The organism is Nocardia thraciensis, assembly GCF_054782435.1.
This window is the reverse complement of record NZ_BAAGSM010000002.1, coordinates 1-55309: the sequence shown is the minus strand read 5'-3', so window position 1 is coordinate 55309 and position 55309 is coordinate 1. Positions and strand designations below refer to the sequence as shown.

Annotated in this window: 58 protein-coding genes (1 of these 58 cut by a window edge); 31 read left to right on the top strand and 27 right to left on the bottom strand. The window is 67.0% G+C overall.

Annotated elements, in window-relative coordinates; all coding sequences use genetic code 11:
• A protein-coding gene (locus ACYVLQ_RS00555; protein WP_460695345.1) for a hypothetical protein crosses the window boundary here: on the top strand, window positions 1–71 show its final stretch. It extends 223 nt beyond the left edge of the window; only the last 71 of its 294 coding nucleotides appear in the window; the start codon falls outside the window, past its left edge; the stop codon is at window positions 69–71.
• Window positions 72–90: 19 nt separating this feature from the next.
• Window positions 91–438: a hypothetical protein gene (locus tag ACYVLQ_RS00550; RefSeq protein WP_460695344.1), complete on the top strand. Its 348-nt coding sequence runs from the start codon at window positions 91–93 to the stop codon at window positions 436–438.
• 29 nt (window positions 439–467) lie between these two features.
• Here the strand turns inward: ACYVLQ_RS00550 and ACYVLQ_RS00545 are convergent, their stop codons facing one another.
• A complete protein-coding gene (locus tag ACYVLQ_RS00545; protein ID WP_460695343.1) occupies window positions 468–1637 on the bottom strand; it encodes a thiolase family protein in 1170 nt (389 codons plus the stop codon).
• A 111-nt stretch (window positions 1638–1748) separates the two neighbouring features.
• On the opposite strand from ACYVLQ_RS00545, the gene ACYVLQ_RS00540 reads away from it, so the two are divergent.
• Window positions 1749–2240: a winged helix-turn-helix transcriptional regulator gene (locus ACYVLQ_RS00540; protein ID WP_460695342.1), complete on the top strand. Its 492-nt coding sequence runs from the start codon at window positions 1749–1751 to the stop codon at window positions 2238–2240.
• A 126-nt stretch (window positions 2241–2366) separates the two neighbouring features.
• On the opposite strand, the gene ACYVLQ_RS00535 is transcribed toward ACYVLQ_RS00540, so the two are convergent.
• Entirely contained in the window at window positions 2367–3455 is a 1089-nt protein-coding gene (locus ACYVLQ_RS00535; RefSeq protein ID WP_460695341.1) for an ABC transporter ATP-binding protein, read from the bottom strand.
• A 183-nt stretch (window positions 3456–3638) separates the two neighbouring features.
• Between ACYVLQ_RS00535 and ACYVLQ_RS00530 the strand changes: the two genes are divergently transcribed.
• The 7 genes from ACYVLQ_RS00530 to ACYVLQ_RS00500 all read left to right on the top strand — a co-directional run bounded on the left by ACYVLQ_RS00530 (window position 3639) and on the right by ACYVLQ_RS00500 (window position 11009).
• The gene (locus ACYVLQ_RS00530; protein WP_460695340.1) at window positions 3639–4433 is read left to right on the top strand and encodes an LLM class F420-dependent oxidoreductase; all 795 of its coding nucleotides are present in this window, start codon (window positions 3639–3641) and stop codon (window positions 4431–4433) included.
• A 129-nt stretch (window positions 4434–4562) separates the two neighbouring features.
• A complete protein-coding gene (locus ACYVLQ_RS00525) occupies window positions 4563–4688 on the top strand; it encodes a hypothetical protein (protein ID WP_460695339.1) in 126 nt (41 codons plus the stop codon).
• 4 nt (window positions 4689–4692) lie between these two features.
• The gene (locus ACYVLQ_RS00520; RefSeq protein ID WP_460695338.1) at window positions 4693–5799 is read left to right on the top strand and encodes a YeiH family protein; all 1107 of its coding nucleotides are present in this window, start codon (window positions 4693–4695) and stop codon (window positions 5797–5799) included.
• 31 nt (window positions 5800–5830) lie between these two features.
• Window positions 5831–7633: an ABC transporter substrate-binding protein/permease gene (locus tag ACYVLQ_RS00515; RefSeq protein WP_460695337.1), complete on the top strand. Its 1803-nt coding sequence runs from the start codon at window positions 5831–5833 to the stop codon at window positions 7631–7633.
• Window positions 7630–8370, top strand: coding sequence for an amino acid ABC transporter ATP-binding protein (locus tag ACYVLQ_RS00510; protein ID WP_460695336.1), 741 nt, complete (start codon window positions 7630–7632; stop codon window positions 8368–8370). Before ACYVLQ_RS00515 ends, ACYVLQ_RS00510 begins: the two co-directional genes overlap by 4 nt.
• A 114-nt stretch (window positions 8371–8484) precedes the next feature.
• Window positions 8485–10545, top strand: coding sequence for a PhoX family protein (locus ACYVLQ_RS00505; RefSeq protein ID WP_460695335.1), 2061 nt, complete (start codon window positions 8485–8487; stop codon window positions 10543–10545).
• A 167-nt stretch (window positions 10546–10712) separates the two neighbouring features.
• The gene (locus ACYVLQ_RS00500) at window positions 10713–11009 is read left to right on the top strand and encodes a hypothetical protein (RefSeq protein WP_460695334.1); all 297 of its coding nucleotides are present in this window, start codon (window positions 10713–10715) and stop codon (window positions 11007–11009) included.
• Between the two features lie 235 nt (window positions 11010–11244).
• Here ACYVLQ_RS00500 and ACYVLQ_RS00495 read toward each other — a convergent pair whose 3' ends face one another.
• Together ACYVLQ_RS00495 and ggh are read right to left on the bottom strand one after the other, a co-directional pair.
• On the bottom strand, window positions 11245–11994 hold the full coding sequence (locus ACYVLQ_RS00495; RefSeq protein WP_460695333.1) for a glycoside hydrolase family 25 protein: 750 nt from the start codon (window positions 11992–11994) through the stop codon (window positions 11245–11247).
• Window positions 11995–12107: 113 nt separating this feature from the next.
• Complete coding sequence (gene ggh / locus ACYVLQ_RS00490; RefSeq protein WP_460695332.1) at window positions 12108–13442, bottom strand: glucosylglycerate hydrolase; 1335 nt, start codon at window positions 13440–13442, stop codon at window positions 12108–12110.
• Window positions 13443–13805: 363 nt separating this feature from the next.
• Between ggh and ACYVLQ_RS00485 the strand changes: the two genes are divergently transcribed.
• Window positions 13806–14498, top strand: coding sequence for an SDR family oxidoreductase (locus ACYVLQ_RS00485; RefSeq protein WP_460695331.1), 693 nt, complete (start codon window positions 13806–13808; stop codon window positions 14496–14498).
• 46 nt (window positions 14499–14544) lie between these two features.
• Here the strand turns inward: ACYVLQ_RS00485 and ACYVLQ_RS00480 are convergent, their stop codons facing one another.
• Together ACYVLQ_RS00480 and leuS are read right to left on the bottom strand one after the other, a co-directional pair.
• On the bottom strand, window positions 14545–15333 hold the full coding sequence (locus ACYVLQ_RS00480; RefSeq protein ID WP_460695330.1) for an N-formylglutamate amidohydrolase: 789 nt from the start codon (window positions 15331–15333) through the stop codon (window positions 14545–14547).
• 131 nt (window positions 15334–15464) lie between these two features.
• Window positions 15465–18362, bottom strand: coding sequence for a leucine--tRNA ligase (gene leuS, locus ACYVLQ_RS00475; protein ID WP_460695329.1), 2898 nt, complete (start codon window positions 18360–18362; stop codon window positions 15465–15467).
• Window positions 18363–18557: 195 nt separating this feature from the next.
• Between leuS and ACYVLQ_RS00470 the strand changes: the two genes are divergently transcribed.
• The 6 genes from ACYVLQ_RS00470 (at window position 18558) to ACYVLQ_RS00445 (ending at window position 22518) form a co-directional block, all read left to right on the top strand.
• Entirely contained in the window at window positions 18558–18959 is a 402-nt protein-coding gene (locus ACYVLQ_RS00470; RefSeq protein ID WP_460695328.1) for an SdpI family protein, read from the top strand.
• A complete protein-coding gene (locus ACYVLQ_RS00465; protein ID WP_460695327.1) occupies window positions 18959–19570 on the top strand; it encodes an HAD family hydrolase in 612 nt (203 codons plus the stop codon). Before ACYVLQ_RS00470 ends, ACYVLQ_RS00465 begins: the two co-directional genes overlap by 1 nt.
• 975 nt (window positions 19571–20545) lie before the next feature.
• Complete coding sequence (locus tag ACYVLQ_RS00460) at window positions 20546–20764, top strand: hypothetical protein (protein WP_460695326.1); 219 nt, start codon at window positions 20546–20548, stop codon at window positions 20762–20764.
• Window positions 20748–21266, top strand: coding sequence for a DUF6879 family protein (locus ACYVLQ_RS00455; RefSeq protein ID WP_460695325.1), 519 nt, complete (start codon window positions 20748–20750; stop codon window positions 21264–21266). Before ACYVLQ_RS00460 ends, ACYVLQ_RS00455 begins: the two co-directional genes overlap by 17 nt.
• Entirely contained in the window at window positions 21247–22101 is an 855-nt protein-coding gene (locus ACYVLQ_RS00450) for a DUF5753 domain-containing protein (RefSeq protein ID WP_460695324.1), read from the top strand. The genes ACYVLQ_RS00455 and ACYVLQ_RS00450 overlap by 20 nt, the downstream gene beginning before the upstream one ends.
• Before the next feature lie 84 nt (window positions 22102–22185).
• On the top strand, window positions 22186–22518 hold the full coding sequence (locus ACYVLQ_RS00445) for a DUF6879 family protein (protein WP_460695323.1): 333 nt from the start codon (window positions 22186–22188) through the stop codon (window positions 22516–22518).
• A 59-nt stretch (window positions 22519–22577) separates the two neighbouring features.
• Here ACYVLQ_RS00445 and ACYVLQ_RS00440 read toward each other — a convergent pair whose 3' ends face one another.
• From ACYVLQ_RS00440 to ACYVLQ_RS00430, 3 genes are all read right to left on the bottom strand, one after another.
• The gene (locus ACYVLQ_RS00440; protein ID WP_460695322.1) at window positions 22578–23351 is read right to left on the bottom strand and encodes an ABC transporter permease; all 774 of its coding nucleotides are present in this window, start codon (window positions 23349–23351) and stop codon (window positions 22578–22580) included.
• The gene (locus ACYVLQ_RS00435) at window positions 23348–24322 is read right to left on the bottom strand and encodes an ATP-binding cassette domain-containing protein (RefSeq protein ID WP_460695321.1); all 975 of its coding nucleotides are present in this window, start codon (window positions 24320–24322) and stop codon (window positions 23348–23350) included. Before ACYVLQ_RS00435 ends, ACYVLQ_RS00440 begins: the two co-directional genes overlap by 4 nt.
• A gap of 125 nt (window positions 24323–24447) precedes the next feature.
• The gene (locus ACYVLQ_RS00430) at window positions 24448–24975 is read right to left on the bottom strand and encodes an EXLDI protein (RefSeq protein ID WP_460695320.1); all 528 of its coding nucleotides are present in this window, start codon (window positions 24973–24975) and stop codon (window positions 24448–24450) included.
• 150 nt (window positions 24976–25125) lie between these two features.
• Between ACYVLQ_RS00430 and ACYVLQ_RS00425 the strand changes: the two genes are divergently transcribed.
• Genes ACYVLQ_RS00425 through ACYVLQ_RS00410 form a run of 4 tightly spaced genes read left to right on the top strand, consistent with a single transcriptional unit; the run spans window position 25126 to window position 29875 of the window.
• A complete protein-coding gene (locus tag ACYVLQ_RS00425) occupies window positions 25126–27039 on the top strand; it encodes a thiamine pyrophosphate-binding protein (protein ID WP_460695319.1) in 1914 nt (637 codons plus the stop codon).
• A complete protein-coding gene (locus ACYVLQ_RS00420) occupies window positions 27036–27695 on the top strand; it encodes an SRPBCC family protein (RefSeq protein ID WP_460695318.1) in 660 nt (219 codons plus the stop codon). The genes ACYVLQ_RS00425 and ACYVLQ_RS00420 overlap by 4 nt, the downstream gene beginning before the upstream one ends.
• A gap of 9 nt (window positions 27696–27704) precedes the next feature.
• Window positions 27705–28739, top strand: coding sequence for a 3-oxoacyl-ACP synthase III family protein (locus tag ACYVLQ_RS00415; RefSeq protein ID WP_460695317.1), 1035 nt, complete (start codon window positions 27705–27707; stop codon window positions 28737–28739).
• On the top strand, window positions 28736–29875 hold the full coding sequence (locus ACYVLQ_RS00410; RefSeq protein WP_460695316.1) for an aminotransferase class I/II-fold pyridoxal phosphate-dependent enzyme: 1140 nt from the start codon (window positions 28736–28738) through the stop codon (window positions 29873–29875). The genes ACYVLQ_RS00415 and ACYVLQ_RS00410 overlap by 4 nt, the downstream gene beginning before the upstream one ends.
• A gap of 97 nt (window positions 29876–29972) precedes the next feature.
• Here the strand turns inward: ACYVLQ_RS00410 and ACYVLQ_RS00405 are convergent, their stop codons facing one another.
• The 3 genes from ACYVLQ_RS00405 to ACYVLQ_RS00395 form a co-directional block, all read right to left on the bottom strand.
• Window positions 29973–30773, bottom strand: a complete 801-nt coding sequence (locus ACYVLQ_RS00405; protein WP_460695315.1) for an anti-sigma factor family protein — start codon at window positions 30771–30773, stop codon at window positions 29973–29975.
• A complete protein-coding gene (locus ACYVLQ_RS00400) occupies window positions 30770–31351 on the bottom strand; it encodes a sigma-70 family RNA polymerase sigma factor (protein ID WP_460695314.1) in 582 nt (193 codons plus the stop codon). Before ACYVLQ_RS00400 ends, ACYVLQ_RS00405 begins: the two co-directional genes overlap by 4 nt.
• A 66-nt stretch (window positions 31352–31417) precedes the next feature.
• The gene (locus ACYVLQ_RS00395) at window positions 31418–32032 is read right to left on the bottom strand and encodes a YqgE/AlgH family protein (RefSeq protein WP_460695313.1); all 615 of its coding nucleotides are present in this window, start codon (window positions 32030–32032) and stop codon (window positions 31418–31420) included.
• 128 nt (window positions 32033–32160) lie between these two features.
• Between ACYVLQ_RS00395 and ACYVLQ_RS00390 the strand changes: the two genes are divergently transcribed.
• Window positions 32161–32922: a lysophospholipid acyltransferase family protein gene (locus ACYVLQ_RS00390; protein WP_460695312.1), complete on the top strand. Its 762-nt coding sequence runs from the start codon at window positions 32161–32163 to the stop codon at window positions 32920–32922.
• Window positions 32923–32926: 4 nt separating this feature from the next.
• Here the strand turns inward: ACYVLQ_RS00390 and ACYVLQ_RS00385 are convergent, their stop codons facing one another.
• Window positions 32927–33238: a GNAT family N-acetyltransferase gene (locus ACYVLQ_RS00385; RefSeq protein ID WP_460695311.1), complete on the bottom strand. Its 312-nt coding sequence runs from the start codon at window positions 33236–33238 to the stop codon at window positions 32927–32929.
• Between the two features lie 134 nt (window positions 33239–33372).
• Here ACYVLQ_RS00385 and ACYVLQ_RS00380 point away from each other — a divergent pair, with 134 nt between their 5' ends.
• Window positions 33373–34911 carry an alpha/beta hydrolase gene (locus tag ACYVLQ_RS00380; protein ID WP_460695310.1) on the top strand — a complete coding sequence of 513 codons (1539 nt, stop codon included), beginning with the start codon at window positions 33373–33375 and terminating at the stop codon, window positions 34909–34911.
• Window positions 34912–35261: 350 nt separating this feature from the next.
• Here the strand turns inward: ACYVLQ_RS00380 and ACYVLQ_RS00375 are convergent, their stop codons facing one another.
• The 4 genes from ACYVLQ_RS00375 to ACYVLQ_RS00360 form a co-directional block, all read right to left on the bottom strand.
• A complete protein-coding gene (locus tag ACYVLQ_RS00375) occupies window positions 35262–36248 on the bottom strand; it encodes a hypothetical protein (protein WP_460695309.1) in 987 nt (328 codons plus the stop codon).
• A gap of 23 nt (window positions 36249–36271) precedes the next feature.
• Entirely contained in the window at window positions 36272–36751 is a 480-nt protein-coding gene (locus ACYVLQ_RS00370; RefSeq protein WP_460695308.1) for a hypothetical protein, read from the bottom strand.
• 66 nt (window positions 36752–36817) lie between these two features.
• On the bottom strand, window positions 36818–37075 hold the full coding sequence (locus ACYVLQ_RS00365) for a hypothetical protein (protein WP_460695307.1): 258 nt from the start codon (window positions 37073–37075) through the stop codon (window positions 36818–36820).
• An 8-nt stretch (window positions 37076–37083) separates the two neighbouring features.
• Window positions 37084–37638, bottom strand: coding sequence for a hypothetical protein (locus ACYVLQ_RS00360; RefSeq protein ID WP_460695306.1), 555 nt, complete (start codon window positions 37636–37638; stop codon window positions 37084–37086).
• 272 nt (window positions 37639–37910) lie between these two features.
• On the opposite strand from ACYVLQ_RS00360, the gene ACYVLQ_RS00355 reads away from it, so the two are divergent.
• Both ACYVLQ_RS00355 and ACYVLQ_RS00350 read left to right on the top strand, forming a co-directional pair.
• Entirely contained in the window at window positions 37911–39251 is a 1341-nt protein-coding gene (locus ACYVLQ_RS00355; RefSeq protein ID WP_460695305.1) for a helix-turn-helix domain-containing protein, read from the top strand.
• Window positions 39248–39847, top strand: coding sequence for a GNAT family N-acetyltransferase (locus ACYVLQ_RS00350; protein WP_460695304.1), 600 nt, complete (start codon window positions 39248–39250; stop codon window positions 39845–39847). Before ACYVLQ_RS00355 ends, ACYVLQ_RS00350 begins: the two co-directional genes overlap by 4 nt.
• Here the strand turns inward: ACYVLQ_RS00350 and ACYVLQ_RS00345 are convergent.
• Window positions 39844–40020 carry a hypothetical protein gene (locus tag ACYVLQ_RS00345; protein WP_460695303.1) on the bottom strand — a complete coding sequence of 59 codons (177 nt, stop codon included), beginning with the start codon at window positions 40018–40020 and terminating at the stop codon, window positions 39844–39846. The genes ACYVLQ_RS00350 and ACYVLQ_RS00345 overlap by 4 nt on opposite strands.
• Before the next feature lie 136 nt (window positions 40021–40156).
• On the opposite strand from ACYVLQ_RS00345, the gene ACYVLQ_RS00340 reads away from it, so the two are divergent.
• Window positions 40157–41284 (top strand): glycerate kinase, encoded by a 1128-nt coding sequence (locus tag ACYVLQ_RS00340; RefSeq protein ID WP_460695302.1) that lies wholly within the window; start codon window positions 40157–40159, stop codon window positions 41282–41284.
• Window positions 41285–41298: 14 nt separating this feature from the next.
• On the opposite strand, the gene ACYVLQ_RS00335 is transcribed toward ACYVLQ_RS00340, so the two are convergent.
• Window positions 41299–41652: a winged helix-turn-helix transcriptional regulator gene (locus ACYVLQ_RS00335; RefSeq protein WP_460695301.1), complete on the bottom strand. Its 354-nt coding sequence runs from the start codon at window positions 41650–41652 to the stop codon at window positions 41299–41301.
• A gap of 52 nt (window positions 41653–41704) precedes the next feature.
• Between ACYVLQ_RS00335 and ACYVLQ_RS00330 the strand changes: the two genes are divergently transcribed.
• Entirely contained in the window at window positions 41705–42658 is a 954-nt protein-coding gene (locus tag ACYVLQ_RS00330; RefSeq protein WP_460695300.1) for an NAD(P)-dependent oxidoreductase, read from the top strand.
• A complete protein-coding gene (locus ACYVLQ_RS00325; protein WP_460695299.1) occupies window positions 42655–43521 on the top strand; it encodes an NAD(P)-dependent oxidoreductase in 867 nt (288 codons plus the stop codon). Before ACYVLQ_RS00330 ends, ACYVLQ_RS00325 begins: the two co-directional genes overlap by 4 nt.
• 28 nt (window positions 43522–43549) lie before the next feature.
• On the opposite strand, the gene ACYVLQ_RS00320 is transcribed toward ACYVLQ_RS00325, so the two are convergent.
• The 5 genes from ACYVLQ_RS00320 to ACYVLQ_RS00300 all read right to left on the bottom strand — a co-directional run bounded on the left by ACYVLQ_RS00320 (window position 43550) and on the right by ACYVLQ_RS00300 (window position 46784).
• Entirely contained in the window at window positions 43550–43792 is a 243-nt protein-coding gene (locus tag ACYVLQ_RS00320) for a helix-turn-helix transcriptional regulator (RefSeq protein WP_280264241.1), read from the bottom strand.
• On the bottom strand, window positions 43782–44633 hold the full coding sequence (locus ACYVLQ_RS00315) for an ABC transporter permease (protein WP_460695298.1): 852 nt from the start codon (window positions 44631–44633) through the stop codon (window positions 43782–43784). Before ACYVLQ_RS00315 ends, ACYVLQ_RS00320 begins: the two co-directional genes overlap by 11 nt.
• On the bottom strand, window positions 44630–45562 hold the full coding sequence (locus ACYVLQ_RS00310) for an ABC transporter ATP-binding protein (protein ID WP_460695297.1): 933 nt from the start codon (window positions 45560–45562) through the stop codon (window positions 44630–44632). Before ACYVLQ_RS00310 ends, ACYVLQ_RS00315 begins: the two co-directional genes overlap by 4 nt.
• A 152-nt stretch (window positions 45563–45714) precedes the next feature.
• Window positions 45715–46146: a type II 3-dehydroquinate dehydratase gene (aroQ, locus tag ACYVLQ_RS00305; RefSeq protein ID WP_460695296.1), complete on the bottom strand. Its 432-nt coding sequence runs from the start codon at window positions 46144–46146 to the stop codon at window positions 45715–45717.
• Between the two features lie 29 nt (window positions 46147–46175).
• Window positions 46176–46784, bottom strand: coding sequence for a hypothetical protein (locus ACYVLQ_RS00300; protein WP_460695295.1), 609 nt, complete (start codon window positions 46782–46784; stop codon window positions 46176–46178).
• Window positions 46785–47060: 276 nt separating this feature from the next.
• Here ACYVLQ_RS00300 and ACYVLQ_RS00295 point away from each other — a divergent pair, with 276 nt between their 5' ends.
• The gene (locus ACYVLQ_RS00295; protein WP_460695294.1) at window positions 47061–48737 is read left to right on the top strand and encodes an NTF2-like N-terminal transpeptidase domain-containing protein; all 1677 of its coding nucleotides are present in this window, start codon (window positions 47061–47063) and stop codon (window positions 48735–48737) included.
• 292 nt (window positions 48738–49029) lie between these two features.
• Here the strand turns inward: ACYVLQ_RS00295 and ACYVLQ_RS00290 are convergent, their stop codons facing one another.
• From ACYVLQ_RS00290 to ACYVLQ_RS00280, 3 genes are all read right to left on the bottom strand, one after another.
• Complete coding sequence (locus ACYVLQ_RS00290; protein ID WP_460695293.1) at window positions 49030–49428, bottom strand: DUF3054 domain-containing protein; 399 nt, start codon at window positions 49426–49428, stop codon at window positions 49030–49032.
• Window positions 49429–49465: 37 nt separating this feature from the next.
• Window positions 49466–50623, bottom strand: coding sequence for a lysylphosphatidylglycerol synthase transmembrane domain-containing protein (locus tag ACYVLQ_RS00285; RefSeq protein WP_460695292.1), 1158 nt, complete (start codon window positions 50621–50623; stop codon window positions 49466–49468).
• 79 nt (window positions 50624–50702) lie between these two features.
• Window positions 50703–52280 carry an adenylate/guanylate cyclase domain-containing protein gene (locus tag ACYVLQ_RS00280; RefSeq protein ID WP_460695291.1) on the bottom strand — a complete coding sequence of 526 codons (1578 nt, stop codon included), beginning with the start codon at window positions 52278–52280 and terminating at the stop codon, window positions 50703–50705.
• On the opposite strand from ACYVLQ_RS00280, the gene ACYVLQ_RS00275 reads away from it, so the two are divergent.
• A complete protein-coding gene (locus ACYVLQ_RS00275) occupies window positions 52279–54063 on the top strand; it encodes a recombinase family protein (protein ID WP_460695290.1) in 1785 nt (594 codons plus the stop codon). The genes ACYVLQ_RS00280 and ACYVLQ_RS00275 overlap by 2 nt on opposite strands.
• A 14-nt stretch (window positions 54064–54077) precedes the next feature.
• Window positions 54078–55088, top strand: coding sequence for an AAA family ATPase (locus tag ACYVLQ_RS00270; RefSeq protein ID WP_460695289.1), 1011 nt, complete (start codon window positions 54078–54080; stop codon window positions 55086–55088).
• The last annotated feature ends 221 nt before the right edge of the window (window positions 55089–55309 follow it).

Genomic DNA, 55309 nt, shown 5'->3' with positions numbered 1-55309 from the left:
GCCTCGCGCTGGTGCTGATACCGCTCACCTTCGCCGTCGGTCTCACACTGGCCGAGCAGGTCGTGCCCTGATCGGTGGTTCACTTGGAGTATGGAGCTTTGGCCGGAATCCAAGCCGCCGCTGCGCGGTCGGGACTTCGGTGCGACCCTGTTCGTCTACGCCTGCATGTGCGGATTGGGTTGGGCGGTAGCGCGTTACGGCCTGCCCTACGACCTGATGGCCGAGCAGCGCACGCGCGGGTCGGCGCGGTACCTGCCCCTGGCCTACATCGTGGCGTGGGTTGGTATCGCCGGGGCGCTGGTATTTTCCGGTTCCCGGGTTGTCGAGGCGATCCTGGATCGCCGACCTGCCTTGCCCTACGCGCTGTTCGCCTTCGCCTTGATCGCCGAGGCCTGGTTGGTCGGTTTCGTCGTTGCGATGGTCGCGATCTCTTATTGACCCCGGCGGACACTGCGGAAACGCCCTGTTCACAGCCGCTCGTAGAGGGTGGCGTTGGCCAGACCGCCTGCCTCGCACATGGTTTGCAGGCCGTAGCGGGCGCCGCGCTCGGCCATGGCGTGCACCAGGGTGGTGGCCAGCCGCGCACCGGATGCGCCCAGCGGATGGCCCAGCGCGATAGCCCCGCCGTGGACATTGACCCGGGAGAGATCGGCGCCGGTCTCGCGCTGCCACGCCAGCACCACGGAGGCGAAGGCCTCGTTGATCTCGATCATGTCGATGTCGTCCAGCTGTAAACCCGCTCGCTGCAATACTTTTCGTGTCGCGGGAATGACCGCCGTCAGCATGAGTAGCGGATCGTCGCCCGCGACGGCGAAGCTGTGCAGCCGCGCGAGCGGGGTGAGGCCGAGTTGTCGGGCCTTCTCGCTGGTCATGATCAGAACGGCGGCGCTGCCGTCGTTGATCTGGCTGGCGTTGGCGGCGGTCACATTCCAGCCGATCTCCGGGAATCGGGCGGCATACTCCTCGCTGTAGTAGGCCGGGCGCAGTCCGGCCAGCGTGTCCAGGGTGCTGCCGATCCGGATGCCCTCGTCGGCGGTCAGGCCGCCGATCGGCGCGAGCTGCGATTCGAACGAGCCGTTCTTGGTTGCCCGCGCGGCCTTTTCGTGGCTGCCGAGGGAGAACTCGTCCATGGCGGTACGGCTGATGCCCCAGCGGGCCGCGATCAGCTCGGCGCTGATGCCCTGCGGGACAAGGTTTTCCGGATAGCGTTCGCGGAAGGCGATACCCTCGAGGTCGGTGGCGCCGACCAGGTTGGCGCCCATCGGAATTCGGCTCATGGACTCCAGGCCGCTCGCGACGACGACATCGTACGCGCCCGCGATCACGCCCTGCGCCGCGAAGTGGATGGCCTGCTGACTGCTGCCGCACTGGCGGTCGACCGTGGTCGCGGGCACCGATTCCGGGTATCCCGCGGCCAGGGCCGCCCGGCGGGTCACATTGGCGGCCTGTTCGCCGACCTGGGTGACCACGCCGCCGATCACGTCGTCGATCAGCTCCCGATCGATGCCGCTGCGCCGCACCACCTCGCGCAGGCTGTGTGCCAGCAGGTCGACCGGGTGGACCGGGTGCAGGGCCCCGTTCGCCTTGCCCTTGCCGATCGGGGTGCGCACGGCCTCGACGATCACTGCGTCTCTCATGGCGGTTCCTTCCGAGCGCCGCTGCCTCGCGGCCTTCTAACTAAGGCTTCCTATAGCCAGATTAGGAGCTGGCAATAGTTGTCGCAAGTCAGAATTGCTATGATCGACGTCATGTCCGCTGTGCTGGAAGGACCGCTGCGTGATCTGCGGTCGTGGAAGCCCGACCACTGCTCGATCGTCAAGGCGCTCGATGTCGTCGGGACGCGGTCCGCGCTGCTGATCCTGCGCGAGACCATCTACGGCACCACGCGTTTCGACGGATTCGCCGCGCGCGTGGGCATCACCGACGCCGCCGCGGCGGCCGCGCTGCGCAAGCTGACCGAGGCCGGTCTGCTGCGCAAGGAGCCCTATCAGGAGGAGGGCAAGCGCACCCGACACGAATACGTGCTCACCGAGAAGGGCCGCGACCTGCTCCCGGTCATCTTCGCCCTGTGGCAGTGGGGCGACAAATACCTCCAGGGCAGCGAGGCTCCCCTGGAGCGCGTCGAGGACTCCACCGGTGAGCCGGTCCATGTCGAGATCCGCAGCGCCGCGGGCAACGAGGTCCCCCTGGAGAACCTCCGCATCCGCCTCAACAAGAACTGGCGCCGCCCCAAACCCTGACCCCAGGCGTGCACCCCTCCAATCCCTGGGCATGCGCCATCGTCTTGCTCCCTGGGCGTGCGCCAAACCCCCTGCTGCCTAGGCGTGCGCCACCCCCCCTCATTTCCGGCGTGCTTTTGGTCGGAATCAGTTGAGGCGACGCCCGTCAGCCGGAGCGAAGAAGTAGATGTGCTCGGATGTCGCTGTGAGGGAGAGCTTTTCGCCCTTCGCCGGAGGGTTGCGCCAATCGGCGCGGGCGACGATGGTCTCCCCCGTGCCCGAGGTGCCGTTCTCGCCCAGGGTGCGGCCGTAGATGTAGGCGTCGGAGCCCAATTCCTCCACCACGTCCACCTCCATGGCGATGCCCGAGCCGGTATCGGTGATGTCGAAGTGCTCGGGCCGGATGCCGACCACGACCGTGCCGTCGATGACGTCGGCGACCGTGCGCGGCAGCGGCAGGGTGTGGCCGCCCAGCACGACGCCCTCGTTGCGCACCGGCAGCGTGAACAGGTTCATCGCGGGCGAACCCATGAACCCGGCGACGAACAGGTTCGCCGGATCGCGATACAGGTCGCGCGGGGTCGCACACTGTTGCAGCACACCGTCTTTCAGCACCGCCACCCGATCGCCCATGGTCATCGCCTCCACCTGGTCGTGGGTGACGTACACCGTGGTGGTGCCCAGGCGGCGCTGCAACTGCGCGATCTGGGTGCGGGTCTGCACGCGCAGCTTGGCGTCCAGGTTCGACAGCGGCTCGTCCATCAGGAACACCTGCGGCTGGCGCACGATCGCCCGACCCATCGCCACGCGCTGGCGCTGGCCGCCGGACAGCTGCTTGGGCTTGCGGTCGAGGAACTGCTCGAGGTCCAGCAACTTGGCCGCCTCGCGCACCCGCTGCTCCTTCTCGGCCTTGGGTACCTTCGCCATCTTCAGCGCGAAGCCCATGTTCTCCGCGACGGTCATATGCGGATAGAGCGCGTAGTTCTGGAACACCATCGCGATATCGCGTTCCTTGGGCTCGGCGCCGGTCACGTCGTTGTCACCGATGAGGATGCGGCCGCCGTCGACATCCTCGAGCCCGGCGAGCATGCGCAGCGAGGTGGATTTGCCGCAGCCGGACGGGCCGACGAGAACCAGGAACTCACCGTCGGCGATCTCCAGATTCAACTGGTCGACGGCGGGTTTGGCGGCGCCCGGGTAGAGCCGGGTCGCGTGGTCGAAGGTGACCGTAGCCATGGCGAATCAATCCCTTCACCGGCAGGAACGTGCCGGACGATCCGAGTAGAGGGTGGGTGCGGCGGGCCGCAGGCAGGAATCCTACTGGCCGCGCGCCCCGCGAGTGGGCGATACGTCTGTTCGGACGCGGCGGCCGCGCGGCGAGTAGCCTCGGGAACGGCCGACCGACAGCGAGGAGGAGCCATGACCCGACCGGTTCGCATCGGAGTTCAGCTACAGCCGCAGCACGCCCCCGACTACGGACTGATCCGCGATGCCGTGCTGCGCGCCGAGGACGCGGGCGTGGACATCGTGTTCAACTGGGACCATTTCTACCCCCTGTACGGCGATCCCGACGGTGCGCATTTCGAATGCTGGACCATGCTCGGCGCGATCGCCGAGCAGACCGAGCGGGTGGAGTTGGGCGCGCTGGTCACCGGCGGCGGCTACCGCAACCCGGACCTGCTCGCCGATATGGCGCGCACCGTGGACCACATCTCCGGCGGCCGCCTGATCCTCGGTATCGGCGCGGGGTGGTTCGAGAAGGACTACGACGAGTACGGATACGAATTCGGTACGGCCGGAACGCGTCTGGCGCTGCTGAAGGAGTACATGGCGCGCATCGACGAGCGGCTGAAGAAGCTCAACCCGCCGCCGGTGCGCGATATCCCGATTCTCATCGGCGGCGGCGGCGAGAAGAAGACGCTGCGGCTGGTGGCCGAGTACGGCGACATCTGGCATACCTTCGCGGATCTGGAAGTGCTGGAACGCAAGTCGCGGATTCTCGCCGAGCACTGCGCGGATGTCGGCACCGATCCGGCGAATATCGAGCGGTCGGTGGACTGGCCGGGCGCGGACAAGGCGCCGGCGCTGGTGGCCGCGGGCGCCACCACCTTCACCGTGGGCACCGGCGGCCCCGACTACAAGCTGAACGAGGTCGTCGAGGCGATCCGCTGGCGCGACGAGTTCAACCCGGAGTCGGTCACGGGCATCGCCTGACGGGGAATCTCGGGCGGTCGGGCTCGAATCCGGCTGATTCGATCACTTCCCTACCGCGCTGTCTCGCCTCATCATTGCTGCTGATCGCACGGCATGTCGTGCGATCAGCGGCGATGAGGGGAATAGGCGATGAGTGAACCGGGCTCGCGGCGATCGGTGTGGGAGCGCATCGGCGTCGACTGGTGGGCGGTGATCGTGGCCGGAGTGTTCGTGCTGCTCGCGATCGCCGGTGTGCTGCCGAAGATTCCGTGGTGATTCGATGACCACCGAAACCGCCGCCCCGGCAGCGGAATCCGGCGCGCTGCGCGGTCCGCTCGCCTATCTGCCGGGCATCGCGCTGCTGATCGCGGTCGGCCTGCTCGGCAAGTACGCCCAGGTCTGGGTGAACGACCTGACCCACGACCGGGGCTGGCGCTTCCCCGATATCGAATATGTGCTGTGGGCCATCATTTTCGGGCTGATAATCGCGAATACCGTTGGCGTGCCCCGGATCTTCAAGCCCGGCATCGGCACCTACGAATTCTGGCTGAAGGTCGGGATCGTGGCGCTGGGCTCCCGGTTCGTGCTCGGTGATGTCGCGAAGCTGGGCGGCGCCAGTTTCGTGCTGATCCTGGTCGATATGACCGTGGCGGGCGCGATCATCCTCACCGTCGCGCGGCTGCTCGGCCTGTCCGGCAAGCTCGGATCGCTGCTGGCCGTGGGCACCTCGATCTGCGGCGTATCGGCTATCGTGGCCGCGCGCGGCGCCATCCGCGCCCGCGACTCCGATGTGAGCTATGCGATCGCGGCCATCCTCGCGCTGGGCGCGGTCGCGCTGTTCACTCTGCCCGCGATCGGGCACGGACTCGGCCTGTCCGACCACGAATTCGGCCTGTGGGCGGGGCTCGCGGTGGACAACACCGCCGAGACCACCGCCACCGGCTACGCCTATTCCGATGCCGCCGGAAAGCTGGCGGTGCTGGTGAAGTCGACCCGCAACGCGCTGATCGGATTCGTGGTGCTGGGCTTCGCCCTGTACTGGGCCGCGCGCGGCGAGGCCGACGCGCTCGCGCCCGGCCTGCGCGCCAAGGCGGCCTTCGTCTGGGCGAAGTTCCCCAAATTCGTGCTCGGCTTTCTGGCGGTGTCGGCGCTTGCGACGGCGCACTGGATCGACAAACCCGAACTGACCAGCCTGGGCAACGTATCCAAGTGGGCGTTCCTGCTGACCTTCGCCGGGGTCGGGCTCAACACCGACTTCCGCGAACTCGGCTGCACCGGCTGGCGGCCGCTGGCGGTGGCCGTGGTCGGGCTCGTCGTGGTGGCGACGGTCTCACTGGGCCTGGTGCTGTGCACGTCGCGGGTGCTGCACTGGGGCGTGGTCAACTGATCGGTGAGGTTTCCGGCTAATGTTTCCGCCTATGGCCCGTTTGCCCGTATCACGATCCCGTGCGCTGATAGCGGTGGTGTCGGCCCTGAGCGTGCTGTTCCTCGCCGCCTGCGGATCGGACAGCAGCAATTCGTCCGAAGGCAGCGGTTTGTGTGCGCCGCCCGGTGTCGAATCCGCCTCGGCCGCGCCGACCAACCTGGCGTCCGGCGCCGAGGCGGGCGCGGACCGGTTCACCACCCCGAGCACCGTCCCGCTGGATCGGATCGACACCAGCAAACTCGGTCTGCTGTCCCCTGGCAAGCTGAGCATCGGCACGCTGTCGGACGCCCCGCCGAGCATCTGCGTGAACTCCCAGGGCGCCTTCACCGGGTTCGACAACGAGCTGCTGCGGGCGATCGGCGCGAAACTCGGCCTGCAGGTGGAGTTTTCGGGCACCGAGTTCGCGGGCCTGCTGGCGCAGGTGGCCAACGGGCGCTTCGACGCGGGCTCGTCGAGCATCACCACCACCGACGCGCGACGGCAGCTGGTCGGGTTCACCAACGGATACGACTTCGGCTACTTCTCGCTCGTGGTGCCGAACGGCAGTGCCCTCAAAGGCTTTTCAGACCTTGGGCCGGGCGTCCGGATCGGCGTGGTGCAGGGCACCGTGCAGGACGAGTACGTCGCCAATACCCTTCGTCTGGATGCGGTGAAGTTCCCGGACTACAACACCGCCTACGCGAACCTGAAGTCCGGCCAGATCGATGCGTGGGTGGCGCCGTCGGCCCAGGCCACCGGTGCGGTCAAGCCCGGTGATTCGACCTCGATCGTCCAGAACACCTTCAGCCTGGACAATTTCACCGCCTGGGCGGTGCGCAAGAACAACCAGCCGCTGACCGATGCCCTCAACGCGGGACTCGACGCGGTCATCGCCGACGGCACCTACGCGAAGCTCTATTCCGAATGGGAGCCGCGGCCCTTCCCGCCGGGATGGAAGCCGGGTTCCAAGGCGGCGCCGGTGCCGCAGCTGCCGGACTTCGACAAGATCGCCGCCGAGCACCGGCAGAGCGGCGATGCCGAGCAGTCCGCGCCGAAGTCGACCCTCGAACAGCTGCGCGACACGTTCTTCGATTGGTCGCTGTACCGCAAGGCATTTCCGGACCTGATCAAGACCGGCCTGCCGAATACCCTGATCCTGGCGCTGGTTTCGGGTGTGTTGGGCACACTGATCGGCATGCTCCTGGCGGTCGCCGGGATCTCGCGGACGCGGTGGTTGCGTTGGCCCGCAAGGGTTTACACCGACATCTTCCGGGGCCTGCCCGCGGTCGTGATCATCCTGCTGATCGGCCTGGGCATCGGGCCGGTGGTCAAGAACGTCACCGGGAACAACCCGTACTGGCTGGGCGCGGTCGCGCTGGCGCTGCTGGCCGCCGCCTATATCGGCGAGATCTTCCGGTCCGGCATCCAGTCGGTGGAGGCCGGGCAGCTCGAGGCCGCGCGCGCCATCGGGTTCGGGTATCGGCAGGCGATGACGCTCGTGGTGATCCCGCAGGGCGTGCGGCGGGTGCTCCCGGCGTTGATGAACCAGTTCATCGCGCTGATCAAGGATTCCTCGCTGATCTACTTCCTGGGGCTGCTCGCCTCGCAGCGGGAGCTGTTCGCCGTCGGGCGCGACCTCAACGCGCAGACCGGCAACCTGTCCCCGCTGGTCGCCGCCGGTCTGGTCTATCTGGTGCTGACCATCCCGCTCACGCACCTGGTGAACTACATCGACCGCCGGTTGCGCACCGGGCGCACCGAGGAGCCGATCGACCCGGTCGAACAGGCCGTCATCACGGAAGGACGCGGAGCGTGAGTGACAATCCCCGCAGTTCCTCGCTCACCGGCACGGATCTGCACCTGACGCTGGGTGGCAACGAGGTCCTGCGCGGCGTCGACATCCACGTCGACGCGGGCAAGACCACGACCGTCATCGGACCGTCCGGGTCGGGCAAGTCCACCCTGCTGCGTGTGCTGAACCGCCTGCACGAGCCGGACTCCGGCGATGTGCTGATCGATGGGGCCTCGGTGCTCGCCGAGGATCCGGACCGGCTGCGCCAGCGCATCGGCATGGTGTTCCAGCACTTCAACCTGTTCCCGCACCGGACCGTCGCCGACAACGTCGCCCTGGGCCCGCGCAAGCTGCGCGGCCTGTCGAAGGAGCAGGCGCGGGCGGTGGCCCTCGAACAGCTCGAAACCGTGGGTCTGGCACACCGCGCGGACGCCCGTCCGGGCAATCTGTCCGGCGGCCAGCAGCAGCGCGTCGCGATCGCGCGGGCGCTGGCGATGAAGCCCGGGCTGATGCTGTTCGACGAGGCTACCTCGGCACTGGACCCTGAGCTGGTGAAGGGCGTGCTGGCGCTGATGGCGGATCTGGCCTCCGGCGGCATGACCATGATCGTGGTGACGCACGAGATGGGCTTCGCGCGGTCGGTGTCCGACAGCGTGGTCTTCATGGATCAGGGGCGGATCGTCGAGTCCGGGGCGCCGGATCGGATCTTCGACAATGCCGAGACCGACCGGCTGCGGCAGTTCCTCTCGCAGGTGCTCTAGCCCAGGCGCCAGGCGACTGAGGGTGCCCTAATTGGTCGGATGTTCACTTTTTCGTCTCCTTCGGATCGCACGATCCGTTTACGGTGCGCACGCCAGCCCATTCGAGGAGCGATTGTGAATTTGAAGCCCCTGTCTCTGTTCGTGACGCACGACGGCCGCTCGTCGCGCTCCTCGACGACGTGCGCCTACAAATGTGGAAACGCGTGCTTCCACGAGGTCCCCAACACCTCGGCCGGTGAGTACTTCGGCGATATCGTCGCGTCGATCTCGCGGCGCGGCCTGTTGAAGGGCGGGGCCGCCGTCGTGCTCGCGACGGGCGCGGGCTCGGTGCTCGCCGCCTGCGGTGACGACGAGGCGACCACCAACACCGCCGCCAGCCCGGGAACCGGCACCGACTTCGCGGCGGTGGCGCCCAATACCGAGGATGCCGTGGTCGTCCCCGGCGGCTACGAGCAGTCGGTGGTCATCCGCTGGGGCGATCCGGTGCTGCCGGACGCGCCCGCCTTCGACTTCGGCACGCAGACCGCGGCCGCGCAGGCCAAGCAGTTCGGATACAACAACGACTTCGCGGGCCTGCTGCCGATCGAGGGGCAGCAGGACGCCTACCTGCTGGTGGTGAACCACGAGTACACCACCGAACCGCACATGTTCACCGGCTACAACCCCGACGCTCCGGTCCGGGAGCAGTTCGAGGTCTGCCTTGCCGCGCACGGACTTTCGGTGGTCGAAGTGAAGGGCGAGCCCGGGGCGGGCAAGCTCACGCCGGTCATGGGCCGCTACAACCGCCGCATCACCGGCACCACCGAGTTCACGCTCACCGGACCGGCGGCGGGCAGCAGCCTCACCAAGACCTCGGCCGATCCGTCCGGCGCCAAGGTGCTGGGGACGCTGAACAACTGCTCGGGCGGCCTCACGCCGTGGGGCACGGTGCTGTCCGGCGAGGAGAACTTCAACCAGTACTTCGCCGGGGTGCTGGCCGACCCGGTGGCCCAGGACCGGGGCAAGCGTTACGGACTCGGCCATCCCGGTGCGGGTCAGGGTGAAATGCCAAGGCACTGGGAGCGTTTCGACAAGCGTTTCGACGTGGCCCAGGAGCCGAACGAGTCCAACCGCTTCGGCTACATCGTCGAGGTGGATCCGTGGGATCCGGCCGCGGCGCCGATCAAGCACAGCGCGCTGGGGCGATTCAAGCACGAGTCGGCCAATATCTACGTCACCCAGGACGGGACGGTCGTGGCGTATTCGGGCGACGACGAGCGCTTCGAGTACATGTACAAGTTCGTGTCCGCCAAGAAGATTCAGCAGGGCGATACCGCGGCGAGCCGTAAGCAGAACATGACCATCCTCGACGAGGGCACGCTTTATGTCGCGAAGCTGACCGGCGACCATCCGGACAAGATCGACGGCAGCGGCAAGGCACCCTCGGATCAGGGCTTCACTGGTAAGGGCCAATGGATTCCGATCCTGCAGACCGGTGCCGACGGCAAGGGCACGTCGCTGGTCGAGGGGATGACGGCGGAGGAGGTCGCGGTCTTCACGCGCGTCGCGGGGGACAAGGTGGGCGCCACCAAGATGGACCGCCCCGAGGACTTCGAACCGAATCCGAAGACCGGCAAGGTGTATGTCGCGCTGACCAACAACAGCAATCGCGGCGCCGAGGGCAAAGCCGGTGCGGACGAGGCGAATCCGCGCAATCAGAACAAGAACGGGCAGGTGCTCGAGATCGTCGACGATCACAAGGGCACGGCGTTCACCTGGTCGCTGCTGCTGGTCTGCGGCGATCCCAAGGCCGCCGACACCTACTTCGGCGGATTCGACAAGACGAAGGTCAGCCCGATCTCCTGCCCGGACAATCTGGCCTTCGATCCGTACGGGAATCTGTGGATCTCCACCGACGGCAACGCGCTGAAGTCCAACGACGGGCTGTTCTCGGTGGTTCTCGAGGGCGAGCGGCGCGGTGAGACCAAGCAGTTCCTCACCGTGCCGAAGGGTGCGGAGACCTGCGGCCCGGTCGTCACCGAGAAGCGGGTGCTGGTGTGCGTTCAGCATCCGGGCGAGGTCGACGGGGCCTCGGCGGACAAGCCCGCCTCGCACTGGCCGGATGGTGGCGCCTCGCAGCCTCGCCCGGCCGTGGTCGCGGTGTGGAAGGCCGAGGGCGGCAGCATCGGCGTGTAGTCGACCGGCCCGGACGGTGTGGCGGCGCGGCATGATGAGGGGCCGCGTGTGCCGCTACCGGTCCGGGTCGGCGCCCCCACTTGTGGATTAATGCGCACCTGTTAATGTGTGGTTATCGTCACAGCGCTCTGCTGACACGGAAAATCCACACGAAAGAGGGCAGTTCGATGACCACAGCGCATGCTCCGCATACCGATCACACCCACGTGCACGGTGCGGGTTGTGGACACGTCTCGGTGCCGCACGGCGACCACGTCGACTACGTGCACGACGGCCACCTGCATCGCGAGCACGACGGCCATTTCGACGAATGTGAACCTTCCGACCACACCGAACACACGAGCCACGACCACGTGCACGGCGAGGGCTGCGGCCACGTCGCGGTCCCCCACGGCAACCACGTCGACTACATCCACGACGGCCACCGCCACGCACCCCACGACGGGCACTACGACGAACACTGATCCCGGCCAAGAGCACGCCGGGAAATGAGGGCGGCTACGCCGGTCGATCGGGACGTGAGGTGGCTCCGCTGGTGGGCCGGGAAGTGAGGCGGCTCCGCCGGTCGGCCGGGAAAGTTGTCGCGGGCCTGCCCCACTCCGCTGTCGCAGTGTCGGCCGCCCTCTCATCCCTGGGGTGTCCGTTCTTTTACCTCTGGCGTGCCCGCCCTCTCATTCCCGGCGTGCTTTCTTGCCGGGGTCAGCTGCTTCCCGTTGGCGGCATGTTGGCGAAGCGGGCGAAATCGCCTTGGGCTCCGCTGTAGACGTTGATGTCGGTGTTGCCCGCGATGCCGGGGATGCGGCCGGAGTCGGTCTGCTGCCAGAACGTCCAGGTGGGCCAGCCGCCGGGGACCTCGGGCTGGTCGTTGCCGCGGTAGTCGGCGATCCACAGCGGGTACCGGGTGAACTCGTTGGTGTCGGCCATCGCCGTCTTCCAGAACGTCGGATAGGTGTAGACGATCGGTACCCGGCCGGTGAGCGCCTGCACCGTGTTGAGGTAGCGGTGCGTCCAATCGATCAGTGCGGCGGGCGGCAGGCCGCCGGAGTTCTCGAGGTCCAGCACCGGCGGCAGGTCCAGCGGGCCGTTCTGGCCCAGCACCAGGGTCGCGTACAGCGCGGCCTGCGGTTCCGGCGGCAATTCGGGGTGGGCGTAGTGGTAGGTGCCGCGGGCCACCCCGGCCGCGCGCATCAGCACGCTGTCGGGCACGAAGTAGGGATTGACGTAGTTGAGCCCCTCGGTGGCCTTCACCATCGCGAAGCTGTTGCCCGAGGCCTTCACCTCGAACCAGTTGATCATCCGGCCGTCGACATGTTGCCAGGACGAGACGTCCGGCCCCGTCGGCTGAGCCGTTGCGACGGTAGTTGCCGAAAGGATGCCCACGACCGCGAGGGCGGGCAGGGCCAAGAGCGTGCGACGAACATTCGGGCGGACCACGGTGCGTCGATACATGGCTACGAGGGTAAGCAGCCGAGGCGGATGTGACCACAGTCATCGCTGTGATCTGTGGCAGGTGATTGCTCGAGATGTGCGGATCAGGGTCGCTGTCCCAATATCGCGGCCGGTCAGCCCAGCCAGTCGAGCACCGAGGCCGCCGTCCACGACTGCTGCATACTGCCCAGCGGCTCGCCGGTGAACGGGTCGTAGTACTCGGCGAAGCTGCCGTCGCTGGCCTGGCGCAGGCCCTCGGCGCGCAGCATGAACGACCGCTCGGCCCAGCCGCGCCGGGCGAACACCCAGGAGAACAGCCAGCTCATCACCGGCCACACCGGTCCGCGCCAGTATTCGCGTGCCCGGAAGTCCTTCGATACCGGAGACGTCGACGGCGGCAGGGCATAGCGCAGGTCGGGATGGCCGCAGAATCTCGGACCCTCGAACAAGCGCAGCAGGCTGCGCTCGGCGTCGCGCGGCAGTCCGCCGCACAGCAGCGGCGCGAACATCGCCAGGGTTTCGGTGTGGATCGGCCGTCCCAGGCGCACATCGAAATCGTGGGCCGCACCGGAACGTGGATCGGTGGTGCCGAGGACGCCCGCACGGAAGTAGTCCGACCACTCGTACAGTTCGCGGACGTCGGCGTGCGGGAGTCGGTAGTCCTCGCCGATATTCGCCAGGACCTCACAGGCCAGCGCGAAGATCGCGGTCACGAACACGTCCTCCACAGCGAAGCTCATCGTCGCGGCGAGTTGGAAATCGTCGTATCCACACCGGCGCATCTGCTCGACCAGCCAGAGGTACCGGTCGTACTCGCGGTCGGTGGGCCGCTCGGCCGGATCCACCAGCGTGATGTCGGCGCGTTCGTAGGGCGTCAGATCGCCGGGGACCACGTTGTCGTAGGCGCGGTCCCAGCGCGGGGAGTTGTCCATCCCCGATTCCCAGCCGTGGTAGAGCGTGATGCGGCCGTTCTGCTTCGGGTCGCGGGCGTGCGCCAGCCAGCGATGCCAGCGCATCAGGTCGGCCCAGCGGCGATTGAGGAACTCCTCGGCGACACCGCGCGTGCTGCGACCGTGCCTGCGGGAATGGTCCAGGATTCGCTGCACCGCGATGGCGTGCACGGGCGGCTGGGTGATCCCGGAAGTGTCCGGCCCGTCCGGGGCGTTGGCGGCCAGGCGGCGGCATTCCCAGCGCGCCGGGCCCGGGAAGTAGCCGTCCGCACCGTTGGCGAACACGATGTGCGGGATCATCCCGTTCTTCCACTGCGCCGACAGCAGGGTGTCGAGTTCGACCACCGCGCGTTCCACACTCAGCGGCGCCAGGCCCACCGCGACGAACGCGGCATCCCAGCTCCACATGTGTGGGTACAGCTTGGGGGCGGCGCTGGTCATCGTGCCCAGGTCGTTTCCCCGCAGCAGGTACGCGGCTCGGGCCGCCAGTTGTGTCGGAGTGAATCCGGGCCCGTTCATCCCCCTATTCTGCGATGTCACCTTCAGGTACGCGCGCTGCGTGGGCTCCCCACCCTCGGGCCGGTGCGGTGCCGGCTGCTGTTCGGCAGTTCTCACACTCTTCGCCTCGGTTCGAATCGGTTTGCCGAGATTGATACACCCGGCCGGACCGTGATCGCCACCGGTGCGGTGACTGTTCGCTCACAGCGGGCCATCCCGTGCATCGGCGGCGGCTGCCGGAGGGTTACCGTCCAGCGCGGATTCCGACCGAAGGGGCAGCCGGGCGGCCACACGCGTCGGGCCGGTTGGGCGAGATCGCCCGGGCGTGACAGATTTCGCGAGGTCTGCGTCCCGGTGCGATGGGAGCACCGATACCGTGGTCGCATGGCCGAATTCACGGCGCGGCCGACCGCGCTCATCACCGGGGCGAGCCGCGGGCTCGGCGCCGCCATCGCACGGGAGCTGGCGCCTTCGCACAAGTTGCTGCTCGGCGCCCGCTCGGCGGAGTCGTTGACCGGCATTCTCGCCGAACTGCCCGATGCCACGGCATGGCCGGTGGAACTCACCGACTACGACGAGGTCGCCCGCGCCGCCGCCGCCATCGATCGGCTCGACGTGCTCGTGCACAACGCCGGTGTCGCCGAATTGAGCACCGTCGCAGAGTCTTCGGTGCAGCAGTGGCGAGACACCCTGGAGGCCAACCTGATCGCGGTCGCCGAGCTGACGAGACTGCTGCTTCCGGCGTTGCGGGCGGCCGAAGGCCATGTGGTGCTGATCAATTCGGGCGCGGGACTGCGCGCGAACGCGAACTGGGGCGTCTACGCGGCGAGCAAATTCGGCCTGCGCGCCTTCGGCGACGCGCTGCGGCTCGAGGAGCCCCAGCTACGGGTGACCTCGCTGCATCCGGGGCGTATCGCCACGGATATGCAGCGTGCCATAGTCGCGAGCGAGCAGCGCGAGTTCGATCCGGAGGAATTCCTCACCCCCGAGACCGTGGCACTCACGGTGCGCAATGCGGTCGAGACGCCCCGCGACGCCCATCCCACCGAGTTAGTCCTGCGGCCGGTCGCCCGCTGACCTCCGCGCACCCCGGTCGTGCTGCTGAGCGTGTCCGGCAACCGGATCACCATGGGGCGGTGCCGACTTCATCGATCAGCGCCGTTAGGGCCCGCATCAGTGTGCCCAATCCTTCGTGTGGCGGCCCGCCGTGTTCGCGCATGTACCGGTCGCGGCGTATCTCCACCATCAGTGCGGAGACGGCGGGGTCGGTAGCGTAATGCCGCAGTGGTACGTAGGTTCCGGCGAACGGTGAGTTCAGGCCGATTTCGAAGGCGGAGAACGTTTTCCGCGCGATCGTCGACAGCCGAGGTGGGGTGTGGATCGCGTCGGTGCCGAGGCACACCTCGGGGCGCGGGCCCGTATGGAGTTCGTACGGTAATCGCACGGTCGGATACGAATGCACGTCGATGACCAAGGCCCGTCCGACCGCGGCCAGACGTGCATCCACGGCATCCGCCACCGCTTCCGCATACGGCTCGAAATAGCTTGTCAGGAGCGATCTTTCATTATCTTCGTCGGCGACGCGCAACCGCTCCCCCGACGATGTCCGGGTGTACACCGCACCCATGCCGACCGCGCGCATTTCCTCGCGCTCATCCGGAAAGCGTTCCGGATCGACCACCAGGCGCGACAGCTGGTTGGTGAACATCCACGGCCGGACGGCCGCCTGCTCGGCTGCCCGCTCTGCGATCAGGGCCGTGTGCGCATCGGTCATGCGGTCCAGCTCGGCGGTCAGCCCGGCGTCGTCCAGCAGGATGCGCTGTCGCACCTCGGCGGGAATCGTCCGGGACCCGTGCGGAACATGCAGCAGTACGGGAGATTCCGGTGCGCCCGCCGTCAGGGTGTAGTGCATCTGTGCATTGTCGGCCGCGGACCCTCGTCACGCTCACAGCCGCACCCCTCGCACGGTCACGCACTCGTGGCACAGCCTGAAGGGAGTGCGTCAGTACGCAGGGGGTGCGACGAGCCTGTGGATGGATGTGGTCAGGCGACCACGTTCACCAGGCGGCCGGGGACGACGATCACCTTGCGGGGCTGCTTGCCGTTCAGGAACTCCAGCAGTTTCTCGTCGGCCAGGGCGGCGGATTCGATGGACTGCTGGTCGGCGTCGGCCGGGACGCTGATCCGGCTGCGGACCTTGCCGTTGACCTGGATCGGGTACTCGACCGAATCCTCTACCAGCAGAGCGGGATCCGCGACCGGGAACGGGCCGTGCGCCAGCGCGGTGGTGTGGCCCAGGCGTTCCCACAACTCCTCGGCGATGTGCGGGGACATCGGGGCCAGCATCAGCACCAGCGGCTCCACCACCGAGCGCGGGGCGCCCTGTGGGTACTCCTTGGTCAGGTGGTTGGTCAGCTCGATCAGCTTGGCGCCCGCGGTATTGTCGCGCAGCGCGGCGTAGTCGGCGCGGACGCCGTCGATCGTCTTGTGCAGCAGGCGCAGCGTGGCATCCGACGCCTCGCCGTCGGTCGCGCGCAGGCCGCCGGTCTCCTCGTCCACGACCAGGCGCCACACCCGCTGCAGGAAGCGGTGCGCGCCGACGACATCCTTGGTCGCCCACGGCCGCGAGGTGTCCAGCGGGCCCATCGACATCTCGTAGAAGCGGAAGGTGTCCGCCCCGAACAGGTCGTACATCTCGTCGGGGGAGACGGCGTTCTTCAGCGACTTGCCGATCTTTCCGTACTCCTGGAATACCTCGATCTCACCGCCGGAGGCGTTGGGCCAGAAGAACTTTCCGTCGCGCTCGACGATCTCGGCGGCCGGGACGTAGGCGCCGCGCGCATCGGTGTAGGCGTAGGCCTGGATGTAGCCCTGGTTGAACAACCGGCGATAGGGTTCCGAACTCGACACGTCGCCCAGGTCGAACAGCACCTTCTGCCAGAAGCGCGAGTACAGCAGGTGCAGCACCGCGTGTTCGACGCCGCCGACGTACAGATCCACGCCGCCCGGATCGTCGGCACCGTGCTCCTCGGAACGGGGGCCCAGCCAGTAGCGCTCGTTCTCCGGGGCGCAGAAGGTCTCGGCGTTGGTCGGGTCGGCGTAGCGCAGCTGATACCACGAGCTGCCCGCCCAGTTCGGCATCACGTTGGTGTCGCGGCGGTAGGTCTTCGGGCCGTCGCCCAGGTCCAGTTCGACGTTCACCCAGTCGGTCGCCTTGGCCAGTGGCGGCGACGGCTCGGAGTCGGCGTCGTCGGGATCGAAGGTGACCGGCGCGAAGTCCTGCACATCCGGAAGTTCCACCGGCAGCATGGATTCCGGCAGTCCGTGCGGGCGACCGTCCTCGTCGTAGACCACGGGGAACGGCTCTCCCCAGTACCGCTGCCGCGCGAACAGCCAGTCGCGCAGCTTGTACTGGACCTGGCCGGTGCCGTGGCCGTCGGCCTCCAGGTGCTCGATCACCTTCGCCTTGGCCGCCTCCACGTCGAGCCCGTTCAGGTAGCCGGAGTTCACCAAGGTGCCGTCGCCGGTGTAGGCCCCGTCCGAAACGCCTGTCCCGGCATGCTTTCGGCCGGGCTCCCCGCCCGCGATGACTTCCACGATCGGCAAGCCGAACGCGGTCGCGAATTCCCAGTCCCGCTGGTCGTGGCCCGGCACCGCCATGATGGCGCCGGTGCCGTAGCCGCTCAGGACGTAGTCGGCGACGAAAACCGGCACCTTGGTCCCGTCGACCGGGTTGGTCGCGTACGCGCCCAGGAAGACGCCGGTCTTCTCCTTGTTCTCCTGCCGCTCCAGCTCCGACTTCGCGGCGATCGTCTTACGGTAGGCCGCAACGGCTTCCACAGGCTTCTCCGCGCCGAAGGTCCAGCGCGGATCCACGCCCTCCGGCCACTGCGCGGCGACCAGCCGGTCGACCAGCTCATGTTCCGGAGCCAGCACGACATACGTCGCGCCGAACAGGGTGTCGGGCCGCGTGGTGAAAACCTCCACGGTATGGCCGTCGGCAGGGAAGGTGACCCGCGCGCCCCGCGAGCGCCCGATCCAGTTGCGCTGCATGGCCTTCACATTGTCCGGCCAGTCCAGCAGCTCCAGGTCGTCGACCAGCCGATCGGAATAGGCGGTGATGCGCATCATCCACTGCCGCAACCGCTTCCGGAAGACCGGGAAGTTGCCGCGCTCGCTGCGCCCCTCGGCGGTGACCTCCTCGTTGGACAGCACCGTGCCCAGTCCCGGGCACCAGTTGACCACCGAATCCGACAGGTACACCAGGCGATACGAGTCCAGCGCCTCGGCGCGCTCGTCCGCGTTCAGTTCCGACCAGGCCCGGCCCTGGGGAGTTTCCCGTGCGCCCGAATCGAATTCGGCCTCCAGCTCGGCGATCGGCCGGGCCCGGTTCGATTCCGTGTCGTACCAGGCGTTGTAGATGCGCAGGAAGATCCACTGCGTCCACTTGTAGAACTCGGGATCGGTGGTCGCGAACGACCGGCGGCGGTCGTGGCCCAGACCCAGCCGGTCCAGTTGACGCCGCATGTTCTTGATATTGGCCTCGGTGGTCACGCGGGGGTGCGCGCCGGTCTGCACCGCGTACTGCTCGGCGGGCAGGCCGAAGGCGTCGTATCCCAAGGCGTGCAGCACATTTCGGCCGTTCATGCGGTGATAGCGCGCGAACACGTCGGTGGCGATGTAACCCAGCGGGTGCCCGACGTGCAGGCCCGCGCCCGACGGGTACGGGAACATGTCCTGGATGAACAGCTTGTCGGCGGGGGTGTCGCCCGCCAGCGGGCCCACCGGGTTGGGCGCGAAGAAGGTGCCGCGCTCTTCCCACTGCTGCTGCCATTTGCGTTCGATCCGACCGGCCTGCTCGGGGCCGTAGCGGTGTGCGGGCACGTCGCTGTCGCCGGTCGTCGCCGCGCCGACTGGGTCGGTTACACGAGTGTCCTGCACTGTCCTGCCTTCTGCTCGCCGAAGCCCCCGGGAATAAAGTCGCTCACCAGGGTAAAGGGTGCGCACGTCGGGGCCCAAAAAGGGCAGCCGCGCAGGTCGGTACTCGTCGCCGCACGGCATAGCGGTCTTTCGCGACCCTGTAGGCCCCGCGGCCCGGTCGACGCCGTATACCTGCACGCGAGTACCGTGGTCGGGGTGTTCGTGGTGGCTGTGATCCTGTTCGTGCTGGCGGCGGTGGCCGTCGTCACCGGGGTGCTCGGGCTGACCGGTTCCCTCCCCCGCAATCCGTTCGTCGGTGTGCACACCGAGGAGGCGCTGCGGACCGACGAGACCTTCCGCGTCGCCAACCGGGTGGCGGCGCCCACCTCCTTCGGCGCCGGCGTGCTGCTGGTCGCCGGCGGCGTGATCGCGCTGTTCGCGGGCGCGGTCGTGGGGCTCGTCGGCGCGCTGCTTGCCGCCGTGATCGCGGTGTTCGTGCTGGGCGCGGGCGTCAACGCCGCCGCGGGCGCGATCGACGGCATGGCCCCCGAGGTCGGCGGTTGCGGGCAGGCCTGCGGCGCCTGCTCGCTGCGTGACGCCTGCCAGCCCGCCAATTGATGGGTCCGCTGACGGTCGGCTTCGACCTGGACATGACCCTGATCGACTCCCGGCCCGGCATCGCCGCCTGCTATCGCGCGCTGTCGGAGCGCACCGGCGCCTACATCGACTGCGAGCTGGTCGTCACGCGGCTCGGCCCGCCGCTCGAGGAGGAGCTCGCGCGCTGGTTCCCGGCCGCCGAGGTCCCGGCCATGACCGCCCTCTACCGCGAGATGTATCCCGGCCACGCCGTCACCGGCACGACGGCGATGCCGGGCGCGCGCGAGGCGGTCGAGGCCGTCCAGGAGGTCGGTGGCCGGGCCGTCGTCGTCACCGCCAAGTTCGAGCCGAACGCCAAACTCCATCTCGAACATCTCGGCATTCCCGCCGACGCGGTGATCGGCGATCTCTGGGCTGAGCAGAAGGGGCTGGCCCTGCGCGAGCACGGGGCGAGTGTCTATGTGGGCGACCACGTCGGCGACGTCCTCGGCGCCCGCACGGCCGAGGCCTACGCGGTCGCGGTGGCCACCGGGCCGTGTGACGAGGAGGAACTACGCGCTGCGGGCGCCGATGTGGTGCTGTCCGACCTCACCGAGTTCCCCGCGTGGCTGTCGGGGTACCGGGGCCACTGAGCGGCCGGGAGGTCGTGGCGCATGCAGGTGGAGGAACGCTCCGCGACAGCGGACTACCCGCCGAGTTCAGATACAGCACCGTAAGCATCAGCGGCTTCGACCCGCTGTTGCGCGCGAGATCCCCACCGCGGGCCTGGGTTCCCCTCGAACTCCTTCCGGAAGATCGCCACCCCTCCGATCATGCCGCACCGAATCCCCTGCCCGATCGCCAGCAATCTCCCTCCTGGTTCCCGACTCGTGGACGACAGCACCCGATTCACCCCTCGGGGCCTTCCCTCTCGATTCGGTCACGTATGGCCCCAACAGTCCGCTCCTTCGGAACACGCACGGGCCAGACCACGGCCGCCACGAGAACCACGACCGGCAAAGCGACCACAACAACCAGCCCGAACTGCCAGCTCACGATGCCCTCCCTTCTTCTCGTACCTCCGGGGCGGTCTGATCCCCCTGATTCGGAGCAGTCTCCGGGTCTGGGGTGAACGACTCCATGTAAACCCCTGGACCGTCGTCGGTCTCATCGCCGTAGGCATAGACTTCGAGGACGCCTCCGGGAAATTCGAAAAGCCTTGTGCGCCATTTCATATCGACCCCTAGTTGACCATTGTCAGGTGACCGATGTGAGCGTGTTTCGCTGGTACACAACGCGTTTCAGTGCATCCAGTCCGCCAAGCCCGCGCCGGTCGCGATCGTTTGTGGAAGGCGGGCCGGGACCGGGATCGCTGCAAGTGGGTCCGTAGAGCCCGAGGTTGGCCAACTGCCGCCGGAACTGGCCCGCCACCTCGAACGCTAGGTGTGGCTGCAGTGAGTCGAAAGGAAGTTGCGAAATGTTTCGAGAACCTGATCAAGTGACTCGGTAAAGTCTAACTCTAGCTGTGTAAATACCTGTCCACTCGTCCTTGACTCTCGGCCACCTGTGCGGCGATTATAGAGATCTGTGACGCAACATCTCGCAACGAACTGTGTAGGGGGCAGACCATGCGTCTAACGTTCATTGCCAAGGATCCGGGCTCGAATCCTTCGGGCTCGCCGACGCTCTATCGCACCGACCGAGAGTCCTGGGTCGTACAAGGCTGGGTCTTCACCGACCCCGAGGCGTTGGCTCAGATGGGCATCCCGGAAGGGGAATCGTGCGTCGAGATCCCCGACAGGCTGGTTCCGTTCTTCGGGCAGGGAGAAAGTGACCTCGATCAGTGATTGCGAATTCGACCGTCTGCTAACAGAATTCGACACGGCGGCGATCCATCTCGAGACGCGAGATGCTTACGGCACCGCTGTCGAGCTTCCGTACATGCGGAAGTGGGCCGATGGTGAGCCGGACGATCTCGAATGGCTGCAGGGCTGGTGCACCACAGTGCGCGGCCACGTGACCGCCGGGCGGTCGGTGCGGCGGGCGCGCATCGTTTCCGAACCGCTGAGCGACTATCAGCGGTGGTCGTGCAGCATCGCTCATCCGATGGTTGACGCCGGCGAGGACATTCGCTGGGTTCCTCGGCGGTTGGTGTCGTCGATCGGAATCCCGGGCAACGACTTCTATTTGCTCGATGATCGGCTGGTGATCTTCCTGCACTACTCTGGTGACGGACTCGCGGTCGATAAGACCACCTCGACCGACGCTCACGACATCCGGTTGTGCCGCGTGGCATTCGACGCAGTGTGGCAGCTGGCAATACCGCACCGTGAATACCAGCCCGTCTAGCGCCGCGCAGGAAGCTCGGCGCGCGCTGGGCCGCCGTCTCCGCGAACTGCGACACGCAGCGGGCCTCACCGTGCGTGAGCTCGGTGCGGTCAATGAATGGCACTTCGCACGAGTGTCGAAGATCGAGAACGGCGTGCAGGCGCCCACCCATCGCGACATCCAGCAGTGGTGTCGCGCCTGCAATGCCGAAGATCAGATAGCCGATCTCGTTGCCATTCTGCGTACCGTCGATGAGGCCTACGTGGAGTTCCGGAGGCAGAGTCGTGCGGGCATGAAACGAGTCCTCGGTGCCCACACACTCAAGAAGTACGAGCAGACCCGAGTATTTCGGATCTACGAGCACAACGTGATCCCCGGACTGTTTCAGACGGCCGAATACTCCGCGGCCATGCTGTCGTTCTGGATACGGTTCCTCGGCACACCCAACGACATCGACGACGCGGTCGCGGTCCGGATGCGGCGGCAGCGCATTCTGCAGCGCGGCGGCAAGCGCTTCGTGGTCCTACTGGAGGAACAGGCGTTGCGTACTTGGTTCGGCACGGCTGAGATACAGGCTGGTCAGTTGGGTCGGCTACTGGAGCTAATGGCGCTGCCCAACATCTCGATCGGCATCATCCCATTGATGACCGAACGTAAGGCCGTGGCCTCGGCGGGTTTCTGGATATTCGACCACGATCTCGTAGCACTGGAGACTCCATCGGCGACGATCCAGGTCACGCAGCCTGCAGAATGTCACTTGTACGCGCGCATGTTCGAGGAGCTGAAACAGTCAGCCGTTTACGGCCGGGACGCGCGGCTGTTGATCCTCGACGCGCTCGACGGACTCAGCCGATGACGACCTCCAGGCGCACAGCGACCACGAGAACCATGAGAGGCAGAGCGGCCGACTCGAAAAGCCTTGTACGCCAACACATGTTCCATGTCTGCATTTACTACGATGGTAGAGCATCTAGATGCATGCAGTTGTTTTGGAGGAGGAGGTTCTACGGTGCAGTTCCGAAGTAGTGATCCGGCGTTGTGGTCGAGCTTGTTTCGGGAGTGCAGGCGTGATGCCTTTTATCTGGAGACGCGGGATTCGTATTCGGTTCCGCATGAGGCGGAGCGGTTGCGCTGCTATCTCAACGGCGAGCCGCCGCCTTCTACGAAGACGCCGTGGCACGACCTCTCGCTGGGGAAGTGCCGCCGGATGATTTGCAACGGCGTCCGGAATCGCCTCTGGCCGTTGGCGGTACCGTATCGGGACTATTACTGAGTGATTCATGATTAACGCCCCGAGGCGCCTGGGTGCCTCGGGGCGTTGGGGTTTGGTGGTCAGGCGTTGGCCTTGCGGCGCATGAGGAGGCTGGACCAGACGTAGCCGATTACCAGGATGCCGAGGCACCAGGCCAGGGCGCCGAGGGCGTTGCCGCCGATGCGGTCGCCCATGAGGAGGCCGCGGAGGGTTTCGGTCATAGGGGTGAAGGGCTGGTACTCCGCGAATTTGCGGACGGCGGTGGGCATGGTGTCGGTGGGGACCAGGCCGCTGCCGAGGAAGGGCAGGAACAGGATCACCATCGGGGTATTGCTGGCGGCCTCGGGGCTGGAGGCGGACATGCCGAATCCGGCGCCGAGCCAGAGGAATGCGAACAGGATCAGGGCGATCAGGCCGAAGGCGGCCGCCCACTCGAGTGCGTTCGCGTCCGGCCGGAATCCGACGAGTGCGGCGACGCCGACCATGAGGGCCACGCCGAGCAGACCCTGAATCGTATTGCCGATGACATGGCCGGTCAGGATCGACGAGGGATTCATGGGCATGGCCCGGAACCGGTTGATGATGCCCTTGGTCATATCCGTCGCCACCGACACCGCGATCCCGGCAACCAGATAGGCCGGAATCATCAGCATCATGCCCGGCGTCAGGTAGTCGATATAACTACCACCGGTGGCCTGTCCCAGCGCCCCGCCGAAGACATACTTGAACAGCAAAAGCAGCACGACCGGCATGACCACCACGGAGAAGGTCAGACCCGGATATCGCTTGGCGTGCACCAGATTTCGGCGCAGCATGGTCTTGGAATCGGCAAGGGTGTAGGTTGCGGTGCTCATCGCGCGATCTCCTCCGCGGGAACGGTTTCGCCCTCGGGAACGGTGTGGCCGGTAAGGGTGAGGAAGACGTCGTCGAGGTCGGGCGTGTGCACCGACAGGCCCTCCGGTTCGAGGCGGGCGTCGTCGAGACGATCCAGCATCGAGCGCAGCGACTTGACCGAACCGTCGCTGGGCACCGCGAGGGTGCGGTCCTCGTACTCCGGGACCCCGCCGAACAGATCCCCGGCGGTGGCCAGGGCATCGCGGTCGGCGAAGGTGAGCCGGATGTGCCCGCCCGGCACCAGCCGCTTCAGCTGGTCCGCGGTGCCCTGGGCGACGATGCTGCCCTTGTTCAGCACCGCGATCCGATTCGCCAGCTCATCGGCTTCCTCCAGGTACTGGGTGGTGAGGAAGATGGTGACGCCGTCGGCGACGAGTTCGCGGACGATGTCCCAGACATCTCGGCGGCTGCGCGGATCGAGCCCGACGGTGGGTTCGTCGAGGAAAATGATGCGCGGATCGCCGACCAGGGTCATGGCCAGGTCGAGGCGGCGCTTCATGCCTCCGGAGAAGGTGCTGGTGACCTTGTCGGCGGCGTCCACGAGATCGAACCGCTCCAGCAGTTCCCCGGCCAGCCGACGGCTGTCGCCGCGCGGCAGATGGTGCAGATCGCCCATCAGCAGCAGGTTCTCGCGTGCGGTGAGCAGTTCGTCGATCGCCGAGAACTGACCCGTGACGCCGATGATCGAGCGCACCGAGTCGGGGTCGGCATTGCGATCGAAGCCGCCGACGCGAATGACGCCGTCGTCGGCCCGCAGCAGCGTGGTCAGGATCTGCACGGTGGTGGTCTTGCCCGCGCCGTTCGGTCCGAGCAGCGAGAAGATCGTGCCTTCCTCGACGGTGATATCGATACCGTCGAGCACGACCTGGTCGCCGAAGGATTTCCGCAGGCCGCCGACCGATATGGCAGGCAGGGGATACCCGGTGGTCATGGTATTCCTCTCATCAATGAATAGGCATTTATGCATGCGTGTACTGAGTCGTGACCGCTGGGTCGCGCGGTCGAGACGGGTGGGTTGTGCGGTGTTCGGTTGTGCGGGAACAGTTCCCGCCGGTGTCAGATGTCGAGGTCCTCGATCTGTGGATGCTCCACGATGTCGCTGACCCGCTGATAGAGCTTGGCCGGAATCCTCCCCTTCAGATCGGTCACCGAGTCATAGATGTCCATGGTGAAATCGCCCCAGTCCGGATCGCTGACGCCGAGCAGCTTGCGCCAGTTGGTCAGATCCTTGATCCACTTGGTGCCCTCGCCGCCGTAGACCGGGTAGTCGGCCCAGGCGGAGGTCTGGATGTGCAGGACGAACTTGCCCTTGCGGCTGCGGTACACGCGGATGTGCTGCTGGTGCTCGTCGTTGACATCGCGGACCTCACCGAGCAGGGCGCCGGAGAAGCGGACCTGCCGGACGCCGTTGTGGCCGACGCCGAGGACGATCTCCTCGAACCCCTCCAGGCGGCCCTCCTCCAGTTCGATGTACCGGCGCAGCGCCGTCACGATCGCGCCGGACAGATTGCCGCCGACCAGCTCCTGTGCGCGCTGGAACAGGGGCAGATCGTCGTCGGATACGTAAACGGTCTTGTTGGGCATGACTCCACTATACGTAGACGTATACATACACACAAGGGTCGGTCGCAGATCGTGCACGGACGGGCTGAACCGCGCCGCGGTGTGCCTCGTATCCCGGGGTGGGAGCGGACGGCCGTGTGCGCTCGAGGCCCCGGCAAGAAAGGAGCGCCGATGCCGACACGAGCGGTGGACTATCTGGTGCGGGCCGTCGCGACCCTGGGGGTCCGGCACATCTTCGGTGTGGACGGGGCCAACATCGAGGACCTCTACGACGCTATCTTCGACAGCCCGCACGATGTCACCGGGGTGGTCGCCAAGCACGAGTTCTCCGCCGCCACCATGGCCGACGGCTACGCCCGCAGCACCGGGCGGCTGGGCGTGGTCTGCGCGACGTCCGGCGGCGGGGCCATGAATCTGGTTGCGGGACTGACGGAGTCGTTCGCCTCCCGGGTGCCGGTGCTGGCGCTGGTGGGGCAGGCGCCGACGATGCTCGAAGGCCGGGGCGCCTTTCAGGATTCCAGCGGCCTGGCTGGAACATTCGATGCCGCACGGCTTTTCGAGCAGATCTCGCGCTACTGCGCGCGGGTGGACGCGATCGAGGCGCTGCCGTGGCATCTGTCCCGGGCGGTGGCGGCCGCGCGGCGCGGGGGTCCGGCGGTGCTGCTGCTGCCCAAGGATGTGCAGCAGGCCGACGTCGGCGATCTGCCGCCGTTCCGCCCGCCCCGACCGACGCACACGCGTGACCAGGCCGGTCTGGATCGAGTGCGGGCGGCGCTGCGGGCCGCCCGCACGACCGGCAAGGTCGCGATCATCGCCGGGGACCAGGTGGCCCGCAACGACGCGCGCGACGAATTGCGGCGGCTGGCGGTGGTTCTCGACGCCGCGGTCGGGGTGGCCCCGGACGCCAAGGACGTCTACGCCCCGGATGAACCCGGATTCTGCGGGGTGGCCGGAAGTATGGGCCATCCCGAACTCATCGATGCCGTGCGGCACGCCGCCCTGTGCCTGCTGATCGGGACCAGGATGCCGGTGACCGCACGGGCCGGACTGGACGAGGCGCTGTCGTATCCGGCCGTCGCGAGCGTGGGCGCCGAGCCGCCGCACGTGGAGTCGGTGCACGCTACCGCGAGCGATCTGCGGTGCGTGCTCGCAGAACTCTTGGGACGCTTGGCGTTCGACGAACTGACGTCGGTTGAGCCCGCTTCGCCATCCTCCGAACCTGTCGCGCCGCTGTCCGAATTGGTGTCACCGTCGGATCCCGCGTCACCGTTGTCGGATCCCGCGTCACCCTTGTCGGATCCCGCGTCACCGTCGTCCGCTCCTGCCACACAGTCTTCCCGGCGAACGCCGGGATCGAGAGCCGAGGTTGCGCACAAAGGCCCAGTTTCGATTCCGGCGTCCGCCGGAAAGACGGGTGGGGCGCGTGGTGCCCTGGGGCCGAACTCGCTCACCGCCCTGCCGGTCCCCGAGGCCACGGGCCCCGGCCTGCGCTACCGCGATATCGTCGAAACCCTCAATACCGCGCTGGAACCCGGGACGGATGTCTTCGCCGACGCGGGCAATACCGGCGCATCGGTCGTGCATCATCTGCGGCTCCCGCGCGGCGGCCGGTTCGTCGTCGCCCTGGGCATGGGCGGGATGGGGTATGCGTTCGGCGCAGGTATCGGCTCGGCCTTCGCCCGGGGGCACCGGCACGACGGCGGTATCCGGCGCACCGTGGTGGTGGCGGGCGACGGCGCGTTCTTCATGCACGGCATGGAGATTCACACCGCGATCGAGCACCGGCTCCCCGTGACCTTCATCGTGTTCAACAACAACGCGCATGCCATGTGCATCACCCGCGAACAGCTGTACTACGGAGATCGGTACAGCTTCAACAGGTTTCGCCCTGCGCGCTTGGGCGACGGCATGGCGGCGATGTTCCCGGAGCTGCCGTCGTACACCCCCGCCGACACCGGCGAACTAGCCGCCGTGCTGGCCCGATGCTTCGAAACCGTTGGGCCGTCGTTCATTTCGATCGACTGCGACCCGGACGAGATCCCGCCGTTCACCCCGTTTCTGTCGGTACCGAGGAGGAATCAGTGACCACCAGTGCCCTGCCCGCGCTCAGCGATATCCCGGAGGGTGAGATACCCGCGGTCCTGCGCATCGAGAACTCCGATCGCGAGGCCACCACGCCCATCATCATGGACATGTTGCGGTCGGTGTATCCGCATGACCAGATCTTCGGCGAATTCTGCCCGGTTCAGTCGTATATCGCCGCACCGCCGCGCGAGGTGTACGAGTATCTGGCTGACACCCGGAGCCTGGAGGAATGGACCTACAGCCTGCGCGGATTCGTCGAAACCGACGAGCCGGGACTGTGGCTGGCCTACGACCGGCTGGGCCCGGAGACCAAGATCTTCACCCGCACGGTCGCCAATCCGGACGCCATGACCGTCGACTACCACTGCGCCTGGGATCAGGGAAAACATCTGTGGATGATCTACCTGCTGCGGGTGGTCGACGCCCAGGTGGTGTTCGACAAGCCGGGGTCGGTGGTGCTGTGGATGAACTGCCACCACCCCTTCTACGACGAGAACCCCTATCCGGAGACCGCGCCCCCGAAGCGTCCGGTCTGGGTCGGTGACTTCTGGGAGATGTTCTCGGCCGGACACCAATTGGAGATGGACAATCTGCGGACGATCTGCGAGTACCGAGCCGCCCACGACCTGCCCGTCAAACCCGACTGGATGAAGTGAGGCGCGCCAATGGATTTCACCGAACCCTCGCTGCCGCCGGTCAGCCTCGTCGACGTGGCGAGCTATCTGCCCGGAGAGCCGGTCGGCACCGAATACTTCACGCAATTCTCCCGGTCCGAGCGTATGGCGAAGAATGTGATGTTCCGGGCGCCCAAGACCCGCCATCACGTCGGTCGTGACGAGACGGCGGTCGACATGGCCGAACAGGCCGTCGCGCCGCTGCGGGAACGACATGGGGCGGAGACGATTTCGAATATCGATGTGTTGATCACCCACACCCAGCTGCCGACCAACCCAGTGTTGGGGGCGGGCCCCGAGGTGGCGCGGCGGCTCGGGATGCGCCCCGGCTGGGTGTTCGATGTGCACAACAGCGGATGCGCGGCGTTCGTCCACATGATGTCGCTGGCCCGGATGATCCTGCAGACCACCGCCGCCCGCAGCGCGCTGATCGCGACGGTCCAGAACACGGCGGGCCCGGTGTTCACCCAGTCCGAGATCCGCGGGCTGGCCCAGGCGCCGGTCCCGGGCGACGGGTGCGGGGTCGGGCTGCTGTTGAAGAACGATCAGGCGCCGATCCTGGACATCGAGTGCCGCACCTACCCCGAATTCGCGGGCGATATGGATTTCAGTACCGGGTCCGATCGCAAGTACTGGGAGCCGGGGGAGGGGCAGGGCTGCGTGAGTTTCACCGAGTCGAAGCTGACCAAGGTGTTCGCGCGGGGGAATCGGCTGGTGCCCGAGGTCGCGTTGGCGGTATGCGAACGCATCGGCGTGAAGGGCCGTGATATCGACACCTTCGTCACCAACCAGCCGAACCGGCTGTTCCTGCGCAACTGGCACGACGCCCTGGAACTACCCGCCGAACGCCATCCCGACACCTTCGACCGCTGCGGAAATCTGTTCGCCGCGGGCATTCCTGTCACCCTCGACGCGGAGAACCGGGCGGGCCGCCTGCGCGACGGATCGGTCGTGCTGCTGTCGGCATTCGCACACGCCGGTGACTTCGCCGCCGCGGCCGCGGTGCGCTGGGGAGCCGGTCGATGAGCGGCAGCCGATCGATCTCGGTGCGACGCGCGGACCGGTCGACGCGGCCGGTGCGGCACGCGACCGCCGGTCGCACAGCGGATTCGGTCCGCTTCGACCTGACGCTGAGCGAAAACCCGTTCCCGCCGCTGCCCTCGGTGCTGGCCGCCGTGAATCACACACTGGAACAGGCGAACCGGTATCCGGAGTTCCTGCCGGACCGGCTGCCGCGGCTGATCGCCGAGCAGGTGGGGATCGGCGCGGATCAGGTCGTGGTCGGTTCGGGCGCGACCGGGGTGGCCCTGCAGATCATGCAGGCGCTGACGACGCCGGGCGACCGGATGGTGTTCGCGACACCGACCTTCGACGGCTACCCGATTCTCGCGGGCATGACCGGGTTGAAAGACACTGCGGTGCCCCTGGATTCGGCGGGTCGTCAGGATCTGTGGTCGCTGGCCCGCGCGGTCGACGGCCGGACCGGCCTGGTGGTGGTGTGCCGCCCACACAACCCGACCGGCACGGTGGTCCCGGCCAGCGAACTCAAAGCGTTCCTGTTCGGCGTTCCGCGTGACATCCCGGTGATCCTGGACGAGGCTTACGTCGAATTCCTCGGTGCCGCAGACGCTCTCGACCCGGTGCAGCTCATTTCCCGGTATCCCAATCTGCTGGTGCTGCGCACCTTCTCCAAGGCCTACGGCTTGGCCGGGCTGCGCATCGGCTACGCGTTCGGGCACGAGGATCTGGTGCGCCGGGTGCGCCGCCTGCAGTTGCCGTTCGGAATGCCCGCGTCGGCGGCCACCGCGGTGGCGGCTTCGTATGCGGCGCGGGCGGAGCTGGGCGAGCGCGTGCTGCGCATCACCACCGAGCGGGAACTGTTGCGAACAACTCTGCGCCGCAGTGGAATCCGAGTTCCGCGCAGCCGAGCGAACTTTCTCTATCTGCCGGGGGCGGATATCGCGGCACGGCTGTCACGCGCGGGCATAGCCGCCAAGACCTATCCCGACGGCAGCGCTCGGATCGCCGTCGGCGACCCGGCCGCGGATATCGCCGTCCGGTGGGCGCTCGGCGACGGGGCGCGGCGGGAGGGACACCGTCGATTCCGCCGCGAGGACAGCGGGCTGTATTCGACCACCGCACCGGCCGTGCCGGGGAGCTGAATATAGCGCTGCTAGATATGCACCCCCCGCTCGTTCCCGCACCCTCTACAACGCATGTAGCGGGTGCGGGGGCATGTGAGGGGTGCGTGAGGACTGGTTACTGCAGGGAGCTGGTGAGCATTACCTGATTCGTGGTGGCCGAACGTATTTCGACCATCCGGACCTGTTCGGGCGGCACCGCGGTGGTGCCGTCGGGGGTCACCGTCTCGCCCGGTCGGGCCGTCCACTGGGCGACCATCGACTGCGTGCCGTCGGCATGCACCACCCACAGCGAGCCCTGCCAGCTGTAGTCGGTGGTGGACGGCGCGTAGCTGCACGACATTTCGACCCGGGTGCCGTCGTTCACCGCGACCAGCCGGAAGCTCGCCGTGATCGGCGAGGGCACCACCGGATTCATGCTGCGTTCGGCCACCACCTGATCGGTGGGCGGCGCAGTGCGTTCGGTGAGCGAGGCGGTCACCGGAATGGCGATCGCCACGGCCGCCGCGGCCGCCGCCACCGCACCGGTGACCGCGAGTAATCGCCCGCGCCGCCGCTCCCTGCGAGCCCGCCTCGCCAGTTCGGCCAGCGAAAAGGGAGGCTTCTCGGCACCCGGAACTCGACCCTCGGCCCCGAGCGCCTCGGGCAGCGCTCCAACCGGGGCCCGGGACCCGTTCCCGCCCACCGATTCCGGTGCCGGATCGATCAGCGACAGCGCCACCTCGGCATCCACTCGGCCGAGCAACCCGGGCATCCCGGAGAGGTCCGCCACCGCTTCCCGGCAGCGCGGGCACCGCGCCAGATGCGCCTCGTATTCCAGGCGTTCGGGGCGGTCCAGGGCGCCGAGCACATACGGGGCGTCCCACGTCGCGTAGTCGTCGTCGCCCTCGGGCGCCGCCGCAGGCGCGGTCTCCGTCACTTCGTCACCCCCATTTCCCGCAGTGCCGTGCGCAGCGCGCGCATGCCGTAGTGCATCCGGGACTTCACGGTGCCCGCGGGAATGGCCAGCTCCGCCGCGATCTGGTGCGTCGACAGACCACGGTAGTAGGAGCGCACGATCACCTCCCGGTGATCGACGCTCAACCGGGCCAGCGCGTCGGCGATCAGCCAGCCGTCGAGGGTCCGGTCCGCCTGGTCGGGGGTGGGCTGCTCGGGTGGGTTGTCGGTGCGGAACTCGCGCCGGTGACGGGCGCTGCGGTACTCGTCGACCACCATGTTGCGCGCCACCGTGAACAGCCAGGCCCGCGCCGACGCCGTCGACTGATCGAGTACCTGCGGGCGCTGCCAGGCCCGCAGCAGCGTTTCCTGCACTATGTCCTCGGCTCGTCCCGAGTCGCCGACGAGGCTGTAGGTGTAGCGCCACAGCGCCGGTGCGTGCTGGTCGTAGAGCGCCCGCAGCAGATCCGCCTGGGCCGGGTCGCCGGTCGGGAGCTCGGGGACACCCCGAGACGGCTGGGTATCGGCGTCATCGCTGGGGAGGCGGGGTGAGCGTGCCATGCGCTCACCGAACAGATCGGCGGATCAGAGATCCGGATGTAGTGCCCACACTAAGCGGATACGTACTCAATTGCGTTCTAGTTCGATCGGATGCGTGGCCAGCAGCGACAGCGGCAGCGGCTGGCGGCGTAGCACCTGCGCCCACAGATCGGTGCGGCCCGCGATCGGATCCGACGGCAGGGCCGACAGCACGATCCAGTCGCCGCGCTCCAGCTCCCCCTCCAACTGCCCGAACGTCCAGCCCGCGTAACCGGCGAAGACGCGGATCCCCTCCACCATCGGCCCGACCACCTCCGGATCGGAATCCAGATCCAGCAGCGCCACTCGGCCGTCCACCCGGCGCAGGCCCGCGGCCCGGTCGATGGGGGTGCCCACCTTCACCGTCGCCAGGCACAGCGCCGCATCCCGCTTCACCGGGCCGCCGATGTACAGCGCGCGCGGCTGCGCGGCCAGTTCCGCCCACCGCGGCAGCACGTCCTGTACCGCCGTCTCGCTGGGACGGTTGATCACCACGCCGAGACTTCCGGCATCGTTGTGCTCCACGATGTACACGACGGTGCGCCGGAACGACGGCTCGGTCAGGTCGGTGGCCGAGACCAGCAGCGTGCCGGGCCGGACCGCCTGTTCCTCGTTCCGGGATTCCCGTCTGGAGCGATCACCGTGTTCGTCTGCGCGTGACACCACGTCATCATCGCACCGCCGCTGGGGTTATGGCTCGTTGTTTCGCGCCGCCCTCGCGCCGCCCGTCGTGTAAGACAAATCACAGTGTTCGGTTGGGGCGGGCGAATGCGGGTCGTTAGGGTGGCCGCATGCAGCACCCCGAGGTGGTCCTCGACAACTGTGACGCCGTCTACGACTTCTATCGGGACCATCGGCAGAATCGCCTGAAGGCGCGGGGGGCCTACGCCGTGCTCGCGCGGCGCTACCGGCCGCGGATCGGTTATGCCGAGGGGGCCCGGGAAGGACTGCGGGAATTGATTTCCCAGGGGCGGCCGCTGCTGATCTCGATCAATCACCTGTCCCAGCAAGATCCGTACACCGTGGCGGCGGCGGCCTGGCGCAGCGGGCTGCGGCCGGTGATCGGGCGGGCCCGGGTGCTGGCCAAGGACGAGCTGTTCATCGATTCGGAGCAGCGCCGCAAGGTCGACATGATGGGCGGCATCCCGGTGTTCCGGGGCAAGGACCACGGGCTGCGCGCGGTGAACGCGGCGGGGCAGCGCATGATCGACATCTGCGCCGAGCGGATGGCGCGCGGTGATTCCATGGCGGTCTTTCCCGAGGGCACCTGCAACGACGTCGACCCGGCCCGCGTGCAGGCGGTCGGCAGCGGGATCGGGCACATCGCCTTCCGCGCGATGAAACTCGGCGCGCGGCCCGCCCTGGTCAGCATGGGCCTCAGCTACGGGCCGCGAGCCGATCCGACCGTGGAACCGACCGTCGAGGAGGCGAAGTCGGCCAGCTTCTACTTCGGGCCGCCGGTGCCCGAACTGCCCGCGCGGCCCGCCGAGATCGCCAGGGTCGTGCGCGACCAGCTCCAACTGGCCCTCGACGGCGCCGTGGCCGCCTACTGACCCCTCACTGCGGCAGGCCGAACCGCTCGCGCGCCCAGTGCGGCACCAGCGCCAGGTACTCCGGCCGCGACTCGACGAAATGACGCACCATCGGGCACAGCGGCAGGATGCCGAAGCCCTCGTCGCGGCTGGTGTCCAGCGCGGCCTGCACCAGCGTGCGAGCGTAGCCCTGACCGCTGTAGCGGGGGTAGATCTCGGTGTGGACGAAGGCGCGTTCGGCGGCGGTGTCCTGGTACTCCGCGATGCCGGCGAGACCGCCGTCCACATAGATCTCGAAACGATCGAGCTCCTTGTTGTTGCGAACCTCTGTCGACATGGCTCGACGCTACTGGCTCACGCGCGCAATATGTTCGATTGCGAGGGAGGACACGACGCGAGGCTCGAGTTGTGACGGCGTCCCCGGCCGCAGAGAATGCTTGTGGTCGAATGCGAGCGGAGAGAATGACGCGGATGATGACACGACGTACGGTGCGCTCGGTCGCCTGGGCATTCGCCGCATGCCTGGCGATGCAGTCGGCCGCTGTCGCGCAGGCCACCGCCGAGCCCGCGTTCGGCGCGTGTCCGGACGGCGCCGTGACACCCGACCGCGGCGCCGAATGCGCGGTGATCTCGGTACCGCGCGACTACGCGGCGCCCGACGGTCCGCGAATCGACGTGACGGTCAGCCGAATCCGGGCGACCGGCGACCGCCGCGGCGCGCTGTTCGCCAATCCGGGCGGCCCCGGCGCCGACGCCCTCGACTACTGGGCCCGGCGCTCGCCGGATCTGCCCGCCGAGCTGAACACCCACTACGACCGGATCGCGGTGCAGCCCCGGGGGCTGCGCTGGTCGACCCCGCTGGACTGCGGAAACGCCGAGCGCAAGGAACGCAGCGCCACCAAATCCGCCTGCGACAGCGCGCAACCCGGCTACGTCGAGACCGTCACCACCGAGAACACCGCCCGCGACATGGACGCCGTGCGGGCCGCGCTCGGGCTGGAGCGCATCGACTTCTTCGGCACCTCCTACGGCACCTATCTGGGCGGCGTCTACGCCACGCTGTTCCCGCAGCGGATCGACCACCTGGTGCTGGATTCCAGCGTCCATCCGGGCTGGGTGTGGAACGAGCAGTTCGCGCAACAGCAACTGGCCGGTAAGCAACGGCTCGACGACCTGTTCACGTGGATCGCCGACCACGACGCCGACTACCGCCTCGGCGCGACACCGCTTCGGGTCTACGAGAACTGGGTGCGGTTGGTGGTCGCGCAGGGCGGCGGCTGGTACGCCAACCTGACCCCGCCGCCCGCGTCGACCGCCGATCTGCCGGGCGAACTGCCCGAGCCGATCGCGCAGCTGGCGCGCGACGGATTCAACGGCGGACGAGACCAGATCGGGCAGCTGCAGAACCTGGTCCGGACGCTGGCCTCCGGCGGCACCTCGGCGCAGGTGCCGCTGCTGGCAGCCACCGCGGTCGCCACCTACACCCGGTCGTTCTGGCCTACCTTCGCCCGGGCCATGGCCGACGCCAACGCCGATCCCGCCGACACCGGGCAGCTGCGGGCCATCGAGGGCCTGACAGCCACCGACCCGACCGGCCGCAACGTATTCGCCGCCATCACCTGCAACGAGAACGCGATCCCCGGCCGGACGGAACTGCTCGGTGCCGCGGCGGCCACCGTCGCCTCCGGCGGCAGCGCTCTGAACGCGCGCGCCGACATGATCCGGTCCGGGGTCGCCTGCTCCGACTGGAATCCGGTGGGTGCGCCGGTCGCCATCGCCGATCAGGGGCTGCGCACTCGGCCGTTGGTGCTGCAGAGTCGGCATGATGCGGTCACCAAGTACGAGGGCGGGCCTGCTATGGCGTCGGCCCTGCGCGGCTCGCTGATCACCGTCGAGGGTGGGGATCACGGGACGTTCGGGCGGGGGAATGTGGCTTTGGATGAGGCGGTGTTGGGGTATTTGCGGACGGGGCGGGTGGGGGTCGACCATGTGGATCAGGCGCCGTTGTAACTGGTTGGGGTGGGGGTGTTGGCTGCCCGTTTCTCGGCGGCGCGTCGTACGACCGCCGCGGCTCTCCTGTTGGGGCCTGTTGTGCCGGAGGGATTTTCATAAACGTCCCGAATCGCTGCCCACATGACTGCGGTCCATCCATGGCGCGGGCCGTTCATACGAGACCTGCCCGATTCGGCGACATCCGGTGTGTGATAAGCGATTTCGTGCCAGGTCCATCCGGCCGCGTACAACGACTGCAACAGGAGAATCGCGCCGATGGCATAACCGCCGCCACCACTACCTGGTTCGCGGGCCGATCTCGCGCTCCCTGCCGCGTTCCTCCCGACCGCCGCGTGTCCGAGCCGCCTCTATTTCGTCGCGGGTCGGTGGTTCGACCCCTGGCGTCGGCTTGGTGACCCCGAGTATGTCGGCCGCTTCGCGTGCCATGTCGCTGCGCTGGCTCCTCGCCGCGGCTTCGCGTGACTCCCGTCCCGCTTGTGCGAGTCGGTCAGCTGCGTCGCGTTGCTGTTTCCATGCTGCCGCGTCGGCTGCCTCGCGAGCTTTCGCCTTTCCGGCTGACTCCGCTTCTCGCTGGCGTGCCTTCTCGGATGCGTCTGCTTCGGTTCGGACTCCCTTCTCCGCTGCCTGCGGTTCCCCGTGGCGTGCCAGCAGTTCTCCGAGGGTCGGGACTCCAGCGCAGCCTCACGCGCCGCTCTGGTACGTGCCTCGCGGATCTTCGCTTCCCGCTCCGCCCGCGTGCGCTGTTCCCGAGCTTCGCGTTCGGCCCGTTCGCGTCCCTCTTTCGCCCGTGCTTCCTTCTGCCGCTCGATCTCGCGGAGTCCCTCGAGCCGCTTCCTAGCACGTTCGGCGCGATCGAGTTTGTAGGCGTCGATGAGTTCGAGTTGCTGTCCGGCGAGACTCTTTTTGAGCTGGATGGCGCGTAGTGCGTCAGCGCGAGAAACGATCTCGTGGTGAAACTTTCCCGGGAAGTCGCGAGACATGTCTTGCATGTCGCCGAGCACTTTCTCGGGAACCTTCTCACCCTCGACCGTCTCCCAGGTGCTGTGCGTCACCTGGCCAGAGTCGAGTGCTGACCGCTCCACCCCGATCTGGCCGCGCGCTTCCCGCTCGTTGACTTGGCCCGATTTCCGTTCTACCGCTCGGACGCCGCGGCCCTCAGTGCGGGCCGAATCGAGTCGACGGCGCTGCTGGTCTTCTCCGACCCTGATTTCGAACTGACGCACCCAGCCTTTTTCAGGTGTTTCTCCCCGGATCTGCGCTCGCCCGAGTTCGAAGTACAGCCCCCGCTCATAGTTGGATAGGTTGCGCCGAACATTGTCGTATTCGTCGGGCACAGCGCCCCCTCGCTGGGTTTTGATCAGATGGCTTTACCAGCCGTCCGAATGGAGTAGTCGACCATCCCGGGGCCGTCGTCATCGAAAAGCCACCGTGCCATGGATTTCAGCGATGTCCCGTCTCCTGTTTCCGCGTAATGCACGGACGGGGTGAAATCGGAGTACAAGGGCCAGTCCGAAGCGGGCCTACTCGTCCAGGTCATTCCGGGATTCCGTCGTATGCAGCATTCGCCCAGGAAGCGAATGAACTGGTCGGCGCGATCCCGGTTCTCTGGAGCGTGCAATCCGTCCTGGTCGCCGAAAAGGTCTTTCGCGGCTTCGAGGAGGCTGATCAAGAGTGGACGTTTCCACCAGGTATCGGTTGAATAGTCGGCGATACCTGGCACGGTCTCGGCGAGGAACGTGCGAACCTGGGATTCCATACGTTCGGGCGCGGCCCACTCCAGGAATGCTTGGGTCTTGTCATCGAATTCGATATCGAAACCGATCTGATCGTCACTCACTCGTGGCTCCCTCTGCGCTGGGTTTGATTGGCCCTCACTGTATCGGCGGGTTAGGGCACGCCACGGCTAGCGGATTCGCCCCGAGTCCGGTTTGATCTTCCCGGCGTCGACGAGCGTCTGCCACGCGGCGTTCTTTTGTGGGCAGTCCTCCAGACGGCAGTCCCTGTGCTGTTGGGTAATCCGGTGTGCCTGGCCAGTCGTCAGCGGCCCGTCCGGCGCATCGTGTGTCCAGCCGATCACCGTCTTCTCCTTCTCGAGGCGGTCCTGGATCTCCTGCACGCTGGTACCGTCCCCTCCTCGATTGCGCCACCAGCCGAAACTCATTGCGACACCTAGCCTTCGGAGCCCGGGGACAACCGGGCCGCGAGCAGCTGGGAATCGGTCGTGCTGTCGGCCAGCCCGTCGAGCACATCCAGCAACGTCTGCAAGTCCGATCCGACCGGCTGTGACGGTTCGGTGATCGCTGGCGGAGGCTCCATGCCCCGGGCGGCGGCGCGCTCCTTCAACGTGTCGACCGGGGGATGGATCTTCCCGGCGCGAACCAGGCAGCTGTACGCGCTCGCCTTGCGAGAGCACGTATCAGCGCGACAACTGATGTGCTGGCGCATGATTCGGTGCGCCTCCGGCACAGTGAGTGGGCCTTCGGGATGCCTGTGGTCCAGTCCGGCGGTGGCGGGAAGCGTGGCCGCCCAGGTGTTCGGCGGGCTGACCGTCTCCAAGTCGAACATCTCGCACACCCGGCCGGGGTTGTCGTTCACCGTGGCGAGGTCGTAGACCACCACGGCCTTGGCGGTGAGCCCGGCCGCCATGCCGAGCCCGTACTCGATCGGGTCCGGAGAGTCGACCGGCGGGCGCACTGTGTACAGGACGATGTAGCCCAGCTGCACGGCATGACGTTGTGCCGCTAGCGCATGTTCCAGGGCTTTGGGTCCCGATATGTCGCTGCGCACCATGCATACCGCTGTTGGCTTGCCATCCTGTTCCACGGGATCCATGACTTCCTCTCGGCTCGGTCAGTGACCGGTACCCCGCCGCCTGGGAGCCGGGCCGGGGGATTGGCTACGACTCGGCGGCGGGGGCTAATCCGAGCGTCGTTTACCGCCCGGTCCGATACCAGGCACAGAACAGCGCCGAAGTAATACGCTTGCGATACGGTGCGTTGCTCGACGTGAACGGGGTGGCGATGATCGTCAGCAAATGGACGGGCGTGGAGGTCGAGGCCCTTCGGCTGGCGGCCTTGCGGTTGACACAGCAGCAGTTTGCAGAACGGCTCGGGTTCCAGCCGCCAACAGTTCGGAAGTGGAAGAAGGCCACCGTCGAGCGTCCGGTGCGCGGTGAGTCGGCGGAGGCGTTGGACACTGCGTTGGCGCGGCTTGACGACGAGCAGCGTGCACGCTTTCGGGCGGCCCTCGATAACGGGAACGTGGTCCGAGGGACGGACGATGGTCTGGCTGTCGGTGGCGACGTCAGCGGGCAGGGAGTCGAGGACGACGTGAAGCGGCGCGAGTTTGGGATCCTTTTGGGGGCGACATTACTCGCGCCGGATAGCGATTCCGAAGTCAGGTTGAGTCACATCGGGATCGGTGATGCTCAGCGATTGACCGAGCGTGTCGCGAGCTTCGCCGACCGCGAGAAGCGTGTTGGCGGCCCTGCGCTTGTGCAGGATGCGATCACCGAACTGGAGATAGCGCAGCACTTGCTGGAGACCTGTTCGTGCAACAATCAGGCCGGTCGAGCATTCATGAGCGCGGCCGGACAACTTGCCGCAACCGCCGGGTGGCTTGCCTATGACTCTGACATGCACTCGCTTGCCCGGCGGTGCTACGCCGATGCGTTCGCGTTGGCGAGTCAGGCTGGCGACGACGATCTCACCGTGCACGTTTGCCTCAACGCCGCGCATCAGTCGATAGCGTTGAGCAGGTTGGGCCAGAGCAACCCTCATCGAGCCCTCGGCTATCTCAATCGCGCCCGAGATCTTTCCCGCGGTCGTCCGCCGGGCCGAGTCCATGCCTTGATCGCCACGCGTGAAGCGCAGGCGTACGGCGTCCTCGGCGACCGGTCGGCGTTCGGCAAGGCGATCGCCACGGCATGGCGCGAACTGGACTCCGCTCTCGACCACGAGCCCCTCGACGAGTGCCCGCGACGGCTGCGATTCGTGACTCCCACCGAAATCCGCTGTCATGAGGCACGTGGTGTAGGTGACCTCGGCGACCTGGCGAAATCAGCCGACTTGGCTGCAGGATTCGCCCTAGAGCACGCAAGTGCCAGTAATGCAGCCAATTACCGTGCGGTTTGGGCGGCAACGCTCGCCAAGGTCGGCGACATCACAGGCGCTGTCACGCAAGGGAACTCGGTCCTGACCGACCTAGAGAGATCCGTGTCTTCCACGCGCACACTGAGGCTGCTCGACCCTGTTCGCGCTGCCGTCGAAGCAGCGCCAGACGGCGAGTTCAGACGGCGATTCGATGATCTGACGCGAAAGGTAGTGATCAACGTATGAGTACCGAGCAGTCGGCACGTTCCATCGAGGGCATCACCTTTCAGCGGTATACCGCTGCCGATGCACGCGAACTTCGGGACGACGTCGAATACATCTTTCGGGGCGCCTATGTCGAAGCGATCGAGTCGGGCAGCGCCTTCGCATCACCCGAGGCGTTCATGCACCGTTTCGACGCTTACACCGATGCCAGTCGTGGGCCCGGGTTCGAATTGGTGATGGCTCGAATCGTTGGCGGGCCATGCGGTCAGGCGTGGGGGTGGCCGTTGGGACCGGCCAGCCGGTGGTGGGATGGACTTCAATTGGATGATGGCGATATAGGCGCATTCACCGCCGAAGATGGCAGCCGCACTTTTGCTTTGAGTGAGATCATGGTGCGCACGGAGTTCACCGGACGCGGTATCGCTCGTGCTCTGCACGACGAGCTGCTCGGAGGCCGACCGGAGCGGCGGGCAACGTTGCTCGTTAATCCGAACAACCGTCGCGCCTACGACACCTACCTGCGGTGGGGCTGGCTACGTGTTGGCACGCTGCGCCCCAGTTGGCCCGACGCACCGCAGTTCGACGTACTGATCCGGGACCTCGGCGTCGACCATTAGAACACGGTCGAGGACCTGCGCGGCCGGACCGCGTACCCGGGCACCAGCTGGTTGAACACGGTCAGCGGTTCACGCCCATCGGCGTACGGGATCGAGAATGTGGCAATGCCCATCCACTCGCCGGAGTACGCAGGGATGTCGTGGGTTACGAGGCGGGGCCGCCAGCCGGTCATGGCTAGGCCGTCGCCGCCCGTACGGCTTGCTTCTTCGTCGCGTTGCAGGGTGGATTGGCTTGGGGCACGGCGGGCACCGAATGGATTTGGGTGGGGTTTGTGTGGACGGGGTGGGGCCGCGTCGCAGAATGGCGGGATGGCGAATGAGAGACCGTGGCGGGTGGTGCTGGCACCGGACAAGTTCAAGGGGTCGTTGACCGCGCCGCAGGTGGTCGAGGCGCTGGCGGGTGGGATTGGGCGGGTGGCGCCGGGCTCCGAGGTGCGGCGGGTGCCGGTGGCCGACGGTGGGGACGGGACCGTTGATGCGTTTCTGGCTGCGGGGTGGGAGCGCGTGGAGATCGCGACCGAGGGGCCGACCGGGGCACCGGTGGCCGCCGTCTATGCGGCGCAGGGGGATACCGCCGTGGTCGAACTCGCCGCAGTGGTGGGGCTCGCGAAACTTCCCGGCGGGCAACCGGATCCGATGCGCGCGAGTACGTACGGGCTGGGGCAGGTGATCGGGCACGCGCTCGATCGGGGTGTGCGTTCGATCGTGCTCGGCGTCGGCGGCAGCGCGTCCAGTGACGGTGGGGCGGGCATGCTGCAGGCGCTCGGGCTGCGGGTCCTCGATGCGGGCGGTGCCGAAGTACCCAGGGGCGGAGCGGCTCTCGCACGGGCGGCGCGGGTGGAGCGGTCGGCGCTGCACCCGGCGCTGGCCGACACGGCATTCACCCTGGCGAGCGATGTCGACAACCCCCTGCTCGGGTCCGAGGGCGCGGTGGCGGTTTTCGCGCCGCAGAAGGGTGCCGACCCCGAGCAGTGCGCGACTCTCGAAGCGGCACTGACTCATTGGGCGAAGCTGATCGATCCCGCATGTGCCGACCGCCCCGGTGCGGGCGCGGCGGGCGGTACCGGATTCGGCGCGATGGCGGTCCTCGGCGCCGTCGAACGTTCCGGGATCGACGTCGTGCTGGATCTGATCGACTTCCACTCGCGGTTGCGGGGCGCGGATCTCGTCGTCACCGGCGAGGGATCGCTCGACGAGCAGACCCTGCGCGGCAAGGCACCGGCGGGAGTGTGCCAGGCCGCCCGCGCCGCGGGCCTGCCCGTCATCGCAGTCGCGGGCCGTTGTCTACTCGGCGAGGACGAATTGCGCGCCGCGGGCTTCGCCGCCGCCTACACGCTCGCCGAACTCGAGCCGGATGTAGGCCGTTCGATCGCCCATGCGGCCCCGCTGCTGGAACAGCTCGGCGCTCGTCTCGCCCTCCGCCACCTGCGCCGCTGACCGGCGCGCGGGGGTCACACCGGGCTGAGTGCGCAGGAGAGCACGTGGTCGCGGTGCTTTTCGCCCCATTCCTCCAGCGGGCGGAGGGCGGCGGCCAGTTCCTCGCCGCGCTCGGTGAGTGAATACTCCACGCGCGGCGGCACCTCGGGATAGATCTCGCGGTGCACGACCCCGGCGGTCTCCAGGTGCCGCAGGTTCTCCGCGAGCACCTTCTCGCTCACGCCGTCCAGCAGCCGCCGGATCTGCCCGAACCGCTGCGGGCCCTCGCCGAGCACCCACATCAGGTGCAGCTTCCACTTGCCGCCGACCACATCGATGGCCACGGACATGCCGCAGACATCGTGAACTGCGTCACTGCTCATCGTCACCGTGGCCTCCTGACCTCATTTCGAACCTCGAGGTAAGCAACCGGCCCTCGACGTGCGGTCTTCCCGAGAATACCGGCAGCCGCCACCATCGGTATCCGGCGCCGATCCCGAATATGCGACTACCGAAGGATGCACGATGTCTCAGCGTTCCGTTTCCGTTATCGGCCTGGGCCCGATGGGGCAGGCGATGGTGAAGGAGTTCCTGGCCGCGGGTGTCGAGGTGACGGTGTGGAACCGGACTCCCGAAAAGGCCGATGCGATGGTCGAATTGGGTGCGAAGCGAGCCGCGTCGGTGGCCGAGGCGTTGGATGCCAACGAGGTGACGGTGCTGAGCCTGACCCACTATGGCGTGATGTACGACGTGCTGGGTCCGGCGGCGGATCACTTGCGCGGCAAGGTGATCGTGAATCTGTCCTCCGACTCGCCGGAAATGGCGCGCGAGGGTGCGGCCTGGGTACGCGAGCACGGCGCGCAGTCCCTGTCCGGTGGCGTCATGTCGGCGGGCGACAACATCACCCATCCGGCGTCCTACATTTTCTACAGCGGGCCGCGGGAGGTCTTCGACGCGCACGCCGAACTGCTGCGCCCGCTCAGCCCGCAGGAGTACCTCGGCACCGACGACGGCGTCTCGCAGGTCTTCTACCAGGCCCTGCTGACGATCTTCCATCCCTGGATGCTGGCCTACGACCAGGCCCTGGCGGTGATCCAGAAGTCCGGCCACGACATCGATCAGTTCCTGCCCTTCGCGCAGCGCTCCAGCGAGGCGTTCCCGTTCTTCATGGCGGAGTACGCCGCGGCGGCCAAGGCGGGCGGCTGGGGTGATGTGGCGGCGTTCAAGATGATGGATGCGGGCGCGCAGCACATCATCGACGCCAGCGAGGAGGTCGGTGTGGACGCGACCCTGTCGCACCAGGCTCAGGCGATCTGGCGCAAGGCGCTCGCGGCCAGCGAGCAGACCGGTCGTCCGGTCTCCGTCTTCGAGCTGATGCGGGGCGGCAAGGCATGACCCGTTCGGTATCCCTGATCGGCCTGGGGCCGATGGGTCAGGCGATGGTGAAGCAGTTCCTGGCGGCCGATATAGAGGTGACGGTGTGGAACCGCAGCCCCGAAAAGGCCGACGCTATGGTCGAATTGGGTGCGAAGCGAGCCGCGTCGGTGGCCGAGGCGTTGGATGCCAACGAGGTGACGGTGCTGAGCCTGACCCACTATGGCGTGATGTACGACGTGCTGGGTCCGGCGGCGGATCACTTGCGCGGCAAGGTGATCGTGAACCTGTCCTCCGACTCGCCGGAGAAGGCCCGCCGCGGCGCCGCCTGGGTCGGTGAGCGTGGTGCCCGATTCCTTTCCGGCGGTGTGATTTCCGACGGCGACACGATGACCACCCCGACCTCCTACATCTTCTACAGCGGACCGCGGGAGGTCTTCGACGCGCACGCCGAACTGCTGCGGCCGCTGTGCCCGCCGGAGTACATGGGCGCGGATCCCGGTCTGTCCCAGGTGTTCTACCAGGGCCTGCTGATCCTGATGCACCCGCTGATCCTCGCCTACGAGCAGGCGATGGCGACGATCGAACGCTCCGGCCAGCCCATCGACCGCTTCCTCCCGTACGCGCAGCGCTTCCTCGACAGCATGGGCACCTCCTTCGCCGTCTTCGCCGAGCTCGCGAAAAGCGGTGGGTGGGGCGATATCGCGACCATGCGGATGATGGACGCGAGCGCGCAGCACGCCGTCGAGGCGAGCGAGGACGTCGGGGTCGACGCCGCGCTGGTGCGGACCGCGCAGGACTATTGGCGACGGGCCCTCGCGGCCACCGAGGCCACCGGAGAACCGGTTCCGACCCTCCGCTTGATTCGCGGCGACGCGGCATGACGCCACCGCGAGCGGATCGTGGTACCGCTCAGGCGGATTCGGAATTCGAGCCCAGACGCGGGAAGGGGGCGGTGGAGAAGACCACCTCCACCGCCACCCCGAAGTACTCCGAGATCCGCAGCGCCAGATGCAGGCTCGGGCTGTACTCGCCGCGCTCGAGGTAACCGATCGTCTGGTAGTGCACGCCCAGCGCCTCGGCCAGCTGCCGCCGCGAGATGCCGCGCTCGGCGCGCAGCATCGCGATGCGGTTGTAGATGACCTCAGTAGGCACGCTGCATGGCCTTCTCGCGGCGGGCCGCCACGCTCGATCCGGATTCGCGGCGAGCCATGCGCCGCAACACGACCGGGGCCAGCGCCAGGCCGAGCACGGTCCAGATGCCCAGTACGCCGAAGGTCTCCCAGTGTCGCCAGGACTGGCCCAGCTCGACGACCGCCGCCTCGTCGGGGAGGATCGCCGAACGCATCCCCAGGCCCAGCCAGTAGATGGGGAACACTTGCGCCAGACCCTGCACCCAGCCAGGCATGGACGTGATCGGATAGAAGATTCCCGAGACCGCGATCAGGCCCATGACCGGCATCATCGCGAATCCCACGTTGCGCGGGTTCTCGAAGATCGAGCCGAAGACCGCGCCCATCGGCAGTGTCGCCAGCATGCCCAGCATGAAGACCCAGACCAGGGTCGCCCAGGCGCCGACCCTGCCGAGATCCAGTCCGCCGACGATGATGCCGCCGACGATGAGCATGACCACCACCTGAACCAGCAGCGTGCCCGCGGTGGTGATGATCTTGCCGATCAGATACCCGACCATGCCGTTCGGAGTGGCCTTGGCGCGCAACAGGGTTCCGTCCTCGCGGTCCACACTCAGGAACTGCGAGATGCCCATGAGCCCGCTGGACGCCACCAGCATGCCCAGCACGCCCGGCAGGGCCAGGGCGCCCAGTCCGATGCCGGTCTGGCCGAACTGCCCGTCGCGCATGAAGAACAGCGCCACCAGGATGAGCACGGGCCAGAAATACTGCATGAACAGATCCTGGCCGTTGGTGAGCATCTGCCGGATCTCGATCAGCCCCTGCGACACCCCGGCGCGCGCGGCCACCAGCATCGGAGTCATCGGGTCACCTCCTCGAGGGTATGGATCTCGGCGTCGTCGCCCTGGCCGGTCTCGAAGCGCTGCACCAGCGTCATGTAGGTGTCCTCCAGCGAGGCCCGGCGCACCTCGAGTTCGCCGATATCCTCGCCGTACTGCTTGAACAGTTCGTAGACGAACTTGGTCGACTCGGTGGTGGTGTGCACGAAGCGCTGCCCGTCCCGGGTCCAGGTGATCTCGGCCTCGCCCGCGATGCGCCGCGACAGCTCGTCGGCCGAGCCGTCGGCGATGATGCGCCCGCCCGCCAGTACGAGGATCCGGTCGGCGAGCTTCTCCGCCTCGTCCAGGTCGTGCGTGGTGAGCATGATCGTGGTCTGCTCGTCGTCGGCGAGCCGGTGCATCAGATCGTGGAACTCGCGGCGCGCCTGCGGATCGAAACCGGCGGTGGGCTCGTCGAGGAACAGCAGCTCCGGCCGCCCCACGATGCCGATGGCCACGTCGAGACGGCGACGCTGGCCGCCGGACAGGCTGCTGACCTTGGCGCCGGACTGCTCCGTCAGCCCCACCGCCGCGATCAGCTCGTCGGCGTCCCACGGGCGCCGGATCGCCGCTGTCGAATACGGCCCGTAATACGAGCCAAGATTGGACAGCAGTTCCCGCACCCGCCAGCGACCGTGGTCGCGCCAGGACTGCAGCACCACCCCCATGCGCGCCCGCCAGGCCTCGTCGCCGTGGGCCGGGTCGGTGCCGAGCACCGTCACCTGCCCCGCCGAGCGCATCCGGAAGCCCTCCAGGATCTCGATCGTGGTGGTCTTGCCCGCGCCGTTGGGGCCCAGCAGCACCAGGACTTCGCCGCTGCGGGCCTGAAAAGTGACGTCCTGCAACACATCCCGAGTGCCGTACCGCATCCGCAGACCTTGGACGTCGAGTACGACTTCGTCGCCTACCGTCATCCTGCCCTCCGTAGTAATTCCAGGATGGGCCGTAGCATACCTACTACATTTTGGGATGAACAAGGGAAATTACGGCGCGACCATCTGCCGGGAACGCAAAGCAGGGCGCGCCGGGACAGGTGGGTGTGTCGGGGCGCTCCCAGACGGTCGAACTACGTTCGGGTGCAGAGGAATTCGATGGCGGCCGCGTAGCCGTGCACGCCCATGCCCGCGATCACGGCGGTGGCGATGGGGGAGATGTAGGAGTGATGCCGGAATTCCTCGCGGGCGTGCACGTTCGAGATGTGCACCTCCACGATCGGGACCTCCGGGATGACCAGCGCATCCCGCAGGGCCACGGAGGTGTGGGTGAGGCCGCCCGGGTTGATCACCAAGCCGGATGCGGCGCCGCGCGCGGCGTGGATCCGATCGATGAGCGCCCCTTCGGAATTGGACTGGAACGCGGTGATCTCCCGGTCGAACCGGGCGGCCGTGGCGCGGCACAGCTCGACGACGTCGTCGAGGGTCTCCGAGCCGTACACCTCGGGCTGCCGGGTGCCCAGCATGTTCAGGTTCGGGCCGTTGAGCACGAGGATCGGTGCCATGCCGGACACCCTATCGCTGTAACGGCCGGTTACAGCCCGCGCGGCCCCTCGGCGCGCAGGTCGTCGACCTTGCGCATAGCCGTGCGCAGCTCCTCGAGCCATTCCTCGGCGTGCTCGCCCGCCAGCTTCACCGTCCAGGCCAGGGCGTCGGCGCGGGACCGCGCCACCCCGGCGTCCACCAGCGTGTCCAGCACCTTGCGCTCCGGCTGGCGCAGCCTGGTCATGACCGGAACCGCCAAGTGGGTGAACAGGATCCGCTCCCCGTCCACCGAGACGCCCCAGGCGACGCTGCGGCCGAACCGGGCCTGCGCCTCCTGCGCGATCTGCATGCGGGCGGGACGGGTGGACTCGCGGAAGCGGGCGACGAGCCCCTCCTTGGTGGCCCGGGGGACCTCCTCGGTCGGCTGTTCGGTATCGGCCGGGGTCTGCTTCTCCGCCGCCGATTCCCCCTTCGGGATCGGCAACTCGCCGATGACGACGATCTCGTCCCGGTCGATGTCGATCGTCGGCGTCCCGGTGAACCACTCGCTCGGCAATCTTCCGGCGAACCAGTCCGGCACCTCGGCGGCATCCGGCAGATCGGCCTGCTGCCAGCCGCCCGGGCGGCCGAATCCCCGGCCGCGCATTCCGTGTCTCATGGTGCTACCTCGCTTACCCTCCATGAGGTGTAACAATGATTACAAGATTACTCCACTTCGGCGAGATCGAATTCCGCTCTCGGAGAACGGTTCCGGGACGGCCGCACAGTGAACACGGCTAACGATTTCGGGGCCGCTGCATAGGATGTCGGGATTTGGGCATTATTCTGGTGCTGAGCATGGAGAATGCGGACGGCGCCAACCCGGCGCCGGGTCAGTTCTTTTCGGGTACCGTTGGTCTTGTTGCTGGAGTGACAAGAGTGAAGAGTGGGCGATATGGATGTGTGGGGATCCCGCCGCATTCGCGTTCGGGGCGCAGTGGCGGTCGCGGGCGCGATCGTCCTGGCGATCGTGACGGGATCGTGCGGCTTGAACGACAAGCCGAACAGCCCCGAGGCGGTCGTCAAGAAGTTCACCCAGCTGCTGGACGATAAGGACGCGAGCGGCGCCGCCCAGCTGACCTCATACCCCAACGGCGCCGAGGCTACGCTGGCGAAGGTGTTCGACGGGCTCAATCCCGGCAAACCCGATTATCAACTGGCCCAGTACATCGGCCTGGACGACAGCTCGGCCATGTTCAACCTGAAGGCCAACTGGAACTTCGGCCCCGGCAAGGATTGGACCTACGATCTGCAGGGCTCGATCCGCAAGCTCGCGATCGGCTGGCGAATCTCCTGGGAGCCCAGCGTGGTGGTGCCGCAGCTGAACAACCAGCGCGGCGTCAAGCTGGTGCGCACCGATGCGCCCCCGCCGAAGGTCAACGACAACGCGGGCAACACGCTGATGACCGAGCAGGTGATCAACGTGGTGAAGCTGGATCCGGCGAAATTACCCGACCCGGTGGCCTCGACCAATGCCCTGGCCGCTGCCATCGCCCCGGTGGCGCCGCTGATCACCGGGCCCTCGCTGATGCAGCAGTTGTCGACCTCGCAGGGCAAGCCGATCGTCGCGGTCCAGCTGCGCGAGGACGATTTCGCGATCCTGGAACCGCGGATGGCGCCGATCCCCGGCGTGGTCCTGGAGAAGCAGCCGCGGCTGATCGTCACCGATCGCCGGATCTGGTCGCCCATGCTCGACGGCTTACGCAAGGTGTGGCAGGAGAATCGGGATCAGCACGCGGGCTGGGGCGTGAAGCTGTTCGAGGCAGACGGCCGCCCGGTGACGCAGCTCGCCGGGCAGCAGGGTCCGCCCGGTCCGGATATCGCCTCCACGCTGGATCAGAAACTGCAGCGGGCCGCCGAGGACGCGGTGGTGAGCGCGGGCACCCCGGCCTCGATCGTGGCGATCCAGCCTTCCACCGGCGCCGTCGTGGCCGCCGCGCAGAACACCTACGCCACCGAGCAGGGGCCGGTCGCTTTCACCGGCGCTTATCCGGCGGGTGGCATCAGCGAATTGTTCAAGCAGGTCGCGGCGATCACCAAGAAGAAGGCGCCGCAGGACGTCTCGGTGCAGGACGCGGCCGAGGGAGCGGCGATGCTGGGCGTCGGCATCGGCTTCAAGGTGCCCGGGCTCGACCAGACCACGGGGCGGCTGCCGATCGGCGGACGCGGGGTCGAGCAGGTGCGCCAGGGCAGCGCCGACCCGATCCTGGCCAGCCCGTTCGGGATGGCCATCGCCGCGGCGGCCATCTCCCGCGGCGGGGTGGCGCCGCCGATGATCGAGATCGGCCGCCCGTCCACCACCGAGGCCGAGCTGACTCCGCTGCCCGACGACGTGCTCCAGCAGCTGCGCCGCATGCTGACCGACGACGCCGCCGGGGGTCCGGAGTTGGCCTCGCTGCGCCGGTACGCGGGCGTCGCCGCCTACGCCGCGACCGCGGGCACGAGCGGCTGGCTGCTCGCCAACATGGGCGACCTCGCCTTCGCGATCCACATCGACAACGCCGACAGCGGCGACGCCACCTCCCGCATGGCCTCCCGCATGCTCCAGTCACTCGCCGCCCCCGACCAGTAATTCCCTCGCCATCCCGGCACCTGAGGTCCCTCGCCGTATCGGTACGCAAGTCGTTCGTCCTCCCGGTACGTAAGGCCCCGCGTCGTCCCGGCGTCAACGTCCGCGTTGTCCCGGCGTCAACGTCCTCGTTGTCCCGGCGTCAACGTCCTCGTCATCCCGGCATGAACGTCCTCGTCATCCCGGCACTTACGTTTCTGGTCGTCGCGGCATGAACGTCCTGGTCGTCGCGGCATGAACGTCCTGGTCGTCCCGGCATTTACGTTTCTGGTTGTTCCGGCATGAACACCCCTCGTCATCCCGGCATGCTTTTGGCCGGGAGGAGGGCGCGCCAGGCCGCGCGCCAGCCGAGCAGGAACAGGGCCAGGACGGTGGCGGCGACCATGATGAAGCTGACCGCCGTGCCCTGGCCGCTGATCACGCGCAGGGCCATGCCGATGATCAGGGTGGCCAGCCATACCACGACGCCGGTAGGCCACAGTGCACGAGCGTCGAACTGCCGCAGCGCGGTGGCGATTTCCCCGCGCGCGCCGATCCACGCTGACAGCAGCCAGCCCGCGACGAGCCCGGTACCGAACGGCCACAAGGTACGTAGTAGGCCGGTGACCACTGCCTCGTGGTGGCTGCGCCGGCCGATCGCGCAGAACACGATCACAAACAGGGCGTCGACCACGAACGGCACCAGTTTCTTCACGCCGACAGGGTAATCGGGGGAACGGGCAGCGCGGCCGCTAGGTGTCCTCGCCCTCGGCCTCACGTTCGGGCCGCGGCCGCTTCTCGTTCAGCAGCCGCTTTTCGGCCAGCATCGCTGAGCGCTGCTCGAACTCCTTCTCGAACTCGGCGTCCTCGGCCTGCGGCTTGCGGAACAGGAACGCGAACACGATCCAGCCGATGATCGCCACCAGGATGAAGCTGACCATGCGGTACATGACTCCCGCGGCGACGGCCTGGGCGGCCGGAAGCCCGGCGGCGGCGGTGAGCGCGTAGAACAGCGTGGCGTCGACGTAGACGATGCCGCCCGGGGCGAACGGAATGGTGGCGACCGCCTTGCCGACGCTGAACGCGATCAGCAGCCCGGCCCATCGCGGTTCGGCGCCGACGGCGTAGCAGGCCGCGCCCAGGCAGGCCACATCGCCGAGGCGGTGCATCAACGCGAACAGCGTGACCATGACGCCGTCGCGGCGGCCCAGGTCCACCGACTCGAGCTGGTGCAGGATCTCGTGCACCCGGTCCATGCCGTCGTCGAGCCGATGCCGCCGAATCCGATTGACCAGGTGCAGGATCCGGCGAGCCAGCGACTCCAGCGAGCCCGGATTGCCGGAGATGTAGTTGCCCGCCCACACCAGCGCGATCACGCCCGCGATCGGCAGCACCAGCTTCCACGGCCCGACCTGGTCACCGGCCAGCAGCGCGCCGCCCACGCCGAGCAGCACCATGCCCGCCGCCGCGACGACACCGGAGATCACCAGCTGCCAGGAGGCCACGATCGGGCTCGCGCCCCAGCGCCGGGTCTGGCGGTAGGTGAACGCGGTCGAGAAGACCTGACCCGCGGGCAGCGTCACCGACATCGCGGTGGCGCCGTACACCACCGCCACCGACTTGCGCTGACTGACGCGCACGCCCCCCGCGTACAGCAGCTGTTTCTGAATGCGGCCGAAGCCGCTCATCGATACCGCCTGCATCAGGACGCAGGCCGCGACCCATCCCCAGTGGATTTCGGTGAGGCTGCGCCACGACTCGTGCAGCCGGGGCCACATATAGATGCCCTCGCCGATCAGCAGCGCCGACAGGGCCAGCCCGAGAACCCATTTCAACCACCAGAACCGCCCGCGGCGACCCGGTTCGGCAGGCGATCCCGGGTCGCCGGCTAGTTCACCATGGGCCCTCACGCCCGTCAGCCTAACTGGCGGCGTATATCAGGAGCAGCCCCCGTTTCGAGGATGCGCGTCGTAGGGATGATCCGGCCGGTCAGTCGACCATTGTGTCCGGCTGCCGCCCGGATTCCGCCGCGGATTCCTCGACGGGCCGCTCGTCGGCGGGTTTCGGCCAGGCCAGCCGGGTCTTGCGGCGACGACCCCGCAGCTGCACCTCGTCGCCTGATTCCCAGTGCCGTTGTTCGTGGTCGTCGGCGAAGTACAGCGCGCTGCCCGAGCCGAGTACCCGGCCCGGATACTCCTTGGCCAGCTCGGTGAGCCGGGAAGCCTCGTTGACGGGATCGCCGATCACGGTGTACTCGAACCGGTTTGCGGCGCCGATATTCCCGGCGACCGCCAGGCCCGCCGACACGCCGATGCCGATATCCAGGCCCGGCACCTCGCGCAGCGCCTCGCGCAGTTGGCGGGCCGCGGTGAGCGCGGCGGTCGGTGCGTCCGGGCGGTCCAGGGGCGCCCCGAAGATCGCCAGCGCGGCGTCGCCGACGAACTTGTTGATCAGGCCGTTGTTGCGGTCGACGACGTCGACGACGATCCGGAAGAACTCGTTGAGCAGGCTCACCACCTCGGTCGGCGGCCGCTCGGCGGCGGTGGCGGTGGAGCCGACCATATCCACGAACAGCACGGCCACGAAGCGCGTCTCGCCGCCCAGTTCGGTGCCGAATTCCAGGGCCCGCCGCGCGACCTCCTCGCCGACGTGCTGGCCGAACAGCTCCTGCAGCTCGCGACGCTGCGCGGCCTCCTCCATCATCCGGTTGAAGCCGACCTGCAGCAGCCCGATCTCGCTGCCGTCGAACACCTCCACCTGCACGTCGCGCGCGCCCTCCTGCACGCGGTCGATGGCCTGCGAGAGCTGGCGCACCGGATCGGAGATGCTGGAGCCGGTCAGCATGGACAGCGCCAGCGCCTGCATGATCACCACACCGCACAGCAGCAGGATCGACACCGCCAGCGACCGCGCCGAGAACTGCACCTGCGAGGTGATCTGGGTGACGCACAGCAGCACGATCGCGATGGTCGGCGCAAAGGTGCCCATGCCCCAGGTCATCGCCATCCGGGTGCCGACGCCCGGGGTGAGGGTGTGGTCGAAGGTCCCGGTGGACAGGGCGTGCGCCGCGACCGGGCGCATGATGCGCTCGCCGAGCATGTAGGTGAACCCGAACACGATGGTGGCGGCCATGCATTCGGTGACGATCACCGCGCCCGCCAGCTCCGGGGTGTCCACGATGATCGTCGCGGCCAACACCGCGCCGCCGACCAGCCACAGCGCCAGATGCACGATCGACTGCCGCAGCGGCGCGTGCAGCGCGGCCATCTGCTCCTGCCTGCTCGGCGGCCCGCCGCGCAGCTGCCAGCGCATCACCGGGCGCAGCATCAGCGCCGCGGCGGCCAGGCTGAGCGCGCCGCCCACCACGAAGACCGTCACCGGGACCACCAGCCCGGTGCGGCGCACGCCGGTCGGCGCGCCCTCGGGCGCGGGCAGGCCGTACTGAATGAACGCGTACACGAGAATCGCACCGAAGGCGTTGGCCGCCAGCGTCGATGCGAGGTACAGCGGCCAGCGCGTTCGCATGGTCTGTTTGACCGCTTCCAAGTTCTGAGATAGTTCCTTCATGGCATCTCAGCAGCTACTACGCGCGGTCGTCGGCGCGCGTGTGTCCGTAGTCCAAGGACCCCAGAAGGTCAGCCACATAGCCCAACACGCTACCGGCGTTCGGTGGACCGAGGACAACGGAGCGGATGTCGTCGGCACCTTCCTAGACCTGGACGTGTCGGCAACGGTCTCCCCGTTCGACCGGCCGGACTTGGGGAAGTGGTTCAAGGTGGACCTCCGGGGCACCTGGGATGTGATGGTCTTCTCGAAGATTGATCGCGCCTTTCGGTCAATCTCCGATGCCGTGGAGGTAGCGAAGTGGTGCAAGGACAACGGCAAGATGCTGGTCTTCGCTGAGGACGGTCTCAAGCTCGATTATCGGCCTGGCACTAATTCTGCCTCGTTTGAGGGGATGATGGCTGAGCTTTTCATCTTCCTTGGTGCGTTCTTCGGGCAGTTGGAGCTGGCCCGGTTCAGCTCTCGGGCCAAGGATGCTCATTCGGTCTTGCGGTATACGGACCGCTGGGCCTCCGGTGTAGCGCCTTTGGGCTTCAAAACGGTAGACCACCCCAGCGGCAAAGGGAAGGCCTTAGAGACGGACACAGAGGGTAAGGCGATCCTGCACAAGATGGCGGGCAAGCTCCTGGAGGGCTGGTCTTTCAGCGCAATAGCTATCTGGCTCAACGAAAGCGGGATATGCACAAGTGCTCAGCGCGAGCGAGTCAGGAAGCACGCAGAACTAAAAGTCGAAGGTAAGAAGGTGAGAGGGAATGCCGAGATGCCTTGGACCGTGTTCACGGTCAAGGGCGCTCTTACTGGCATGAACACACAAGGCTATAAGGTCAAGACGGACGGCACACCTCAGCTCATGCCGGACGGGAGCCTTGTTCGGGTTGGGCCGCCTACGTTTGATGACGATACTTGGTCCCAGATCCAGGCTGCGGCGGCTCTACGCTCGCGTGAACCGAGGTCGAAGACCAAGACCAAGAACAAATATCTCGGGATAGCGTATTGCAGTTGTGGGGCATCAATGGTCCAAACTTTCGATACACGACCGAGTGCTAATGGCGCACCGAGGAGTGTCGCGTACTACCGGTGTGGCCGGACTCCGAAACGATGCCCTAACACCACGGTTCGTCTCGACGCTCTCGATACTGTGGTGGAGAAGATGTTTCTAGGTGTATACGGAAACACCGAGGTAGCTACTCGGGTTTTCGTGCCAGGGGAAGATTATTCACACGATCTGGAACTGGTCAATACCACGATTGCCAGGCTACGCCGTGAGTCCGACGCCGGTCTTATCGTGGGAGAGGCTGACGAAGCGGAATACATGGATCGTATGGCCGCCCTGGTGGCCCGCAGAACAGATTTGGAATCAAAACCAAGCCGTCCCGCTAAATGGGTCGACCAGGGTACTGGAAAGACTTATGCGGAAGTTTGGGCCGACCCAGAGACCAACCGTCAGCAGGTTTTGATAGATGCCGGAGTGAAGTTGCATATAGCGACGACGAAGCCACTCGTCATGGAAATCGAGCTAGCGCCAGCTGACGCGAGTCTTGGGCGCGGCCAAACAGAACTGCATACGACATTCGACGCTATGACGCGCAATGACATTGCGGCCATGGATCTCAGCGGCACTGAACATATGCCCAAACCCGTAGAGGGTCACACGTGGCATCAGCCGATGGAGGGTGTGTGGGTGCTCACCTCCGACGCGATCATGGCTGAGCGTGAACGGCGGGAGTTGCGTCGTGAGAAGATCGCAGAAGAGTTCGCGTATGGCCCAGGCGACTGGGACGAATAAGGGGTGATGGATAGGTGACAGAACTTGATCAACTGACCGAGGAACAAGAGGAACAGCTAGCACTTTGGGAAGCGCAGCAGAAGTTTCGTGCGTACTCGCTGGCTGAAGCTACGGAGGCGGCCGAGGAACAAGGCGATTGGCTGGTTCCTGGCCTGATTGGGTCCACTTCTACTCTGGTCTTTGGTGAGGCGAAGGTGGGTAAGTCATGGCTGATAGCGCACCTTATCGGCGCATTGCTGACCCGTGGCAAGTTCTTGGATGTCCAGGTGCCAGATGAACAGTTCTCGATCGGTATCGGATATACCGATGACGCCGGACACAGAGAATATGCCAAACGGATTGGTACGGCAGTAGACGGCACCGATCACCCGGTATCGCTATATCCGCTGCGGATCATGCAGCGCGAAGACTGGGATGACCTGTTTCGAGTATTCAAGGATGCTGGGCATAACGTCCTGGTGATCGACAACCTGACTCAGATTCTCGATGGTTCGATGGTGGATGACGATGTGATCCGCCAGTGCTTCGATGGAATCCGGACGTTCACCCGATCGGATATTCCTGTGGTGATCGTCGGTCATGCGACCGATTCTCCGAGCAAGAACGGATGGAAACCGAATCGGCCGATGGGATCGGCCGCTATCTCGCAATCGGTTCGATGGCTGATGCAAATCCGTCCCGGCAGGGGCGGTAATCTAGATGTAAAGACCTACGGCAATATCGACCATGGTCGGAGCTTCACTATCCGCCCGGGCACGGGTGTTCAGTTCGATGTGGTGGCAGTAGACACCGACGAAAAGAGCGCCGGTAGGAACCGAACGGCACAGACGCTCGACAAGACGAAGGACCAAGCCCGATTCGTAATCGAGAATTGCCAAGGTATGAGCCGGAACATGGCTGCCCAGAAACTGGCAGAGAACTTCGATGGAGCTGTCGGGACGCACAAGAACTCTCTCACCCGAGGCCGGTTGTCCAAGCTTGTCCGGCAGGCCGGTACGGGTTGGGAGTGGGTGGAACATCGGTAGGTCAGAGCTATTCCACCTCCATGACGTTACTGCTGGTCAACGACATCTCAGGGTGGAACACCCTAATATTCCACCTGTCAGGGTTTCCGCAGGTCAACGGCAGTGGAACAGTGGAACTGGAATCCCTAATAGGTGGGTTCGCTACGCTCTCCCGACCTTAGACCGTGTCTTACGTGGTTGTGATCCGGTTCGGATGCGTCGGATCCGGTTGTGCTGCATGA

Bases quoted from the DNA above. Each gene is read 5' to 3' on its own strand.
- ACYVLQ_RS00550 (WP_460695344.1), top strand. From the start codon at position 91: ATGGAGCTTTGGCCGGAATCCAAGCCGCCGCTGCGCGGTCGGGACTTC.
- ACYVLQ_RS00545 (WP_460695343.1), bottom strand. From the start codon at position 1,637: ATGAGAGACGCAGTGATCGTCGAGGCCGTGCGCACCCCGATCGGCAAG.
- ACYVLQ_RS00540 (WP_460695342.1), top strand. From the start codon at position 1,749: ATGTCCGCTGTGCTGGAAGGACCGCTGCGTGATCTGCGGTCGTGGAAG.
- ACYVLQ_RS00535 (WP_460695341.1), bottom strand. From the start codon at position 3,455: ATGGCTACGGTCACCTTCGACCACGCGACCCGGCTCTACCCGGGCGCC.
- ACYVLQ_RS00530 (WP_460695340.1), top strand. From the start codon at position 3,639: ATGACCCGACCGGTTCGCATCGGAGTTCAGCTACAGCCGCAGCACGCC.
- ACYVLQ_RS00525 (WP_460695339.1), top strand. From the start codon at position 4,563: ATGAGTGAACCGGGCTCGCGGCGATCGGTGTGGGAGCGCATCGGCGTC.
- ACYVLQ_RS00520 (WP_460695338.1), top strand. From the start codon at position 4,693: ATGACCACCGAAACCGCCGCCCCGGCAGCGGAATCCGGCGCGCTGCGC.
- ACYVLQ_RS00515 (WP_460695337.1), top strand. From the start codon at position 5,831: ATGGCCCGTTTGCCCGTATCACGATCCCGTGCGCTGATAGCGGTGGTG.
- ACYVLQ_RS00500 (WP_460695334.1), top strand. From the start codon at position 10,713: ATGACCACAGCGCATGCTCCGCATACCGATCACACCCACGTGCACGGT.
- ACYVLQ_RS00495 (WP_460695333.1), bottom strand. From the start codon at position 11,994: ATGTATCGACGCACCGTGGTCCGCCCGAATGTTCGTCGCACGCTCTTG.
- ggh (WP_460695332.1), bottom strand. From the start codon at position 13,442: ATGAACGGGCCCGGATTCACTCCGACACAACTGGCGGCCCGAGCCGCG.
- ACYVLQ_RS00485 (WP_460695331.1), top strand. From the start codon at position 13,806: ATGGCCGAATTCACGGCGCGGCCGACCGCGCTCATCACCGGGGCGAGC.
- ACYVLQ_RS00480 (WP_460695330.1), bottom strand. From the start codon at position 15,333: ATGCACTACACCCTGACGGCGGGCGCACCGGAATCTCCCGTACTGCTG.
- ACYVLQ_RS00465 (WP_460695327.1), top strand. From the start codon at position 18,959: ATGGGTCCGCTGACGGTCGGCTTCGACCTGGACATGACCCTGATCGAC.
- ACYVLQ_RS00460 (WP_460695326.1), top strand. From the start codon at position 20,546: ATGCGTCTAACGTTCATTGCCAAGGATCCGGGCTCGAATCCTTCGGGC.
- ACYVLQ_RS00445 (WP_460695323.1), top strand. From the start codon at position 22,186: ATGTCTGCATTTACTACGATGGTAGAGCATCTAGATGCATGCAGTTGT.
- ACYVLQ_RS00440 (WP_460695322.1), bottom strand. From the start codon at position 23,351: ATGAGCACCGCAACCTACACCCTTGCCGATTCCAAGACCATGCTGCGC.
- ACYVLQ_RS00435 (WP_460695321.1), bottom strand. From the start codon at position 24,322: ATGACCACCGGGTATCCCCTGCCTGCCATATCGGTCGGCGGCCTGCGG.
- ACYVLQ_RS00430 (WP_460695320.1), bottom strand. From the start codon at position 24,975: ATGCCCAACAAGACCGTTTACGTATCCGACGACGATCTGCCCCTGTTC.
- ACYVLQ_RS00425 (WP_460695319.1), top strand. From the start codon at position 25,126: ATGCCGACACGAGCGGTGGACTATCTGGTGCGGGCCGTCGCGACCCTG.
- ACYVLQ_RS00415 (WP_460695317.1), top strand. From the start codon at position 27,705: ATGGATTTCACCGAACCCTCGCTGCCGCCGGTCAGCCTCGTCGACGTG.
- ACYVLQ_RS00410 (WP_460695316.1), top strand. From the start codon at position 28,736: ATGAGCGGCAGCCGATCGATCTCGGTGCGACGCGCGGACCGGTCGACG.
- ACYVLQ_RS00400 (WP_460695314.1), bottom strand. From the start codon at position 31,351: ATGGCACGCTCACCCCGCCTCCCCAGCGATGACGCCGATACCCAGCCG.
- ACYVLQ_RS00390 (WP_460695312.1), top strand. From the start codon at position 32,161: ATGCAGCACCCCGAGGTGGTCCTCGACAACTGTGACGCCGTCTACGAC.
- ACYVLQ_RS00385 (WP_460695311.1), bottom strand. From the start codon at position 33,238: ATGTCGACAGAGGTTCGCAACAACAAGGAGCTCGATCGTTTCGAGATC.
- ACYVLQ_RS00380 (WP_460695310.1), top strand. From the start codon at position 33,373: ATGATGACACGACGTACGGTGCGCTCGGTCGCCTGGGCATTCGCCGCA.
- ACYVLQ_RS00365 (WP_460695307.1), bottom strand. From the start codon at position 37,075: ATGAGTTTCGGCTGGTGGCGCAATCGAGGAGGGGACGGTACCAGCGTG.
- ACYVLQ_RS00350 (WP_460695304.1), top strand. From the start codon at position 39,248: ATGAGTACCGAGCAGTCGGCACGTTCCATCGAGGGCATCACCTTTCAG.
- ACYVLQ_RS00345 (WP_460695303.1), bottom strand. From the start codon at position 40,020: ATGACCGGCTGGCGGCCCCGCCTCGTAACCCACGACATCCCTGCGTAC.
- ACYVLQ_RS00340 (WP_460695302.1), top strand. From the start codon at position 40,157: ATGGCGAATGAGAGACCGTGGCGGGTGGTGCTGGCACCGGACAAGTTC.
- ACYVLQ_RS00325 (WP_460695299.1), top strand. From the start codon at position 42,655: ATGACCCGTTCGGTATCCCTGATCGGCCTGGGGCCGATGGGTCAGGCG.
- ACYVLQ_RS00315 (WP_460695298.1), bottom strand. From the start codon at position 44,633: ATGACTCCGATGCTGGTGGCCGCGCGCGCCGGGGTGTCGCAGGGGCTG.
- ACYVLQ_RS00310 (WP_460695297.1), bottom strand. From the start codon at position 45,562: ATGACGGTAGGCGACGAAGTCGTACTCGACGTCCAAGGTCTGCGGATG.
- aroQ (WP_460695296.1), bottom strand. From the start codon at position 46,146: ATGGCACCGATCCTCGTGCTCAACGGCCCGAACCTGAACATGCTGGGC.
- ACYVLQ_RS00300 (WP_460695295.1), bottom strand. From the start codon at position 46,784: ATGAGACACGGAATGCGCGGCCGGGGATTCGGCCGCCCGGGCGGCTGG.
- ACYVLQ_RS00295 (WP_460695294.1), top strand. From the start codon at position 47,061: ATGGATGTGTGGGGATCCCGCCGCATTCGCGTTCGGGGCGCAGTGGCG.
- ACYVLQ_RS00275 (WP_460695290.1), top strand. From the start codon at position 52,279: ATGGCATCTCAGCAGCTACTACGCGCGGTCGTCGGCGCGCGTGTGTCC.
- ACYVLQ_RS00280 (WP_460695291.1), bottom strand. From the start codon at position 52,280: ATGAAGGAACTATCTCAGAACTTGGAAGCGGTCAAACAGACCATGCGA.